Source organism: Amycolatopsis sp. NPDC088138 (assembly GCF_044741685.1).
Taxonomy (GTDB): Bacteria; Actinomycetota; Actinomycetes; order Mycobacteriales; family Pseudonocardiaceae; genus Amycolatopsis.
Genome location: NZ_JBIUTB010000010.1, coordinates 230687 through 288357 on the forward strand (window position 1 = coordinate 230687; position 57671 = coordinate 288357).

The 57671-nt window shown below is 69.1% G+C and carries 50 protein-coding genes; 32 read left to right on the forward strand and 18 right to left on the reverse strand.

Annotated features, from left to right (window positions below):
- Positions 1–772 precede the first annotated feature (772 nt).
- The 5 genes from ACIOD2_RS47315 (at position 773) to ACIOD2_RS47335 (ending at position 6024) form a co-directional block, all read left to right on the forward strand.
- The gene (locus ACIOD2_RS47315; RefSeq protein ID WP_400552338.1) at positions 773–2671 is read left to right on the forward strand and encodes a hypothetical protein; all 1899 of its coding nucleotides are present in this window, start codon (positions 773–775) and stop codon (positions 2669–2671) included.
- A gap of 138 nt (positions 2672–2809) precedes the next feature.
- Complete coding sequence (locus tag ACIOD2_RS47320) at positions 2810–3766, forward strand: PP2C family protein-serine/threonine phosphatase (protein WP_400552340.1); 957 nt, start codon at positions 2810–2812, stop codon at positions 3764–3766.
- A complete protein-coding gene (locus tag ACIOD2_RS47325; RefSeq protein ID WP_400552342.1) occupies positions 3763–4752 on the forward strand; it encodes a bifunctional DNA primase/polymerase in 990 nt (329 codons plus the stop codon). Before ACIOD2_RS47320 ends, ACIOD2_RS47325 begins: the two co-directional genes overlap by 4 nt.
- A 376-nt stretch (positions 4753–5128) precedes the next feature.
- Positions 5129–5827: a hypothetical protein gene (locus ACIOD2_RS47330; protein ID WP_400552345.1), complete on the forward strand. Its 699-nt coding sequence runs from the start codon at positions 5129–5131 to the stop codon at positions 5825–5827.
- On the forward strand, positions 5824–6024 hold the full coding sequence (locus tag ACIOD2_RS47335; protein WP_400552346.1) for a hypothetical protein: 201 nt from the start codon (positions 5824–5826) through the stop codon (positions 6022–6024). Before ACIOD2_RS47330 ends, ACIOD2_RS47335 begins: the two co-directional genes overlap by 4 nt.
- A gap of 1020 nt (positions 6025–7044) precedes the next feature.
- Here the strand turns inward: ACIOD2_RS47335 and ACIOD2_RS47340 are convergent.
- The 3 genes from ACIOD2_RS47340 to ACIOD2_RS47350 form a co-directional block, all read right to left on the reverse strand.
- Entirely contained in the window at positions 7045–7476 is a 432-nt protein-coding gene (locus ACIOD2_RS47340; protein ID WP_400552348.1) for a hypothetical protein, read from the reverse strand.
- Positions 7473–7817 carry a hypothetical protein gene (locus ACIOD2_RS47345; RefSeq protein WP_400552350.1) on the reverse strand — a complete coding sequence of 115 codons (345 nt, stop codon included), beginning with the start codon at positions 7815–7817 and terminating at the stop codon, positions 7473–7475. The genes ACIOD2_RS47340 and ACIOD2_RS47345 overlap by 4 nt, the downstream gene beginning before the upstream one ends.
- Before the next feature lie 146 nt (positions 7818–7963).
- Positions 7964–8320, reverse strand: coding sequence for a hypothetical protein (locus ACIOD2_RS47350; protein ID WP_400552352.1), 357 nt, complete (start codon positions 8318–8320; stop codon positions 7964–7966).
- 229 nt (positions 8321–8549) lie between these two features.
- On the opposite strand from ACIOD2_RS47350, the gene ACIOD2_RS47355 reads away from it, so the two are divergent.
- The 11 genes from ACIOD2_RS47355 (at position 8550) to ACIOD2_RS47405 (ending at position 15998) form a co-directional block, all read left to right on the forward strand.
- The gene (locus ACIOD2_RS47355) at positions 8550–9155 is read left to right on the forward strand and encodes a hypothetical protein (protein WP_400552354.1); all 606 of its coding nucleotides are present in this window, start codon (positions 8550–8552) and stop codon (positions 9153–9155) included.
- Positions 9156–9166: 11 nt separating this feature from the next.
- Positions 9167–9520, forward strand: a complete 354-nt coding sequence (locus tag ACIOD2_RS47360; protein WP_400552356.1) for a hypothetical protein — start codon at positions 9167–9169, stop codon at positions 9518–9520.
- Between the two features lie 419 nt (positions 9521–9939).
- A complete protein-coding gene (locus ACIOD2_RS47365; RefSeq protein WP_400552357.1) occupies positions 9940–10173 on the forward strand; it encodes a hypothetical protein in 234 nt (77 codons plus the stop codon).
- A complete protein-coding gene (locus ACIOD2_RS47370; RefSeq protein WP_400552359.1) occupies positions 10166–10420 on the forward strand; it encodes a hypothetical protein in 255 nt (84 codons plus the stop codon). The genes ACIOD2_RS47365 and ACIOD2_RS47370 overlap by 8 nt, the downstream gene beginning before the upstream one ends.
- Before the next feature lie 156 nt (positions 10421–10576).
- Positions 10577–10993: a hypothetical protein gene (locus ACIOD2_RS47375; RefSeq protein WP_400552360.1), complete on the forward strand. Its 417-nt coding sequence runs from the start codon at positions 10577–10579 to the stop codon at positions 10991–10993.
- Positions 10986–11423, forward strand: coding sequence for a hypothetical protein (locus tag ACIOD2_RS47380; RefSeq protein ID WP_400552362.1), 438 nt, complete (start codon positions 10986–10988; stop codon positions 11421–11423). The genes ACIOD2_RS47375 and ACIOD2_RS47380 overlap by 8 nt, the downstream gene beginning before the upstream one ends.
- Before the next feature lie 185 nt (positions 11424–11608).
- Complete coding sequence (locus ACIOD2_RS47385; RefSeq protein ID WP_400552364.1) at positions 11609–12643, forward strand: DUF4192 domain-containing protein; 1035 nt, start codon at positions 11609–11611, stop codon at positions 12641–12643.
- Between the two features lie 341 nt (positions 12644–12984).
- A complete protein-coding gene (locus tag ACIOD2_RS47390; protein WP_400552366.1) occupies positions 12985–13275 on the forward strand; it encodes a hypothetical protein in 291 nt (96 codons plus the stop codon).
- Between the two features lie 61 nt (positions 13276–13336).
- Complete coding sequence (locus tag ACIOD2_RS47395) at positions 13337–14380, forward strand: DUF4192 domain-containing protein (RefSeq protein ID WP_400552368.1); 1044 nt, start codon at positions 13337–13339, stop codon at positions 14378–14380.
- A 402-nt stretch (positions 14381–14782) separates the two neighbouring features.
- Entirely contained in the window at positions 14783–15283 is a 501-nt protein-coding gene (locus ACIOD2_RS47400) for a single-stranded DNA-binding protein (RefSeq protein WP_400552369.1), read from the forward strand.
- A 262-nt stretch (positions 15284–15545) separates the two neighbouring features.
- Positions 15546–15998, forward strand: coding sequence for a hypothetical protein (locus ACIOD2_RS47405; RefSeq protein ID WP_400552371.1), 453 nt, complete (start codon positions 15546–15548; stop codon positions 15996–15998).
- A gap of 64 nt (positions 15999–16062) precedes the next feature.
- Here the strand turns inward: ACIOD2_RS47405 and ACIOD2_RS47410 are convergent, their stop codons facing one another.
- A complete protein-coding gene (locus ACIOD2_RS47410) occupies positions 16063–17364 on the reverse strand; it encodes a hypothetical protein (RefSeq protein ID WP_400552373.1) in 1302 nt (433 codons plus the stop codon).
- A gap of 122 nt (positions 17365–17486) precedes the next feature.
- A complete protein-coding gene (locus tag ACIOD2_RS47415) occupies positions 17487–18131 on the reverse strand; it encodes a hypothetical protein (RefSeq protein ID WP_400552375.1) in 645 nt (214 codons plus the stop codon).
- A gap of 189 nt (positions 18132–18320) precedes the next feature.
- On the opposite strand from ACIOD2_RS47415, the gene ACIOD2_RS47420 reads away from it, so the two are divergent.
- The 7 genes from ACIOD2_RS47420 to ACIOD2_RS47450 all read left to right on the forward strand — a co-directional run bounded on the left by ACIOD2_RS47420 (position 18321) and on the right by ACIOD2_RS47450 (position 31761).
- On the forward strand, positions 18321–18734 hold the full coding sequence (locus ACIOD2_RS47420; RefSeq protein WP_400552377.1) for a DUF6283 family protein: 414 nt from the start codon (positions 18321–18323) through the stop codon (positions 18732–18734).
- Between the two features lie 56 nt (positions 18735–18790).
- A complete protein-coding gene (locus tag ACIOD2_RS47425) occupies positions 18791–19621 on the forward strand; it encodes a DUF6283 family protein (RefSeq protein WP_400552378.1) in 831 nt (276 codons plus the stop codon).
- 752 nt (positions 19622–20373) lie between these two features.
- Positions 20374–21708: a hypothetical protein gene (locus ACIOD2_RS47430; protein ID WP_400552380.1), complete on the forward strand. Its 1335-nt coding sequence runs from the start codon at positions 20374–20376 to the stop codon at positions 21706–21708.
- Positions 21709–21774: 66 nt separating this feature from the next.
- Positions 21775–22068 carry a hypothetical protein gene (locus ACIOD2_RS47435; RefSeq protein ID WP_400552382.1) on the forward strand — a complete coding sequence of 98 codons (294 nt, stop codon included), beginning with the start codon at positions 21775–21777 and terminating at the stop codon, positions 22066–22068.
- A 69-nt stretch (positions 22069–22137) separates the two neighbouring features.
- Positions 22138–22359, forward strand: a complete 222-nt coding sequence (locus tag ACIOD2_RS47440) for a hypothetical protein (RefSeq protein ID WP_400552383.1) — start codon at positions 22138–22140, stop codon at positions 22357–22359.
- 361 nt (positions 22360–22720) lie between these two features.
- On the forward strand, positions 22721–27835 hold the full coding sequence (gene mobF / locus ACIOD2_RS47445) for a MobF family relaxase (RefSeq protein ID WP_400552385.1): 5115 nt from the start codon (positions 22721–22723) through the stop codon (positions 27833–27835).
- Positions 27836–28413: 578 nt separating this feature from the next.
- Positions 28414–31761: a tetratricopeptide repeat protein gene (locus tag ACIOD2_RS47450; protein ID WP_400552387.1), complete on the forward strand. Its 3348-nt coding sequence runs from the start codon at positions 28414–28416 to the stop codon at positions 31759–31761.
- Here ACIOD2_RS47450 and ACIOD2_RS47455 read toward each other — a convergent pair.
- From ACIOD2_RS47455 to ACIOD2_RS47500, 10 genes are all read right to left on the reverse strand, one after another.
- On the reverse strand, positions 31739–32095 hold the full coding sequence (locus tag ACIOD2_RS47455) for a hypothetical protein (RefSeq protein WP_400552389.1): 357 nt from the start codon (positions 32093–32095) through the stop codon (positions 31739–31741). The genes ACIOD2_RS47450 and ACIOD2_RS47455 overlap by 23 nt on opposite strands.
- A 67-nt stretch (positions 32096–32162) precedes the next feature.
- A complete protein-coding gene (locus ACIOD2_RS47460; RefSeq protein WP_400552390.1) occupies positions 32163–32834 on the reverse strand; it encodes a hypothetical protein in 672 nt (223 codons plus the stop codon).
- Positions 32831–34687 carry a type IV secretory system conjugative DNA transfer family protein gene (locus ACIOD2_RS47465; protein WP_400552393.1) on the reverse strand — a complete coding sequence of 619 codons (1857 nt, stop codon included), beginning with the start codon at positions 34685–34687 and terminating at the stop codon, positions 32831–32833. The genes ACIOD2_RS47460 and ACIOD2_RS47465 overlap by 4 nt, the downstream gene beginning before the upstream one ends.
- A 48-nt stretch (positions 34688–34735) precedes the next feature.
- The gene (locus ACIOD2_RS47470) at positions 34736–35833 is read right to left on the reverse strand and encodes a C40 family peptidase (protein WP_400552395.1); all 1098 of its coding nucleotides are present in this window, start codon (positions 35831–35833) and stop codon (positions 34736–34738) included.
- Between the two features lie 23 nt (positions 35834–35856).
- Positions 35857–37395: an ATP-binding protein gene (locus tag ACIOD2_RS47475; protein ID WP_400552396.1), complete on the reverse strand. Its 1539-nt coding sequence runs from the start codon at positions 37393–37395 to the stop codon at positions 35857–35859.
- A complete protein-coding gene (locus ACIOD2_RS47480; protein WP_400552399.1) occupies positions 37392–38900 on the reverse strand; it encodes an SCO6880 family protein in 1509 nt (502 codons plus the stop codon). The genes ACIOD2_RS47475 and ACIOD2_RS47480 overlap by 4 nt, the downstream gene beginning before the upstream one ends.
- Complete coding sequence (locus ACIOD2_RS47485) at positions 38897–40321, reverse strand: hypothetical protein (RefSeq protein WP_400552401.1); 1425 nt, start codon at positions 40319–40321, stop codon at positions 38897–38899. The genes ACIOD2_RS47480 and ACIOD2_RS47485 overlap by 4 nt, the downstream gene beginning before the upstream one ends.
- Positions 40318–41130 carry a hypothetical protein gene (locus tag ACIOD2_RS47490; protein WP_400552403.1) on the reverse strand — a complete coding sequence of 271 codons (813 nt, stop codon included), beginning with the start codon at positions 41128–41130 and terminating at the stop codon, positions 40318–40320. Before ACIOD2_RS47490 ends, ACIOD2_RS47485 begins: the two co-directional genes overlap by 4 nt.
- A gap of 3 nt (positions 41131–41133) precedes the next feature.
- Complete coding sequence (locus ACIOD2_RS47495; protein ID WP_400552405.1) at positions 41134–41424, reverse strand: hypothetical protein; 291 nt, start codon at positions 41422–41424, stop codon at positions 41134–41136.
- 91 nt (positions 41425–41515) lie between these two features.
- Positions 41516–42388, reverse strand: a complete 873-nt coding sequence (locus tag ACIOD2_RS47500) for a hypothetical protein (RefSeq protein ID WP_400552406.1) — start codon at positions 42386–42388, stop codon at positions 41516–41518.
- Between the two features lie 276 nt (positions 42389–42664).
- On the opposite strand from ACIOD2_RS47500, the gene ACIOD2_RS47505 reads away from it, so the two are divergent.
- Positions 42665–43312 (forward strand): hypothetical protein, encoded by a 648-nt coding sequence (locus ACIOD2_RS47505; protein WP_400552408.1) that lies wholly within the window; start codon positions 42665–42667, stop codon positions 43310–43312.
- Positions 43313–43336: 24 nt separating this feature from the next.
- Here ACIOD2_RS47505 and ACIOD2_RS47510 read toward each other — a convergent pair whose 3' ends face one another.
- Positions 43337–44539: a DUF6545 domain-containing protein gene (locus ACIOD2_RS47510; protein WP_400552412.1), complete on the reverse strand. Its 1203-nt coding sequence runs from the start codon at positions 44537–44539 to the stop codon at positions 43337–43339.
- A complete protein-coding gene (locus ACIOD2_RS47515; protein ID WP_400552414.1) occupies positions 44532–45011 on the reverse strand; it encodes a hypothetical protein in 480 nt (159 codons plus the stop codon). Before ACIOD2_RS47515 ends, ACIOD2_RS47510 begins: the two co-directional genes overlap by 8 nt.
- 244 nt (positions 45012–45255) lie before the next feature.
- Between ACIOD2_RS47515 and ACIOD2_RS47520 the strand changes: the two genes are divergently transcribed.
- Complete coding sequence (locus tag ACIOD2_RS47520; protein WP_400552416.1) at positions 45256–46491, forward strand: cytochrome P450; 1236 nt, start codon at positions 45256–45258, stop codon at positions 46489–46491.
- Here ACIOD2_RS47520 and ACIOD2_RS47525 read toward each other — a convergent pair.
- The gene (locus ACIOD2_RS47525) at positions 46445–48793 is read right to left on the reverse strand and encodes an ATP-binding protein (protein WP_400552417.1); all 2349 of its coding nucleotides are present in this window, start codon (positions 48791–48793) and stop codon (positions 46445–46447) included. The two genes, ACIOD2_RS47520 and ACIOD2_RS47525, sit on opposite strands and share 47 nt — an antisense overlap.
- 795 nt (positions 48794–49588) lie before the next feature.
- On the opposite strand from ACIOD2_RS47525, the gene ACIOD2_RS47530 reads away from it, so the two are divergent.
- The 7 genes from ACIOD2_RS47530 (at position 49589) to ACIOD2_RS47560 (ending at position 56411) form a co-directional block, all read left to right on the forward strand.
- On the forward strand, positions 49589–51508 hold the full coding sequence (locus tag ACIOD2_RS47530) for a protease pro-enzyme activation domain-containing protein (protein ID WP_400552419.1): 1920 nt from the start codon (positions 49589–49591) through the stop codon (positions 51506–51508).
- 82 nt (positions 51509–51590) lie between these two features.
- Complete coding sequence (locus tag ACIOD2_RS47535) at positions 51591–52472, forward strand: L,D-transpeptidase family protein (RefSeq protein ID WP_400552421.1); 882 nt, start codon at positions 51591–51593, stop codon at positions 52470–52472.
- A gap of 34 nt (positions 52473–52506) precedes the next feature.
- Positions 52507–53262: a hypothetical protein gene (locus ACIOD2_RS47540; protein WP_400552423.1), complete on the forward strand. Its 756-nt coding sequence runs from the start codon at positions 52507–52509 to the stop codon at positions 53260–53262.
- A 142-nt stretch (positions 53263–53404) separates the two neighbouring features.
- On the forward strand, positions 53405–54511 hold the full coding sequence (locus tag ACIOD2_RS47545; protein ID WP_400552425.1) for a hypothetical protein: 1107 nt from the start codon (positions 53405–53407) through the stop codon (positions 54509–54511).
- Between the two features lie 22 nt (positions 54512–54533).
- Positions 54534–55007, forward strand: a complete 474-nt coding sequence (locus ACIOD2_RS47550) for a cupin domain-containing protein (RefSeq protein ID WP_400552426.1) — start codon at positions 54534–54536, stop codon at positions 55005–55007.
- A 106-nt stretch (positions 55008–55113) separates the two neighbouring features.
- Positions 55114–55311 carry a hypothetical protein gene (locus ACIOD2_RS47555; RefSeq protein WP_400552428.1) on the forward strand — a complete coding sequence of 66 codons (198 nt, stop codon included), beginning with the start codon at positions 55114–55116 and terminating at the stop codon, positions 55309–55311.
- Positions 55312–55313: 2 nt separating this feature from the next.
- The gene (locus ACIOD2_RS47560; protein ID WP_400552430.1) at positions 55314–56411 is read left to right on the forward strand and encodes a 3-oxoacyl-[acyl-carrier-protein] synthase III C-terminal domain-containing protein; all 1098 of its coding nucleotides are present in this window, start codon (positions 55314–55316) and stop codon (positions 56409–56411) included.
- Positions 56412–57671 lie beyond the last annotated feature (1260 nt).

Below are 57671 nucleotides of genomic sequence, written 5' to 3' on the forward strand. Positions count from 1 at the left end.
ATAACGTTAGTTTCTTACCATCTTTGCCGTCGGCCGCCAATTTCGACCTACGCGCACTGCGACAGCGATCGAAGACACGCTTGGGGCCGGGATTACTCCCCGGACCGCTGCGCGGTGCCTGCGGCTGGCCTGGATGTCCGGGCGCGCCCGGACATCGCCGACATCTGGCTGACGCTTTACCACCGCAGCGGGATGCTGAGCCTGCTGCGGAATCCGGCTCCGAGGTGAGTTGCATCAAGAGATGAGGACCGCGAGAACTAGATCGCGATACGCCCGCCGCAGTAGGGCTAGGCAGACGGACGCGGAAAGTGTTGCTGCGCTGTGAAAGCGGGTGCGGGTGTCACGGTCGGGCCGACGCACTCTAGCGGAGCCTGGCGCCAGCGGAAGCCCGCCCGATCACGACGTCTGCGGCGGATGGGCAGAAAGGGGCGGGCTTGCCGCCGACGCGGGCGGCTCCGCTTGGGCGAGTGCGTCCCGACCGGGACGCCCGCACTCCGCTTCTTCTCTACTGCGACGCGGTGATGGAGAAGTAGGTGGTACGGGGTTCATGGCCGGTCACCGGATTCGTTTCCGGTGACCGGCCGGCCCGTGTGAAGGAGCACCTTCGTGACCAGCACGATAGATCTGCCGACCCATCGCGACACCGACAACCCCACGGCCACAACGGAAACCGACCCCCCCCGCGTCCGACCTGGACAGTTCCTCCACCGACCACACCATCCCCGAGGACGACACGTCCTCCTCCAGCAAGGTCGAGGGCACCCCGCTCGACGTGCTGTCCGAAGAAGAGCGCGCGGCGCTGCACGCGACGTGGGACGCCGAGATCGACACCATCGTCTGGGTCAAGCCGGACAAGGTGCTGCTCGCCGAGAACGTGCGCACCGACAACGCCGAAGCCGACGTGGACACCACTGCGAACTTCAAGACCCACGGCGTGAAGACCGCGGTCAACGGCTACCGCGACTACGACACCGGCGCCATCGTGGTCACCGAGGGCCAGCGCCGCGTCCTCAACTCCCGCGAAGCCGGCTGCAAGGTGCCGGTCTGGATGAAGACCCCGCCGCCGGCCGACGAGCGCAAGGCCACCATCGAGCGGATCGTCAACCAGTTCATCGAGAACGACCCCGCCCTGCGCAGGTCCCTGACCCTGGCCGACACCGCTCGCGCCCTCAAGCAGCTCGCCGCGTTCAACCTCAAGCCCGCCGGGATCGCCCGCAAGCTCGCACTAGGCAAGCAGGGCAAGACCTACGTCGAGAACGTCCTGAAAGCCGGGCAGAGCGAACTGGCGCTCAAAGCCAGCGAACGTTACGAGCTCGACCTGCTGCAGGCCGCGGTCATCGCCGAATTCGACGAAGCCGGCGACACCGACACGGCCAAGGAACTCATCCTCACCGCGCGGACGGCGCCGAACAACTTCGCCCAGCTCGCCGAGCGCAAGCGCACCGAACGCGCGGACAAGCAGCGGCTCGCGGCCCTGACCGAGGACCTCACCGAGGAAATGACCGCCGCGGGCGTCACGATCTTCGACGAGAACCTGCCCGGGCACGACGGGGACGCGCGCACGCTGGACCGGCTGCGCCCCACCCCCGGCCACGAGCCCCACACGGAACTGAGCGCCGAGGATCACGCGTCCTGCCCGGGACACGGCGCCTGGATCGAGACCGACCACCACGACGAGCAGGGCAACCAGATCCCGGTGGCCGTCTACGGCTGCGCCGACTTCCTCGCCCACGGTCACGCCCTCAGCTACGCCCCGGCCGGCCGCGCGGACTTCAGCCCCGTGCCCGCCAGCACCGGTACCTCCGTCGACTACGAGTCGTCCGACGACGAGGACGCCGCCGGGGACGCCACCGAGCAGGCCGATGAGGTCGCGGCCGCGCGCGCCGCCCACGCTGCCGCCGAACTCGAGCGCAAGAAGGCGGCGATCATCCGCAAGTGGGTGATCCAGAACAACAAGGACTGGGACGCCTCCGGGGTGCCGCGCCGGGAGTGGCTGGCCGGGCTGGTGCGGCGCGGTACGGCGCCCAAGGGCGCGCAGCTGTTCCTCGCTCTGCAGAAGGCCGAAGGCGGCTACGCGCTGCGGCGCGCTTTCGAACGCAACCACCCGCTGGCCATGACACTGTTCGGCCTGCGGGACGGAGCCACGCTCGCCGACCTGACCGCCAAGATCGCCAAGGCCCCCACCGCCGGGAAAGCCACCCTCTACGACCTGGTCCTCACCCTCTGCGCGATCGAGGCGGACCTCTCCCTCAACACCTGGCGCAGCCCGTGGGGCTCGGCGCGGGCGTACATGGCCGCGATCATCAGCTGGGGCTACCCCGCCTCCAACATCGAGCGGAAGGTGATCGACCCGGAAACCGAGCAGGAGGTCATCGCCGCGCAGCTCGGCGACCTCGCCATCGACGCGCCGACCGACGGCGGTACGACCGGCGAGAGCGGCGAGGTCGACGGTGCCGAGGCCCCGGACGACAACGACTCCGATCACGCCGAGATCGAGGACTCCACCGTCGAGCCCACCGCCGGGGTCGACGACGTCGACGACGCGAGCACGGACGTCCAGAGCGACACGGCGGCCGACCACACCGTTGACGCGGCCGGCAGCGGTACCGATCAGGAACCGGTCGAGCAGGACACCGAGGCCGCCGCGGAGCTGATCGGCACCGCGATGTAGCCCGGACCGCACTGCACCCGGTTCCCCGCAGGGGGCGGGCCCGAGCGCTACAGCCGGACCCGCCCCCAGCTCCTGCCCCGTCGTCCTCGCCTCCCGCCGGGCTCGCCGCCAGCCCCGCGCGTGAACGGAGTCCCTTCGATGCATCCGCACCTTCCCCCGATCTTCGACACCATCCACCGCACCAGCACCTACGCCGCCGGGCACCACCCCGTCTGGCCGTATGCCCCGCTGCCGCCCGGCCCCTGCTGGACGCATGCGACCTGCCGGTGTGGCTGGGCCGAAATCGCCGAATCCCACAGCGACGCCCGCGCCCTGGCCCGCCACCACCGCCGCTACGCCGCCGAGCACCCCACCTACCTGCCCGGCAGTGCGCTGCGCATCGGCGGCCGCACCCACCAGGCCGACGCCACCGGCACCCACGTCTCCCTCGTCGGCGCCCGCCACGGCTGGGCCCTGGCCGACGGCATCGGCGATTCCCTGCTCGCCGCGCACGCCGCGGGCAGCGCAGCCGCGACCGCCGCCTACGTCGCCGCCGACCGCGGCGCCGTCGCCGGACTGCTCGCCGCCACCGGCACCCTCGCCGCCGTCCACGACGGCGACACCGTCATGGTCGTCGCCGCCCCACTCCCGCCCGAGCACGGTGGCGGGTGGGACATCGCGTGGGTCGGAGGCTGCCGCGCCTACGACTACGACCCCGACACCGACGTGCTGACCCAGCTCACCCTCGACCACACCGAAGGTCAGCAGCTGCGCGACGCCCTCGCCGAGCGCTACCGCGACCGGCCGCAGGACCTTGAACAGCTGGCCGCCCGGCGGGACAACGTCGTCACCAGCTCCGTGGCCACCGCCGACCACGACTCCCTCGGCCACATCACCACGGCCGGGCCGCGACGTCGGTTGCTGCTGACCAGCGACGGCGCCCACAAACCCGTCCCGCACGCCTCTCTCACCCGCGCGTGCCGCACGTTCCGCAACCCGGCCGCGTGCGCGAACCGGCTGACGCTCGCCGCACGATATTTCGGCGGCACCGACAACGCCGCCGCCATCGTTATCGACCCCGTCCCGGCCCCGGTCGCGGCCGAGCTGGTGCCATGAACGCTCCCACGACGGCCGCACAGGCGGCCACGCTCGTCACCGGCACCTCCGGCCTGCTCGGCGCTGCGCTGGACGCCGCCAGGCGCGGGTGGCCGGTCTTCCCGCTCGCCCCGCGCAGCAAACGGCCCGCCATTGCCGACTGGCAGCAGCGCGCCACCTGCGATCCCGAACGCATCCGCCGCTGGTGGTTACGTCATCCGTTGCACAACGTGGGCATCGCCTGCGGGCCCGCAGGGCTGCTGGTGCTCGACCTCGACGCCGCCCACGGTCCGATCCCCATCCACTGGGCGCGCCGTGGCGTCACCCACGGCCGCGACGTCCTCGCCCTGCTGGCGCGCCGGGCCGGTGAACCCGACCCGGTGGGCACGTTCACCGTCGCGACCCCCCGCGTCGGCGAACACCGGTTTTTCTCCCGGCCGCCCGGAACACGGCTGCGCAGCACCGTCGGCGCCCGCGGCCGCGGGCTCGGCTGGCACGTCGACACCCGCGGCCCCGGCGCGCTCATCGCCGCCCCGGGATCCGTCGCCGTCGTCCGCGGCGTGCCGGTGCCCTACACCGTCGCCTGGGACCTCCCGGTCGCCGTCCTGCCCAGGTGGCTCGTCACCGCCCTCACCCCGCCACCAGCACCGCCGCTGCCCGCGGATCCGCCGCCACCGCTGCCGACAACCAGCCGCCGGGTCACCGCCTACGTCCAGGCCGCCGTCACCGCCGAGTGCCGCAACGTCGCCACCGCCACCGAAGGCCACCGCCACATCACCGTCTACGCCGCCGCAGCAGCCCTCGGCGAACTACACGGCAACGGCTGGATCAGCGCCGCCGCGATCACCCACCACCTCACCGACGCCGCCCGCCACCACCTCGGCGTCGCCGACTTCGACGCCCGCGAACTGACCACCACCATCCGCGACGGCATCGCCGCCGGCCGCGACAACCCCCGCATCCTCACCGACCGCCCGGCGCCCCGGGCGCGACTTGCCATCCGCTGAGAAATGAGACCCGCCATGCAGGACACCGCGTCATCGGATCCCGTCGCTACCCCCGCCACACCGGAGCTGGTCTGGCTCTGGCAGCGGCAACCGGACAGCACCGACCTGGAAAAGGTCCTCATTCACGCCCACCTGATTCCCGCGGGCTGGCTGCCGATGCTCCAGCACCGCTACGCCGAAGGCGACCGCGTCGAATTCGCCTGGGACGGGCCGCACCAGCCGGGCACAGTCGTGCAGGACCAGGGCATGTACCTGGCCATCGCCGGCGAACGCCCCGGCTCCGGTTTCACCATCCACAAAACCGACGTCCGCCCGCGCGACACCGAACCCACCGCACCGGCTGGCCCGGACGTCGACACCGCGATCGACCCACACCGTGATCCCGCTGTCCGTCGAGAAGGCCACACCGCGACCGCGTACTGGAACCTCGGCCAGCCGTCCGCCGACGGCTGGCCTGTGCGATGCCTGCACCCGCCACCTGCGCCAAGCCATCACCGACCTGCCCCGCGACTACCTCGACCTCGAAACCGCGCTTGCCGGAACCCGCGACGGCCTGCGCCAGCTCGTCGCCGGAACCCGGGAACCGCCGGTCCCCATCTCGCTGAGCATCGAGGCGGTACAAGCCGCCCTGCTGCACGAAGCCCAGTGCTGGGCCGAATCTGTCGCCGACGTCTTGCGCGTCGATTGGGACACCCAAGCCGCGCGCGACAGCCGGCCCGGCCCCGTCCTGGAACGGGCCGCGCGGCTGCTGGAGAACTCCATCAGCGTGCTGCTGGCCCTGCGCGGCGTCGTCCACACCGGCTGGATCCTCGACGAGTGGACCACCTTCGACCGGGACGGCCTCGACGGCGCAGTCATCTTGCTCGACCTGAGCCACCGCGTCCGCGCCGTCACCGGGCAACTGCGGCTGGTCCATAACCTGCCCGAACCGTGCCCGCGCTGCGAGTACCGCGCCCTGCAGCGGGCCGACGGCGACGACGTCATCCGGTGCGGCGTCTGCGGCCAGCGGTGCACCTGGGAGGAGTACGAGCGGTCCTGCACACTGCTCGGCGACCGTCAGGAGACAGTGGCGTGACCGACCTGTACGGGCTGGCCGTGCACTGCCTCGCCGAAAACGCGTTCCGCCGGTACTCGCTGGAGTACCAGGCCGACCATCTGACCTGGCATGACTTCGCGGACCAAGCCCGCGAAGACCTGGCCACAATGGCCGACGAAGGGCTGCTCAACGTCTACCTCGCTCGCCAGATCCACGACCACCAGGCCGGATCATGAAGCGCGCCGACCCGTGGCCGTGGCCCGGTGACAGCCCGCTGGACCGGGCGCGTCGGATTGCCCGCACCTACCGCGAGGCCCTGCTGCGCGCCGACGCCCAGGCGTGCGCCGAACTCGACGGCCACTGCCGGGAACTTGGCCAGGGTTGGGTGACGCCTCGCCCGATGACCTTCGGGCACGACGACCTGCTCACGATGGAGGAAGTGGCCGACCTGTGCGACGTCCAGCCCGACACCGTCCGCCAGTGGCGCCGCCGAGGTTTGCCCACAGTGGACACAGCGGATTCTCCGGTACCGGGTCGCCGACGTGCTCGCGTACCACGCCGTGCGCCGTCAGAACCGCGTCGGTAAGACCGTAAACCCTGATATGACAAGGGATTCGTGACCGGGCCGGGTGGCGAGCCCGGCCGTGACTGTACTACCGTGCACAGCAAGCACCCCTATGCCCAACGCCCGGCCAGGGGTGCACGGGGTCGCGGAACTCGAACGGCACGGGCGAGGACCGCACGCAGTGGCGAGGGCTTCACCAGGAGCCGGTTCGCTCGACGTCACCATTCGTCAACCAAGGGGACCTGACCGAAGCCCATTCATGTCCGGGCTGTGCAGCCCTCGCCGCTGACCACCACCCAAGGACCACGGCCGTACCCACCAGCTCGCCCCGCGTCTGCCCAACCTGCCGAGCCACCATCCCGCCCGGCCCCTGCCCGCACTGCCTGCGGGAGCAACGCCGCGACAGCGACCAGCGGCGAGGCACCGCGGCCCAGCGCGGCTACGGCCACGACTGGCAGCTCAACCGCGCCGAGTACCTGCGCGAACACCGGCTCTGCGCGCTGTGCAGCCGACCAGCCACAGTGGCCGACCACTACCCGGACACCCGCCGATCCCTCGTCGACCGCGGAGTGCCCGACCCCGACGCCTGGCACCGGCTCCGGCCACTGTGCAAGCCCTGCCACAACCGGCACACTGCGCTCACGAGTCCAGGTGGATGGCATCATCGACACAGCACCCACTAGCTCTGGTCCTAATCGACCCTTTCAATCAACTCCAACGCTTTTTCGAAAGCTTCCTTCATGTCTTGTTTTGACATTTCGTTAACCTGATGGGGAAGCCATAATAATTGGCGATTCAAGTGAGCGACATCGACGTCGTGCACGTCGCGGATTGGGGTATGGCGACCGTAAGAGCCTGAGGCCAACTCATGGCGAATTTTTTCGGACTGCACAATAAATTGCCGGAGTATTTCGTGTGTTTCAGTCAAATCTGGCGCAGGTGAAGGTGAAGGTGAAGGGCCTGCGGGCTCGCCGGGCATTACGCCGACGACTTCGTCTCCCGGCAACGAGTTGGCGATTTTTCGGACGAGTTCCGGCGTGGTGCGACCCCGTTTTTCGTCTAGAAATACGCGCAGTTGAGCTGCTGCGACCTGCTCATCGGTTACGCGGTTTGATCGAGTCATTGGCCCTGCCCTGTCTCGTCGGTCGGGTCCAGTATCTCATCAAGCACGCGTTGGTGAAACACGTCAAGTAGCTGGTACTCGTCCTGCTGGGCCAGCTCGGACCGCGCGAGCTTCAACATCAAGCTCAAACCGGCGGTCCGTTTCGCCTTCGACTGATCCATGGCCAGCTCGGCCGCCCAGGTGAACCGGCGCCACCACTCTTCACGTCGCGCGGCAAGCTCCCGCTGCTTGGTTGCTCGATCATTGGCCTTCGCGCCCAAACGTGACCCTATGTAGGCGCCTGCAACGGTAAGTAACCCCACGAGGGCGGTCAGTCCTAGCTGCCACCAGTTGACCGGCATCGTCCGCCCCTCGTCGGATTGTCGTCAGGCGGTGAAGGCTACCTCAGGGCGGATCGCAGGGCTTGACGCGCGCGGATCGAGGCCTGACCTGCTGGTTTGCTAAACTGTGGCAGGGCTGCGAACCCAGAAACGAGGCCAGGCCCCTTCTATGAAGCAGGCGGGCCAGCGGCGTTCTGCTCGCGTTCCCGGCGAGCCCGTAACTGCCTCGCCGACGGCGGAAAGAACACCGCCGAGGTCCAAAATGTCGGCGTCAGAGGCACTCCCGGGCACGGCTGCACATCGCCTTCCAGCACGACCTCGGAATCGTCGCCACGCTCTCCAGCGTCGACGAACGCGACCACGCGAGCGAACACCGCGAACGGCAACGGCCGCTCGACCCGATCGTGGTCCATCACCACCCGACGCGCCGCCCCAGCCACCACGCCGTGCGCACCTGTCTGCACGACGCCATCGCCGTCGTGATCGCCGCCGCGGCGCAACGCCAACCGGCGGTCTGCGCCCACTTCGTCCCCACGCTGGCCACCACGCACGAGAAATAGCAGGCAGCCGACTGGGACCGGGCACGCCGCACGGCGCGCTCGGTCACCAAAAAAGCACGACGCGGCCCGGACCTCGCCCGAGTGTCGATCCACCGTCCGGTGGTGGTCGGCCCGGGCCGCGCCGTGCTCGCGAGGCCCCCGTTCACCACCGGCGGCCTCGCCCGCCGGCGACCGACCGTTCACGGAGGGGCGCATGACGGAGCCGACGATCCACGTTCCCGAGGGATACCGCACAACCCACCTGCGCGGGCTGTGGGCCCTCGCCGGCTGCCTTGTGTGCGGCGGCAACGGCGAATACCTGGTCAGCGACCGCGACGACACCGACTCGACGTGGGACTGTGACGAGCCTGAACCGTGGTACCCGCAGCCCTGCGATTGTCCGTGGTCACCGCCGCCGGAGGTCCTGCGCGCACTCGACGCCGCGGACGCACGCCTGCGGCGTCACCGGGAGCGGATGCGTGAGGTCTTCGACGCGATCGGCCCGCGCCAGGTCGGCGGCACCTACTGGTGCGGCTACTGGCATCGCTGGTACCTCGTCGAATCCATCGAGATCCGGTTCCGCGACGGTGACCTGACCTCCCCAACCTGGTCGATCACCGCGCGCTGGGCCAGCGGCGATCGCGGCACGCACCACACGCCGTGGAATCCCCGCTGCGACAGCACATCCTTCCCAGCGCGCTGGCCCGGTCGGGCCCCGGCACCGCCGGAACTGCGCTACCCCACCACGGTCTCCTGCCGGTGGTGCCGCTCCCAGTCCGCATTCGTCCGCTCCGTTCACCGCGCATTCTGCGCCCGCTGAAAGGACATCCGATGCCCGCAGCCTCCCTGCCCGACGTCCTCGGCCACGCCGCCGGGTCCGACCCCTCTCATCGGCCCGCGGGCGCTACAGCTGAGCGTGCTCTCGGCGTCCTGCGCCGCCGCGACGAACCGGTTCGCTGGCACGGACGCGACGAGGCGACCCGCGAGTACGTCCACCCGGGCCGCACCGTCATCGACGTGCCGAACCGGCCCTGGCCGGTCGGCCGCCCGGAAGACTGCGACGACCAGACCTCGACCGGGCTCTGGTTCGACGCCACCGGTACACCGCAACTGGACCCGGCCGACCGGGCCGCGGCCGACGGCGTCGCCCTGCTGTGCCGCCGATGCGGCCTGGACTGCACCTGACACCCACGCAACAACAACGCCCGTCCCCTTCAGACACAGGCAGGTGAACCCGATGCCCAACGACATCCAGCCGCACAGCCTCCCGCCGATGTTCTCCGCGTCGACGAAGGACTGGTGTGCGGCGACGACCAGCCCTACTTCCCGGCCCAGCTCGGCGAACTGGGGGTGGCAGTCATCGACGACCGCGGCCGCCGCTACTACAGGGTGACGCCACGGTTTCGTCGCGTCGTCACCGAATGGATCGCCGTCACCGTCGAAGCCACCTCCGACCATCTGCGCTTCCGGTGGGACGGCGACGACCTGATCGTGATCGACGACGACGCGCTCGTGGACGACGAGGATCCGACGAGTGGCCCAGCCTCGAACGCATCCAGCCCGATGCCGACGACCGGTATACCTTCCAGACGTGGGAGTGGCACGTGCACGACGCCGCCGCCGAACACCTCGGCGACACCGCGCGCGCCGCGCTGGCCCTCCTGGCGACCGACGATCCGTCCCAGATCGACACTGTGATCCGTTACGTCGTCGAGAACACCTATCCCGCACCGGATCCGCAGACGTTACGGGACATCCGCGCCCGGCACCGGACACTCGCGGATTCGCCCGCAGCACCAGCCGCCGACGGCGACTCCGAGGAGGCCGACGATGAGTAGCGACTATGCCGGAATTCCGGCTCGATGCGACGTCACGCTGGCGCAACCAGGCGAGGAGGCCGGCCGCGAACTGCTCGCCGACGGCGACTTCGCCCTCGTTCTGACCGATGACCACAACGACACGGTGGTCACCGTCGAGGGCACCCCCGCCGACCTGCTCGACTTCGTGCACCGGGTTCACCAGGCACTGGGACAACAGGTGGACCTCGGCGGCGGCCTACGCGTCCCTGGCCGTCGCCGCGGCTAGGCACTCCGGTCGGCGCGGACGACCACCGCCAGCACAGCACACCCGAGCCCTCGGGCGCCGGCTTCTCGCGCCCCGCCGCGTGAGCTGGCGGGCGCCCGAGGACCACGGGTGTGCTCGGGAAGGACGGGTACACCCGCATCCGACCCGGAGGTAACCGTGACCACATCGACCATCCACACCGCACCGTCCGACGATCCCGACTCGGTATTCGAGCGGGCGTGCCGGCTGATCGAAACCGAACTCGGCGGCCACCGCCTCCCTTCAGAACCCCGAACCTGGCTTGACGACCTCGCTCGCACCCGGCAGCACAAGACCGCGTTCATCACCGCGTTCTGGAACACCTGTTTCCCCTCCGGTCTCGTGGAGGCCTGCCGTGGCGTCGAGGCCGTCTACCCCTACCTCGGGCGCGACGGGCTCTGCACCGACGCCGCCCTCACCGCCGCCTGGAAAGTCCTCGAACCCGACGCGCACACCTGGCCCGAGCGGTTGCAGACCGAGCGGCGCCGCGCCGCCGACGACTGCCTGAACCGCGCGCTCGCCGAAGCGAACAGGGCGGTGGCCGATCATGTCTGAGGATCGGTTGTGGTTCACCGCCTACGACTGGAGCCGCTCCTACGTGCTGCCCGAGTCGGTCGCCTGCAACATCCCCCGCCGCGGCAGCCTCGGCGACTACGGCGCGTGGAACGTCGCTCGCGGTGTCCTGGTCGAGCTGTGCCGCGCGCTGTCCGCGGCACCGATCGCGCTGCTCTACGACGAGCCCGTGCAACGCCGCAACCGGATGCGTATCGCGATCCGGATCACCGCGCACGCCCGGCGCGGCGACGGGCAAGACGTGCGCGTGATCTACCGCAGCGAACGCACCGACACCGCCCCCTGGCAGGACTTCTGGAGCGTTGCGGTCAACGGAATCATCCCCGCGATCGGCCACGACACGCGACGGCCTTCGCCACCGTGGATCGCCCACACCGCCGCGCACACGCTGCGGACCGCATTCCGCCGCTGACTCCTGGCTCTTCCCGGTCCCCCTTTGCCGTGCAGTTGTTCTCTGCCGGAAGCCCTTGCGACGACACCCAGCGTCGATCGCACCGGCGACGTCGCCGATCTACCGGCGGCCGATCGGGCCGCCAGCTACCGCCACGTCGCTCCCGTTCGCACCAATTCGTCCACTGTAGGCAGCGAGGTTCCCTGATGCCCAAACCGATGTTCCTGACCGATGAGGATCTCCTGGCCGCCATCCCCGCGCTGATCGGGTTCACCCCCACCGACTCCCTCGTGATCGTCGCCGCTGTCGTGCACGCCGACGGCACTGTTCGCCTGGGCCGCACTACCCGATTCGACCTCGACCTGGCCACGCGGCTCCCACGGATGGTCGCCGCGGATCTCAGCCGCGCACTGGGTGGCCAGCCGGTCCAGCGTCTCATCGGCGTCGTCGTCCGCGACACCACCAGCGGCACTGCCGACCTGCCTTACCGGGCTGAGCTTGACGAGCTCACCGACCGGCTGTACGAAGCCGGATTCACCGGCATCGAGCTCCTGCACCTGCCCTCCTTCACCGCTGGCGCTACCTGGTCGTGCTACCACGTCACCGGCCACACCGGCACCCTGTCAGACCCCGCCATCTCGCCGGTCACCACCGCACGCGTAGTCAAAGGCAACCGCGTCTACAGCAACCGCGACGCCTTCCTCGCCCAGTTCGTACCCCTGCCTGCCGACGTACGCGAGAGTATCGCGGCCCTGGCCGACCCAATCGCCGAAGGTGTCCAGGCCGAAGAACTCGCCGGTGACTTCCCGCGGCTGCGCCGGCGCCTGCAGCTGATCGACGATGCGGTCACCGCCGCCACCCACGGCCGGCTCCCCACCGACCATCACGAGATCGCCGCCCTGATCGCTGCCCTGTCCAGCTTTCTCCTGCGCGACATCCACCTCATCCAGGACACCGAACAGCGATGCGGGGCGGCCCAGTCGCTGTGGCTGCACCTGTGGCGACACGCCCCCGCCCGCTACGCGCCCACCATGACCGCTCTGACCGCCGTCACCTCATACCTGCGCAAGGACGGCAGCGTCGCCGGCCTCGTCATCCAGCGCGGTCCGCGCCCGACAAAGCTCACCCAGCTGGTACACCGATGGATGCGCGAGAGTGTCGACTTCACCGCTGTGCACAACGACATCAGCGACGTCGCAACGCAGTTGCGAGCAACACTGAGCGATTCCGCCGAGAGCTGACACTCCAGCCAGGAACATGAGGCGATCGGCCGTCCGGGCCCGGTGGGCCTAGCCCCCTGCGACCGACCGCATCCGGGGCGGGTGAGCCGCCGCAACGGCACCGAACGACCGTCCATACACGACCGTCACTGCCAGGCAGACCGTCCCGCTGACCTTCTCGAGCCAGGTGTCGCCGGCCAGGGCTTCCCCACCCGGCCGGCGACACCGCCCCGAGGGCCGGTATCGCGGTTCGCGCCGAGCACAACACCGCGCCACCGGCTCTCTCTCCACGTCCCACGCTACCGAACCAGCCACCGCCGGTCGCAGCGCCGAACCCCCTGCCGATCCAGAAAGGACTCACCGTGTCATCTATTGAAGCGCTGGTGTTCATCGCCAGCAAGCACACCAGCCCCACCCGCCATCGGGTCCTGTGGCGCGTCAGCGTCGCCGACGCGAAGAAGATCTGCAGCGACGCCCGCACCGCGGGCAGCAACTACATGCTCTGTTTCACCACCGCCAACATCGACGATCCCACGTCATTCGTGTACGTGCCCGACAACGGCCGCCACGCCGAAGTCCTGCGCGACCACAGCATTCGCGTCATCCGCGCACACGCCCACGCGCAGACCCCGCCCGTCGAACCCGGCCGCTGACTTCCCGCACCCGTCACCACCGACCGCCCGTGCTCGCTCATCTCCGAAAGGACACTCGTCGATGCCGCTCACACCCGCCAGCACCAGCCTCGCCGTCGCCAGCATCCCGGCGCTGTTCGGCTTCGCCCCCGAGAACTCCCTCGTGCTGATCACCACTCTCACCAACGACGACGGCTCCGCCGGGACCGGCCCGCTCACCCGAATCGACCTCACCAGCGTCACCGGCCACGCCGACTACTGTGTGCGGCACTTCAACCGGCAATGCGCCGACCTGCCCGTGTCCTGCGTGACCGGCGTCGTCATCCGCACCGTCGACGAAGCCGCCGACAGCGGCAACTCGCTTCCGCTGCGCGCCGACGTTGACGCCGTCATCCAGCAGCTGACCGAACACGGATTCGTCGACGTCGACCTCGTGCACGTGCCAGCCGTCGCCGAGGGCGCCCGCTGGCGGTCCTACCGCGACACCGACCGCACCGGTGTCCTGCCCGACCCGTCGACGACGCCGGCCGCGGAGGCCGCCGTCGCCGCCGGACACTCCATCGCCGCCAGCCGGGAAGCCCTCGCGGGGCGATTCACCCCCGTCGCCGAGTCCCTCCGCGCACGTCTGCAACCTTGCATCGCCGACGCCGTCGAATCCGCCGTCATCGACGAACATTGGCATCTGGCCGCGCACGTCCGCCTAGCCCGCGCCGACGCCGCCATCCGGGCCGCCGCGCGCGGTGAGCTGCCCGCCGATGATGCCGACATCATCGATCTCGTCGCGACCTTCGCCGTGCCCACCTTTCGCGACGCCCTGCTCGCCGTGCCCGACCACACGACGCACCTGGCCGCCGAGAACCTGGTCCTGCACCTGTGGCGCCACAGCTGCGACCCCATCGCGGGCAATCTCGCCACCACCATCGCGGTGTACGCCTACCTACGTGGAGACGGAACCGTCGCGCGGATCGCGCTCGAGCACACCGGCCCCGAACAGCCCCTGGCGCGTCTGCTCTCACACCTGCTCGACCTCGCTGTCGCACCGTCGAAAGTCCACGACATGATCCGCAACGCAAGCGCTGACGCACGCCGCACCCTGCTCAGCGAGCCCGTGCCTGACCAGGCATGACGCCCACCCCTCCTCACCGTTCGCGCCGGGCGGCCGGAGACATTCGGCGCGAGGGCATCGACCCGCGGTCAACGGTCCGCTACACACACGGGGTCGCCATGGGTGGTGGTGCGACGGTGGGTCGGTGTCACCGGCGGCGGCCTCGCCCGGCTCGCCGGGTCGTGGATCGCCCGAAGGTAAGCACACCCCGGCCGGGGGCGGTGCGTCCCCGAAGCCCGGCCCGATCCGCCCGGGCGAACCAGCCCCCTCACCCTGACGAGCTCCGATACCGGTCCCCCGCGGGGCTGGTTCACGCCGGGCGGATGAGCCAGGCCGGGGACGTCGCCTTACGGCGACCCCCGGCCGCCGCGTGCTCAGGCTGCGCCGCGTTCCACACCCCAACGAGCACCAGGGAGACACACCATGGCCGGCGACACCACCATCACCATCATCGGCAACCTCACCGCCGACCCCGAGCTGCGCTTCACCCAGGCCGGCGCGGCGGTCGCGAACTTCACCGTCGCCTCCACCCCGCGCACCTTCAACCGTGCCACCGGCGATTGGGAGGACGGCGAGGCGCTGTTCATGCGCTGCACCATCTGGAAGCAGGCCGCCGAGAACGTCGCCGAGTCCCTGACCCGCGGCGCCCGCGTCGTCGTCCACGGCCGCCTCAAGCAGCGCTCCTTCCAGACCAAGGAAGGCGAGAAGCGCACCGTCGTCGAGCTGGACGTCGACGAGATCGGCCCGTCGCTGCGCTACGCCACCGCCACGGTCACCAAGAACGCGAAGAACGCGACCTCGGCGGTGAACCCGGACCGGGTGACCAGCACGCCCGCGGCCCCGGTCGACGACCCGTGGGGTCCGGCCGGCGAGCAGGAACTGGTCGGCGCGGGCGCCGGGGCCGGTGACAAGCCGCCCTTCTGATCAAGCCCGGTGTCCGGCCGGACTTCCCCTCCGGCCGGACACCATCCCCGGGAAGGCCGGGGCCAGCCTGCCGGCTGGCCCCGGCCTTCCCCTATGCCAAGCCCGTCGCCTCCCGGAGGTCACGATGCCCACCACCCGCCGCACCAGCCGTCCCATCACACCGGCCGCCCCGTGCAAGGCATGCGCCGCGCGACAACAAAGAAAGCCGTCCCTGGCCAGAAGATCACCCTTTGGGGTGGCCGAATCGCTTTACGCTCGCAGCATGAGCATTCGTTACGGCGTCACAATCCCCGGGCTCGTCCTCACCGGAGGCACCGGCGTCTACCTCGGCATCCAGCCCGTCGGCTACATCGGACTCCTCCTCACACCCTTCACCGACCCCGCCGGACTGCTCGCCCTGCCCGGCGCGCTGCTCTTCGGAGCGCTCATCGGGTGCGTCGCCGCCTACCTCAGCCGCCACCGCATCAAGCCCAAGCTGAAGGGCAGCAAGCGCTACCGGCTCGCCGCCATCCTCGGCGCGATCACACTGCCCGGCTACGTGTTTGCTTCGCACTTTCCCGGCGCCGACGGCGACGGACCCGGGAACCGCTGGACGGTCGGGTTCGCGCTCTGCTGCGGCCTCACTGCGATGACCATTTACTACCAGCGACGCAAACGGCTCGCCTTGATCAAGCAGGCCCGTCACGTCGCTACACGACACGCCAGCACAAGCTAGCCCTTTAACTATGTGGCGACGACTCGTCGAACTCGGCGGCTCACCTGCGCGAGCACCACGGAACTTACTGCCCCATCCCTAGATCCATAGCGATCTTATGCATGATCTGATGGTTCTCCTGCTCCGACCTCCGGTACAGGTTCGCCGCAGCACTCAGGCTCTGCACCGTCACCTCGGTACCTGTCATCGTCGCGCCCATCGCCTGCTCGAGGACAACGCGCGCAGCGGGCCACCGCTCCTTCATTTCCGCGAACATCGGTTCACGACCAGTCCCCACGTCATACTCGGCAAACGGCCGAACGCCGTTCTCAGAGTCAGCGGCGACCATCCGATCACGGGCAACCTGCAACGTATCCCGTGCTTCGGTGAGAATCACCCCGATCCGCTCAAGCGAGTTGGGATCGACTTCCATGGTCGTCCCGCCACCCGGGTCGGGCTTGTTATCAGAGTCCGGCAGAACAGGCCCCTCCTCGTGGACGAGGTAAGTGCGCCTGTCGCCACTCAGGTACGGGTCCAGTTCCCCGAGCAAGCCGGCGATCTTCGCACTGTCCTGCTGCGTGGCCTTCCGAACGGCCCGAAGCTCGGCGACCATCGCCTCCAGCGGAACCATCGGGTCCGACGAAGTCCCTTCGAACAATGCACCCAGCGGAAGATGCAATACGGTGCTGCCCAGCCCGTGCGCAACCGTGCGCACCGCCCCAGCCGGGCCAACGCTCTTGACATCGGTCAAGACCCCAACGACGTCAAGCGCGGCAAGGTACCCCTTGACCTCGCCCCAGACTCTCTCGATGAGATCGCCGAAACCGCCGCGCATGTCCTCGATCGCGTCACGCATCGCCTGGATCGTCTTGTCAAGAACCGCAAGCACCGCAGATCGTGACGAACTGAGCAGCGACCAATGCAAGTCCATCGTTCCCTGCAACACACCCGCGAACTCCTGCTGGCTTGCCACCGCCAAGATCAAGTCTCTGAGTCGCTTCTCGAACGCATCCCGACCCGCACCGACCCAGTCCTGGCTCCCGATTTGAGCGTTGATCCGTGTGCGGATAAAACTCTCGTCGCCGGCGCCACCGCCGAGGTTGAGCGGCACAAGATTCTGATCCAGAACGGCAGCAATGTTTTCGCGCATCTCCCAAGCGTCGGCAGCATTGGGACCGGTGAACTGGGTAACAAGGACCCATTGATCTTCGAGGTAAGCAAGGCAGTCGGCCCGCAAGCGCATCGGAGGCGGCGGTTCGGGATCACCCGGCGGTACGTAGTCCTCATCCGGCCCCTTGGGCAACAGCTCCCAGATGCACTGCTCGATCGTCGACCGGCGCTGGTAGATAGCCTGAACGAAAGCGTCGTCACGTATCCAATCCGTCATGTTCGCACCCTCCCGAGCAGGAGGCTAACAAGACCGAAGCGTCCCCTGTGCCGCATTCGCGAAAGTTCCAGCCAACGAACCAACGCGGCCAACTACCTGGCCTCCGGCACCATCGGACTCACTTACCGCTCGGCCAGCCCGACGATTTCTCTGCCAGACTCCTCTTCCGCGTCGATCGCCTCACCGTTGGAGTCCACAGACTCAGCCACCTCCTCCCGCGACTCAGCGCCGCAGTTCTCCCCCACCGCCGCCACATCCGCGCGAGAAGGACTCTCATCTCGGGTCGCCTCCAACCCGGCATTGCAACCGGATTCAGCAGCCAGCCGCGACAACGCCGCCACCATCCTCGCCGGGATCCCCAGCAACACCGCCGTCTCCGCCGCACCGACCTCCGCAGCCCGGATCTGCGCCACTGACGTCGCCATCACCGCACGCCATTCGGCGATCTCCATCTCCGCGTCCGCGCGGACCTGCTCGACCAGGCGCTCGAAGTCCGCGACCTTCGCCGCCCGCTGCCGGTCCAGCTCCGCCAGTTTCCGCTCCAACTGCGACTCGAGCGCAACCACGCGGTCCTCCCGCCGGCGCTCCACACCGTCGATCGCCGTCGCGGCCTCCGCGAACGGCGCGAGGGCCGCGTCCACGCGACGCTCGTTCTCCCGCTCGCGCTCCAGTTGCTCGACGCGGCGCTGCCGAGCGGCCTCCAGCCTCTCCAGCGCCGCCGTCGACCGACGACGCCGCCGCGAACCGGTCGTCTTGTTCTCAACCATGCCGACACTCCCCGCTGGGGAGGGCTGCGGTTACCTCGCCGAGCCTACCCGCGACGCCATTCACGGCGCCGCATCAAACACTCGGGCCGACCCGCCATGAACCGATATCGTGTGAGACCGTCAGACAGCGTTCGAAACGCGACGACATGGGCGAGCAGACCGACGACCTGACGAAAGGATCGGGCGACCGTGGTACCGGAACCTCACCGCACTCATCCCTGCGCGCAATGTCCCTGGCGGCAAGACGCCGACCTCACCGCTTTCAGCGACGCCGACATGACCAAGCTCGCCAACGCGAACGGCTTCGCCGGCTGCGAGGCCCCCGCCGACGCGCCCGCGATGTCATGCCACCTCGACCAGCCGGACTCCGCACACCCGATGCGGCTGTGCGCCGGATGGCTGGCCGTCGTCGGCCGCCACCACCTGGGCATCCGGATGGCCCTGATGATCGACAAGCTCCCACCCGCCGCCGTCGACACCAATGACGACTGGCCTCCGCTTCACGAAAGCCTCGACGACCTGACCGCCGAGCGCACCCGCCAGCAGCTGAACGCACCGCCCACCGCCAGCCTCTCCCCCGCGGACCCGCCCGGGGGTCGCTGAGCCGCACGCTGGCCACCGTTAACCTGTATCCGGTCACCAGCGAGGGAGCATCGAGCGTGCCAGACCCCACCGACGAGACACCCACGCCCGCCACCGGCGCCGAGATCATCGCCGTCCAGCCTGGCGCGGACGGGTGGGGAGTCATCACCTACATGGCCCCCGGTGCTGCCTATCAGGCCACACCGTGCACACGCTGCCCCTGGCTGCGCGACTCCCCCACTGGAGCGTTCCCGCCCGAGGTGTTCCAGCACTCCGCGCACACCGCCTACGACCTCGCCACCCACAAATTCGGCTGTCACTCCAGCCCCCGCGACGAGCCCAAGACCTGCGCGGGGTTCCTTCTGCGCGGCTCGGCCCATAACCTCGCCGTCCGCGTGCACGGCCCCGACGTCCCCACCGCCGTGTCCACCGACCGGCCCCTCTACGACGACTACCGCGAGATGGCCATCGCCAACGGCGTCGCCCCCGACGACCCCACCCTCGCCCCCTGCCGCGACAGTCGCTCCTACCTCGACTCCAGCGACACCACCCCCGCCAAGGACGCATCGATGTCGACAGACTCAATCATCAACCGGGCAGCGCGGGTCATCCGCGAATTCATCGTCGCCAGCGCCGGCATGGACCTCGGCGAGCCCATGACGAGTCAAGCCGACCTGCTCGCCGGCCGCCTGGCCGCCACCGGCCAGCTCGACGCACCTGCCCACGAGCTCTACAGCGGCAGCGACACCGCCATCAGCATCATCCGAGCGTTCATCATCGACGCCGTCGGCGTCGATGACGGCGACGAGACGACCGCCCAAGCTGAACAGCTGCGCCACCACTTGGCCGCAGCCGGCGTCCTGGCCGGCGGAGTGCACGAGCCCATCAACATCTCGTCGCCTCGCTGAAGTACCGCGCATGGGAATTGTGCAACCTGGGTCGAGTTGCCTGGATAGGCGCGGCACCGCCGCAGTAGCCCCGAAGGACCACGCCACCGAGGTAGCGAGCCGCAAAACTCGCGGCGGTCCGCTGACACTCCGCCTCAGGGACACGTAGGCCCACGGAGCGCTGCGGGAATTATACCCGCAGGTCAGCAGCACACAGTTGCGGGGTGGAGCCACAGTTTCCGCTGGTCAGCAATCGCCTCTCAGAGCACACGGGCCGCAGGCACCTTCAGATGGTCATGTTGCGTCCGTGGGTGGTGGGTGGCCCCGAAATTGTATCGGTCGCCCCCTCCAAATAGAACGGCGTGTCCCCAACATCTTTTTGACCGAAAAGCGTGGTCAAAAACATCTTGGGGCCCCACCATTCCATTCGGAGCCTCTGGCTCCCTAGGGCAGACATTAAGGGCAGGCCGGAGGCCTGCCCCGGTTGCTTCGGGGCCACCCACCACCCACTCAGCACACAGTCACCCTTACCGCACCAACCAGCGAGACTAGGCGGACCGAGCAGGCCAGCGGCCTCAACAGCCATCAAAACGGCACGAGTCAGCCAATCAGATACCCGAACATCGCAAGGCCCGAAAAGACTCGAAAAAGGCGCACGCAATACGCCATTTCAAGTGGAATAAAACGAGTCCAAGCGATAACATGGAAATGCAAGGTGATCGGGACCGCAAACCCGAGAACCGAACTCATCCAACACGTAAGGACTCATTACCATGACGTCGGCCATCCACCGTAAACACCACCAGAGCATCGACCGCGCCGTGCAGGCACTTCAGACGCAGCCGCCGCGCGTCCGCACCGCGCTCACCGAACTGCGGAACATCTTCACCGACAGCGGCGAGAACCCGCCCGCCATCCTCGCCGCCTGCGCGACGCTGCTCAACACCGACGCCGCGACCAGCGGCGACGTCCTCGCCGCCGTGCGCAACGCTCACGCCGAGTGGGACAGCTACGGCGAACAGGAACGCGAGCTGTTCACCCGATGCGTCTACACCAGCCAGACCCGCCGGGACGTCGCCGTGACCGACGTCAACGACGTGACAGCCATGCTGCGCGAGACCCCCCGACGGATCGCCGACGCACTCAACGGGTTGCGGTGGCTCAACGCCCAGACCAACCACGAACACCAGGCGACATTCATCGTATGCGCGACGCTGCTCAAAAACCCCAGCGTCGACCACCCCGCCATCGTGGACGCCATCCAGACCGCCCATGACCTGTGGCCGACGCTCACACCGAACATGCGGACCCTGGTCACCGCGTGCGTGCACGCCAGCAAGGCCCGCGCCGAACGGGCCCGCGCCCGCGCCGCCGCGCAACAGCAGGCCATCGACGCCGGGACGCAGGGAGTCACGGCCGAAACCCGGGAGCCGCACCGGTGCGGCTCCTGTGACGGCAACCTCGCCGACACCCCAGACCTCCCGTACTGCTCGAATGCCTGCCGCCGGGAAGCCGAATCCGCGCAGCTCCCCCGGCCAGACGAGGACACCGCCGCAGCGGCCGAGCCGACAACCGCAGCCGAGGCCACAACCGCCGAGCCTCAGCAGGCCGCCCCGGCAGCACACGACGAGCCCGCGACCACGGCGAAGCCCCGCGCCAAGCGCGACGGTCGGAAGGCGAAGCGGAAGGCCGCGCATGAACCCATCGAGCAGAAGGCCGCCCGTCGCCACCTCGCCGGTGAAGTCGAAGCCGAGTACGACGAGCAATGGCGCCAGATCCAGCAGGCGATCCCGTCCGCCGGAATCGTGCGCAAGAACGAAAGCGGCGTCGACGCCTACGAGCAGGAACGCCAGCGCCACCGCGACACCGACACCAGCCGGGAACTGATCAGCGACCTGACCGGCCACCAGGTCAGCGAAGACGACTACGACCGAATCGCACTGCGCCCGGTCGCACCCGGCGGACTCTGCACCGCATGCAACCTCGAACGCGCCGTCATCGAACAGCGCGCCCAGACCTCAGACGACCGGTGCGAGCTGTGCCGAGACCGGGACATGCCGCCGCTGTCCGCGTTCGCGCCGACGCGCGAACTCGCCGCCGTCGCCTAATCACCCACTCGCCAGCGGGGGCACCCGGACCGGGTGCCCCGCCCCTGCCCACGAGGAGCCACCACCGTGCGCACCTTTGATGACGTCCTTGCCGACATCGACCGTGAGATAGCCGCCGCCGACACAATCGCGACCGACGCGCCCGTACCCATCGCCGCCTACCTACGCGAGCTTCTCGCACGCCACGCACGGACGCTCACCACATCGAACGGCCTGCCGCTCGACGTCGTGCCTGCCAACGCGATCCGCAGCGAGCTGGAGCACCTCACCCGGACAAGCCACCCCGGCCACGACACGCGGTCCTCCATCCGATGTGGCGTCGGCTGCGGGCACATCGACTGCGCAAACCGTCCGTTTTAGACGCCCACCCAGCGCACGAGCGATCGCAGCGCGACCCACGTGCGACGCCTCTAGCCTCAGGAGACCGTCATGTCCGACACCACCAGCACGCCCGACTGGATCGCCCAGCACGCCGCGCGCCGTACCGCAGCACAGATTCCGACCGATCAGCCGCGCGCCGTCGCCGTGTACCTCCGTACGTTGCTGAGCCAGTGCACGGAGTACGCGACCACGACAACGGGCGGGCCGATGACCGAAGTCGTTCCCGTCGAGCAGATCCGTCACGCTCTGCGGTACCTCACCAGCCTGTAGCAACCCTCGCGCCGAGAAAGCGGCCGCCGATCTTGCGATCGGCGGCCGCTTTCGTGTCCGCGTTTCTCGGGGACCGCGCAGGCGCCGGCACACGGCGCCAGGGGCGCCTTTGTGCAGGCGCCGGCGCTCGCTACGAAATTCCGTCGCCCCCACCTCACCCAACCACCGACCTCACCCCGCCCACAACCTCACCCCAGCCCGCCACCACACCACCCCCGCACCTCCCTGCCGCCCTCACCCGCCCGCCACGCCACCCGCCCACGCCTCACCTACCCGGCCCCCGGCCCGGCCCACAGCACGTCTTGCAGACGTTCTGAACCAGGTGGATGCCGCCAGATTTTCGGCGTAGTCTGATGTGGACATGATGGGCTTGCGGAAGCTGAGCCCTGGTGGTCACGAGTACCTCACGAACACGGTGGCGTGCGCCGATCGCAGCCGTGAGCTCGAACCCGGCGAGCTGTTAAGTGACTACTACCTCTCCCGTGGTTACCCGGCAGGCCAATGGTTCGGCGCCGGAGCAGAGCACTTAGGACTCTCCGGCGCAGTCACCCCTGTCCAGATGAACAGCCTGTTCGGCGAAGGCCGAAACCCGCACGCCGACGCCATCGAAGCCGAGATGATCGCCGACGGCGCCACCGCCGAAGAGGCGTTGAAGGCAACCCGGCTGGGCCGTCGCTTCCCGCAGTACTCCGAGCTGGATCACCTACGCAGCCAGGTGTCGCAGGCCTACAGGGACCACAACGTTCTCCATGGTCGTCCGATCGGTGCGCCGATCTCCGCGGCCACGCGCGCGGAACTGCGCCGCGGGGTGCAACTGCAGGCTTATCGCAAAGCCCACGAAGGCCATGGGCCTGCCAGCGACACGGAGCTGAAGACGTGGCTGGCCGAGCAGAAACGCAACCTGAAGAGCGCGGTGTCGGGCTTCGAAATGGTTTTCGCGCCCGACAAATCCGTGTCGATCGCGTGGGCCATGGCCCAACCGGTAGAGCGGGAGCTGATCGCCGGCATGGTCCGCCAGGCCGCGCGTGACACCTTGTCCTATGTAGAGCAGAACGTCGCGTTCACCCGCCGCGGGAACATGGGCGAGGCACAGGTCGACGTCGACGGGATCACGGCGGCGCTGTTCGAGCACTGGGACTCGCGTGCCTCGGACCCTCATCTTCACATCCACGCCCTCATCTCGTCGAAGGTCAGGCGCAGCGACGACGGCGAATGGACAGCGCTCGACGGCCGCACCATCCTTGCCGCGACCGTCACCGCGTCGGAGTACTTCGACAGCCGCCTGCGTGACCTGTTTCGTGAGCAAGGCGCGTCTTGGGTGCAGCGGGGCGCGGAGGGCGTGGACATGAAACGCCCGGTGTGGCAGCTGGAAAGGATTCCAGTCGAGCTGGTGAAGTTGTTTTCCCAGCGCCACCGCCAGTTCGAAGCCGCTCGGGCCAAGCGCATCGTCGAGTTCACAGCTCAGCACGGGAAGGAGCCGACGCCGAAGGACATCTTTGCGATCGACCGCGCCGCCCAGTACGACAACCGGCCCGGCAAACAATCTCCGAAGACGCTGCCGGAGCACCTCGCGGCGTGGCGCGAGCACGCACTCACCCTCGTTCCCGCGACGGTGCTGGACACACTGAGCCGGGCGGTGTTTCTCAGCGGACGCGGACAGCCGGACGCGGTCGACATCGCCAAACTCGCCGAGGTCACGCGGGAGGTGGTGTCGGACAACTACGCGCACTTCTCCTGGTGGAACCTCGCCGCCGAAGCCCACCGCCAGTCCGCGCACCTACGGATGCAGGCCGACAAGCGCGGCCAGCTGATCGTCGATGTCGTCGATACGATCCTCGCCCAGCCCGACACCCTCGCCCTGGTCGGGCCGACCGCAGTCAACGAACCGGCCTCGTTGCGTCGGCGGGACGGCGAGTCGGTGTTCGTTGAGCACCACTCAACCCGCTACACCACCTCCGCCACCCTGGCCGCCGAAGGCGACCTGGTCGCCTGGGCGCGCCGAGGCGGCGGTCACCGGCTGCGCATCGACACCGTCGAGAAGGCACTCGCCGGCCAAGGCCTCAACGCCGGGCAGACGGAGATGGTGCACCAGTTCGCCCGCTCCGGACGGCGGCTACAGCTCGCACTCGCGCCGGCCGGGGCCGGGAAGACCTCGGCGATGAAGGTCCTGGCGAACGCATGGCGGCGCACCGGGCACCGCGTCTATGCCTTCGGCCCGTCAGCCCGGGCGGCGCAGGAGCTCGGCTCGTCAATCGGCGCGAAGCCGCACACGCTGCACCAGCTGACCACCGCGCTGCGGTTCGGGTTCGCTCGCGTCGCGTTCCCGATGGAGGCCGGGGACCTGGTGATCGTCGACGAAGCCGCCATGGCTGGCACCCACACCCTGCACAAGGTCGTGAAGTACGCACTGAAGAACGGCGCGGACGTGCGACTGATCGGGGATGACGCGCAACTGGCCGCAGTCGAAGCCGGTGGCGCGATCCGGCTGATCGCCCACGATGTCGGCGCCGTGCGCTTCCGGGAGATCGTGCGTTTCCGCAGCGAAGACCGCAAGAAGCAAGCCGCGGCGTCGTTGCAGATCCGGGCGTGGGATCCGAAGGGGCTCGAGTACTACTTCGACAGCGGCCGGGTTTCTGACGGGTCGCTGGAGACGATGCGCGACGCCGCACGGTCGCGCTGGCAGGCCGATCTCGATGCCGGTGTGCAGTCGCTGCTGATTGTGCCGACCAATGAGGACACCGTCGCGCTCAACATCGACGCCCGCGAACGGCGTCTGGCCCGTGGTGCGGTCGAGCGGGGTCGGGAGGTGGAGCTGCACGACGCCACCGCCGCCGGGGTCGGAGACTGGGTCGTCACCCGCCACAACCAGCGATTGCTCTCGCTGTTCGGCGGGCGTGACTTCGTCAAGAACGGCGACGTCTGGACCGTCACCGACGTCCACGCCAACGGCAAGATCACCGTTCAGCATCGGGTCCACAAGGCCGCGATCACGCTGCCGGCCGGGTACGTCCAGGCGCACGTCGAGCTCGCCTACGCCGCCACCATCAACCGCGTGCAGGGCATGACCAGCACCGGCAACGCCCACCTGCTGGTGCCGCCGACGATGACCCGCGAGCAGTTCTACCCCGGCATCACCCGCGCCATGCTGCGCAACTTCATCTACGTGGTCACCCACCACCACGTCATCGACCAGCACCGCGAAACCCCCGAACCAGTGTCGCCGTGGTCGGTGCTGACGGGGGTGCTGAACCATTCCGGCGCCGAGGTCTCGGCGACCGAGACGTTGCGCGAGGCGCAGGACGAGGCAGTGTCGATGGGCACGCTGGTGCTGCGCTACAACTACACCGCCACCTACCGCGACGAGGACCGCTACCGCGCCATCCTCGCCCGCCGGGCGCCCTCCACCGTGGACTTGGACAGCGAGCCCGCGTTGATCCAGACGCTGCGCAACGCTCACGATCTCGGCTGGGAACCCGACCCGCTCGTCGCCGCGGTCATGCGCTGGCGCCAGTCCCTCGACGAGGCCGATAACCCCGGTGCGGCGCTGCAGGCCCGGATCACCACCCATCTCGGACGCCGCCAGCCGCCCTCGCCGACCGCACCACCGCAGCCGGCCGACCTGACTCGATGGCGGGGCATCGTCGACGCGATCGCCCCGCACGCGGCCGTCGAAGACCCGGAATGGGAGAAGATCTGGGTCCGCGCGGCTGGTGCGCTGGCGGTCGGGTTCGACGTCGACGCCGCGCTGACCGTCGTCGCCCATCAGCTCGCCGCGCGTCCGGTCGTGCCGGATCCGATGCCGGATGCCCGGTACGCCGATGCCGCTCTCGCTGCCGAGCTGGAGCGCCGAGGTGAGCGCGATGAGGCCCATCAGCGGGCCGTTCCCTGGCTGGCCCGACCCGACTTCGCCCACGTCCGCCACCATCCAGGGCACGCCCAGTACCTGCACGAGATGAACCACGCCATCGCCGAGCGTGTCGAGCACCTCCGCGCTGCGGTGATCCGCGAGCAGCCCGAGTGGGTGTCGGGTCTCGGGCCGCGGCCGGACAACCCGATCGCCGCCGAGGACTGGGACGACCTGGTCGGCCTGGTCGCCGCCTACCGCGAGACGTTCCGCATCGACAGTGAGGCGCCGCTGGGCGCCAAGCCTGGCAGCCGCGGCGCGCGAGCACACGCCTGGCACGTCCTCACCGAGCGCTGGGAGTCCTTCGGCCGTGCGCAAGCGACAGCCCCATCGGCGCCCGCGCAGCCGCGCGCGATGGCTCACACCGCCGACTTGGACGAGGTGTTCGCCGAGTTCGATGACGTCGAGGAACGCGTCGTCCTCGAGCCCCTGAACGTGCTCATTCGCCGCTACGAGCTGCTGGCGCGCGACGGTGATGAGGACCGTTACCTCGATGTCCTCGCCCGCTACATCCCCGACGCGGTCAACGCCAGTGCCGAACAGGCCGCGTTGGCGGCGCTGGCCCGCGCGCAGGACCGCGGGTGGCAGGCCGAACGCCTCGTCCGCGACCTGGCCGACGACCGCGGGTTCAGCTGGGCCCAGGATCCGGCTGCGGTGCTCACCAAGCGGGTCAACGAGCACGTCGGAACCCACGATGCACCCGCTCGGATCGCGCCAGCGACTGACGAGCAGGTCGACCGGTGGCAGCAGATCGTCGCCACGCACCTGCCCGATGCCCCGGTGACCGATGAGCAGTGGGGCATCGTGTGGCGCCACGCCGCCGGCGGCGCCACCGGAGGACTCGATCCCGACACCGCGCTCGCCGACGCGGCCCGCCAGGTCGCCGAGACGACAGCCGGTGCCCAGCACACCGCCCCCCGAAGGACCGGCGTCGCGCTCGTCAGCGCCCTCGTCCGCCAGCATGATGCCGGAGAAGGGCACCACTCCGCCTTACCCTGGCAGGCCCAACCCGATCTAGCGCACACGGCCAAGTACCGCGGTTCGCTGGAACGGCTAGCGACCCTGAACGCGGAGATCACCGCAAGAACAGAGCAGCTGCGGGACGAGGCAGTGCGGGCGCAACCGGCTTGGCTCGCGCGCCTCGGCGCCCGCCCCGACGATGCCGCGCTCGCGCGGCAGTGGGACCAGGTCGTCGGGCTGGCCGCGGCGTATCGTGAAACGTACGGAATCACCACCGCCGACGCTGCCTCCCCGCTCGGCAACCAACCCATCGGCGACGACCTGCGGGCCGACGCCTGGCGTGACATCACGCGGCATTGGAGGCACCTGATGACCACACCCGACCCCGAAGACGCCGCATCGGACATGATGCTGACCCGCGAATCACTGCGCGACGCGGCCGATGCCTATGTGGCACGGTTCGATGCCGAGCTCGCCGCTGAGAAGGAACAGGAAGAGGACGCCGAAGCGGAGACGACGGCGGCCGCGCGTCGAACCGAATCGGAGGACGAACTGGTCGACGGCCAGGACCACGGTTACGGTGAAAGCGCCCACCGCGGTCTCAGCTACTGAGCCATCCACCGACGACATTCGACGAGGACGGCCACTGATCGATCACGTCGCCGTCCTCACCGGACATCGTAATTCGCCCGGGATTCCTCTACAGGCCTGACTCGCTGTCGTCGGCGGCCAAGCTTCTGCTTCTTCGTGGCCCCAACCTTCCTGCACCGTGCGCGCTTCCTCGGCGACGATGTGGGTTCCTTGACGACGATCGGCTGGCCGTCTTCTCCGCAGTCGAGCGAACCACTCCGTCCCCGGCCGGACACGGGACAGCGACATTGAATTCATCGATCGCGTGGCGGGGTCCTTATTGGGATCAGGTCCGGGACCTGATCGAGGGCTGGTCCTCTCGGCTCTGTTCAGATGATCGAGTGGGCGTGAGGGACGGCTGGGTTCCCGCCGACGTGCAATGGCAGTGGACGAGAGGGCGAACATGCAGATCCGGCACGCCCCCCCGGGCGAGCGGCTACGACTCGGCCGAACCGCAACACCGAGATGATCATGTCCACGCCCGACGCACACAAGGAGCGCTACTCGACTGAGGGAGGCAGCGTCATCATACGATGGGGCCTGCGCGACAATGTGACGTTGTGAAGGTCCGGAATCAGGTGCGCCGACGGTTACAAGTGGTGGCCTTCGTGGCGACCTGCGTGTTCAGCTTGGTCGGCAACCTCGCCACCAACACCGTCGACGTCGACTGGCGCTGGTGGCCGCTGGTCACCTGGGGCTCTACGGGCTTGCTGCTCCTGGTGACGGTGTTGCTGCAGTTCATCCCCGTATTGAGCGACGAATCCGCTGGTGCGGTACCAACTTTGCTTGCCGGGGTGAAGCGGCAGTCGGTCGACAAGGTGGTTGCCCGGCGGCTGCGCAACCCTGCGCCGATCAATCTGCGATGGTCATCGACGGATCGAGATGTGGCCGCGAGTCGGCACGTTGTGCTGAACGAGGACCGTGACTCCAGCTGGCAGACCGCTCCGCTGAGCGGCGACATCGGCCAAATGGCCGACGCGTTTCTCGGTCGGCTGCCACACCGTCAATTGGTCGTACTCGGAGGACCCGGCGCCGGGAAAAGCGTGCTCGCAATGCTATTCACGCTCGACGTCGCGAACAGGTACGCGCAAGACGGGTTGGTGCCGGTCCTGTTGCCGATCGGATCGTGGAACCCCGCCCTGGAGGACATCGAGGAGTTCATCACCCGAAGAATCTCCGAGGACTATCCCGAGTTAGCCGGAGCTGGCAGCGAGCTGACCCAACTGATATCGACGGGCAATTTGCTTCCCGTGCTCGACGGCCTTGACGAGCTTCCGGTGGTTTGGCAGGGCAAAGCGTTAGACAGACTAGAGAGCTGGACCGTCGCCGCACGCCCATTGGTGCTCACCTGCCGAAGCGTGGATTACCACACGGCCACCGACTGTGGTGCCATGCTGTCGACGGCGGCCGTGGTCGAGATCGAACCAGTCACATCGGCACAAGTGATCACTTTTCTCTCCGAGCCGCCGACCGCCCGGGCCCGATGGCAGCCGGTGCTCGACAAGCTGGACGAATGTCCGACTGGTCTGCTGGCACGGGTGCTGTCGAGTCCCCTCATGGCCTCGATTGCACGAACCGCGTACCGAGCGCGGGTGACCGACCCGAGTGTGCTCCTTCGGTTCGATAACCAGGAGCTGCTCACCAAGCACCTCTTCGAGGCATACCTCGCAGACGCCTGTTCCGATGAGCGCCCAGCTTCCGCTGACCCCACAGCGGTCGAGGCTAAGGGGCAGTGGCTGAGTCGACGCCACCGCTGGTTGACTTTTGTTGCGTTTCAGATGGCACGAGCGGGAACCCGCGACTGGGAGTGGCAACGCCTCACTCCCCAAGCCCCAACCCAAGCATCTCTCCTGGTGCGTTTACGGGCCGTCTCGACGCTCTCCCTTTCTGTCATTGTGACAACGGGTATCTTGGCGCTCCTGGGACTACCCATACCAATATGGTTCTTGTGTCTCGTAGTCGCGATATCCTTACTAGCGGTTGCCTTCTTCTCCTCCGACCTGAGACGGCCGCCAATCACCTATTGGCTAGCCGGCCTGGTGATCGCCACGACAGCCGCGGTCACCTTCGGAGGCATCCTCGCGGCGGTGTCCAATACTGGCTGGCGCGGCTTCACCAATAGCATGGTGGCTATCGGGGGGCTTGCAATGATCGACTACCTGGTGACCTCCCTGCACACCACGTGGGGCGTTGCGTCGCTGAAACAAAAGCGACTTAACCGAAACCTCCGTGTCTGCACCGTCTTCGCGTGCGTTTTTCTCCTCGGTGCGCTCACTGTCAAAATGACCAACACAGGTGGCGCAGGCGCGCTCGCCGTGACGAGTTACGCGCTGCTGTTCCTGAGTATCCGCGCCTTACGCTCACCGAAGGCGCCGGCAAACCGACATTTCATACCGTGGCCCGGGTTGACTGCCCTGCGACACCGCGCCTCCGTCGCCGGTCTACTGAACGGACTGGTCGCGGGTTGTCTGATGGCGATAGCAGCGGCGGTCTGCCAACCGGAAGCGGTCGGCACAGCGGGGCTTGTCGGGATGGTCATCGCGGGCACGTTTTCGGCGTATCTCGCCGGGCTCCGCGAGTGGCTTCGGTTTCGGGCCGCCCATTTCGGATTGGCACTGCTGGGTTGGCTTCCATGGCGGCTTCGGCATTTCCTGCAGGACGCGCACGCACGTGACCTCCTTCGACCGGCCGGTGTTGTCTGGCAGTTTCGACACGCCCTGCTTCAGGACCATCTGGCCGAGCCGCTGCTGTTCGCGCGGCTGGAAGCCATTGCGGACAGCGACGCGTACGTGGCGGACTACGCGAAGGTCCGCCTCGCGAGCCTCATGGCAAAGAACGGTCAGATCGATGAGGCGATCTGGCTACTCGACCGAGTAGCGCGAGGCCACGAGCCCGCTGCCTGCTACGCGGCACGACAACTTCCGATGATTCTCGCCGATTGCGGCAAGTTGACTGAACTGCGCGCACTGACCGATGACCGCTCCGTCTACCTCGCCAGCGCGGCCGCTCTGAGGCTGTCGGACGTACTCGACCAGCAGAGTCGGCCTGAAGACGCGATCGACGTGTTGCGGGCCGCGCTCATCCGCGACAGCGACGAATCCAATGTTGCCACTCAGCTTGCACAGCTGTTGGCCCGGCACAATCGACTCGACGAGCTACAAGCCCTCGCAAGCGGAGTGGGCGAGGGCGCGACGGCCGCGACAGTCCAGCTCGCGAATACTCTGGTCGAGCTCGGTCGACCAGACGAAGCGTTGGTGGTGCTGCGTGCTCGTCTCGATCGGGGCCCGAAGAGCGCGGGAAAGGTCGTAATTCTGCTGGCGAAGCTGCTCGCACGGAAGGAACAGGTCGATGAAGCCGTCCGACTTCTCGAAGAACGGGCGGGCGTGGACGAGTCAGCCGCGAAGGAACTGACAGCCATCCTGTCCGAACATGGCCGACTCGATGAACTGCACAAGCTCGCAGACGGCCACACGTCCTACAGCGCAGCGTTCGCGGCGCGGCTGGTGGCGGACACACTCGTCCGACAGGGTGAACTCGACCAAGCGATCAACCTGATGCGTGTGCGAGTCACCCGCGACGAGGTCAACTACGAGCAGGCGGACCGCGTCATCCAAATCCGATTGGAAGACCACATGGCGTCAACTAAGCTGCTGGCCGACCTGCTGGTGCAGAACGGACGAGCGCAAGAAGCCGTCGAGCTGCTCAGTCCTCACGCGAACGACGAGACCGCCACGTACGGCCGGCGGCGTTGGCAGGCCACCCGGTGCCTGGTCGACGTCCTTATCGATGCTGGCAAGCTCGACGAGGCGGTAGCCGTCTTGCGGAGTCGCGTCGACCAAGCCTCCCCATACTCCGCGGACGCCGCCGAGTTCCTAGACGAAATCCTCAAACAGACCAACCGCGGTTAGTGGTTAGGGTCGAGCGAGCCAGTCGCAGGAGAAGCTGGACAATCGCCGGGAACAGCAGCGAGACGGTGACGCGGCCGACGATCCCAGTAGAGAGCACCCCGACAGCGACGCTGCGGCGTCGGACGACGATGGTGTCGACGATGGCGTCGAGTACTTCGCTAACGGCGAAGGACACAGCGGGCGCTGTCGCTACGGCGACAGTCAGCAGCGACGCCCGGAATCCGGCGAGGCGTTGTACCCAGTCCCGCACAACGAGCACCGGACCCGCCACGTACACCGCGGCGGCAGCGTGCAGGCCGAATCCGACACCGACAGCACCGACGTGCTCGGCCAACCAGTTCGCACCGACGGCGCACACGATGTACCCGATTCCCAGGCCATCCGGCGACCCGCATGCGCGGTCACGACTGGCTCGGCGCGCTCTTCGGAGCGGTGCCACCGCTTTCAACAACTGCCTGCGCCTCCCGTTGGCGATGTTCGAGGGTGAAGCGGTCCGGACGAGCCGGTGCACCGGCGGTCTTGTGCCCGTCGGATCGGCAGCGTTGATGGACCCACTCGGTGGCCATGCGCTCGGCGAAGCTTGGGCGCCAGTGGTCGTGCCAGTACTGCGCATCGCGGGCGGTGGCCTTCTTGCCCAGGTGGGCTTCGCGCCAGGTGTAGGCGAGGGTGGCGATCTCGGCGACAAGGCCGGGATGGTCGAGCCAGCAGTCGGGGATGGCGAGGGCGCGGGTGCCGAGATTGCCGACGTAGGTGTCGTTGTAGTACTGCACGAAGTGCGCGAGCGTGAACAGCGGTGTTTCCCCGCGATGTTCCTTGTCCTCGGCGGCCTCCGGGGGCAGGAACGTCAGCCACCGCGCCAGTCGCGGATCGCTTTCCGGCTCGTCGGTCAGTTCAGCGAGCCTCTCCGACAGCTGCTCGATCTGCCGTCGCAGGGCCCTGGCCACCGTCTCCAGCCCGGCGACCGCCTCGTTGAGCTCGTTCAGCGACCGCGGCTCCGGTCCTTCCCAGTCGACGGTTCGTCCGTCGTGCTCGGTGGCGTTGTCGGGGCGCGCGGCGATGTCGTCATCGCTCATCGCGGATCACCGTCACCGGGCAGCGCCAGCGGGTAGCCTTCTGTCGTGATCGCTGCCCTGCCGGAGCGGATTGTGGTGACGTCCGCGTCGATCTGCGGCCAGTCGGGCCGTTGCTCGACGTCGACGGTACGGCCAAGGATGGGCCGGAGGTTGCCGTGCAGGATCAGGACGCGGCCCCGGTCGAGGGTGCGGATGTCTCCGGCCCGGTAGGTCGGGACGGTCTCGGCGCCGATGGCGGAACGCCCGGCGGTGAACATGCCATCGGCGTGCTGTTGGTAGGTGCGGCGGCGGTGCTGCCCGGCTAGCGTCGAGAGCCATTCCAGGGTCTTGTCGTCTTTCAGCCCGGGGAACACGCTCAAGGTGAGGGTGTTGTCGATCAGCTGCAGTCGGCCCGGCTCGCCGTAGAGCTCGTCCAGCTGGGAGCGCGACTGCGCCGACCAGTGGATCAGGACGCCGCGTCCGGCGGAGTCGGCGATGATCGCGGGCAGCCGAGGCACCGGCGTGCCGGCGAACAACTCGTCCAGGATCGCCGTGGCCGGGGGTTCCAGCCGCCGACGCTCGCGGTGCAGTGCGGTGTCCTGGGCCGTGGTGAGGATCTGCTCCACCAAAGCGGTCAGCACGGCGCGGGCCTGCGGAGCCTGATGTTCGCCGGCGACGATGAACAGGCTGCCGTGGGCGCGCAGGAACTCGTCGATGTCGAGTTCCTCGTTGGGCGCGGGGGTAGCGAAACTGCGGATGGCGGGGTTCATGAACGGCTCGATCGCCCGTCGGACCGACATCCAGACCGCGTCGGAGGTCTCGGCGACCATCCCGATTTCCGACTCGAGGTTCTGCGCCAGTTGCGGATACTGCTCTTCCAGCAGTTCGACAGGCTCGCGGTCGGCAGGTTTCGCGATCGACCAGCGCACGAGGTGGTCCACGGTCCGGTGATGCATAGCCGCGGCGAGCAGATAGGCCTGCATGACGATCATCGCCCGGCCGCGGAACACCGCGTCATTGCCGCCGACGTTCTCCAGCCCCAGCGAGGACGCTTCGATCAGGGTCTCCGCGCGACGTAGTGCGACGGCGGGGTCGGCGCAGCCAGTGACTGGTGACCAGCGGGCGTGCGCGGGCCAGGGCAGCGTGCCGGTGGCGTCGATCACCAGCACCGGGCCGGCGTTCGGGCGGCGGGTGCGGGCGAGCAGGCCCCACTCGGCGAGGTCGGTCTTCGTCGTCGACGCGATCAAGGCCCCCGGTGCGGCGAGGACCTTGTGCACCAGGTCGGTGCGGCTTTTGCCTGAGCGGGTCGGTGCGATCGTTCCGGTCGGGGTCTCCAGCGACGTCACCAACTGCTGGCGGCGAGGCCCGCGGTGCGACGGAACCGCGATCTGCTCGACCGGCGCGGTCCGGCGTTGCTCGACGGTGAAGTCGGCGCGGGTCCAGGCCGCGGTCTTGCGCGCCGCCGCGACCGACAGCGCCTTGTCCATGTCGCGGCGGGTAGCATGCCCGCCATCGGAGGGCGCCACCCGCCGCCAGATGGGGATCGCAGTACCGACCGTCAGGCCGGAGGCGAGCATGACGATCGTGGTGAACCAGATGTAGAACTCGACCTGGTGATCACTGACTGCGCTGGCCCACGGGGCCGGCAGCACCGGCCCAGGATCGGCGGCGTGGAAGGCGACGGTGAGGGCGAACTCCAGCCAGGCCGTGGCCGGCGGCCACGTCCAGATGCCGGTGCGAAACCCGGTGACCAGGACGGCGGCGGTGACGATGATCGCACCGAGGGCGCAGAGGATCACCAAGGCGGCGACCGCAAGACCCATCAGGGCGACGTCACGGTCCAGGTTGAGTGTGTCGGTGCGTGTGCGCGGCATGAGCCGCTCCTCCCGGACAGCAGGAGGGCAGCGGCGTCCCGAGATACATCAGAGTGGGCTCCCTCCCGGCGGCGGGGAGGGCGAACTGGGGTCGGCGATCCGGCGGATCGCGACGATCTTCGAGGTCCAGGCCGACAGGGGTTCGAGGATGACGCCGGTGTCGATGTCGTAGGCGTCGACGATCAGGCCGTGCCCGGCGTACATCCCAACGTGCCGCGGCACCTGCGCGGTGCCGAGTGAGCCGGGGATGAACAGCAGATCGCCCGGCTGTACCTGCTCCAACGAGGAGACAGCGTTTCCGGCGTGGACCTGGCTGACCGTCCCGGCCGGGATCCCGACTCCGGCGGCGGCCCAGGAGACGAGCATCAGCCCGGAGCAGTCGTAGGCGTCCGGGCCTTTCGCACCCCACACGTATGGTTTGCCGAGCTGGCCCAGCGCGAACCCGACCGCGGCACGCTGACGGACATCGTCCGGCAGCGTGAACCCCGGAGGAAGCTTCGTCGGGTCGACCTGACCCGGGTCGCGGGGGACGTCGGACCCGCCCTGGTCCGGGCACAGCGCCTTCGCCTGCACTGCCTCCGTGCCACCACCGGGTGCCACGGGTGGAGTTGGGTTGTCCGGGCCGGTCCAGAAGCGACCCACGATCGCGGCGGCGGCAGGTTCGCGTGGGGCGTAGCGGTCGGGGAAGCCGCTGTGCTGAACGGCCTGCTCGGCCCGGCCTGGGGCCATGGTGTCCCAGCCGGGCAGGGCGATGAGGGCGTCGAGGAACTTGCCGGTGGCGTAGACGGGGTTGAGGATCTGCTCGCGGGTGCCCCACCCCTGGCTCGGGCGCTGCTGGAACACCCCGAGCGAGTCGCGGTCGCCGTACTCGAGGTTGCGCAGCCTGGACTCGACCATCCCGGTGGCGGTCGCGAGGACCGCGGCCCGCCGCGGCAGGTGGCGCTGCTGAACGACGTCGGTGATGGTGCGGGCGATGTCCATCTCGCCGGCACCCAGCTGCTGGCGGTCGATCACGACCGAGCCGCCGCCCGGACCGCCCTGGTCGCAGCCGCTCAGCTGGACGATCGTCGCGGTCACCGAGGGCCCGATCATCAAGGCCAGCACCAGGATCGGCAGCAACACCACCGCGACCAGAGCGCCGGCCACGCCAGCGAGCATCCCGTGGGGCCTCATGACGGCATCGCCGAAACGTCGTTACTCGGTACCAGGTTTGGCTTCGAGACAAGCTGAGAGTTCGTGTCGAAGATCTGCCGCTCGATCCGGCTGAGCACCGTTTGCACTTTGAGGCCAGTCCGGTTCTCGATCTTCCACAACGCGCGCCCTTGCCGGTCGTTGGCCCAGCCCGTAGTGGCTTCGTGTTCCTTATCCGACAGAGCAAGAACGTCAGCCAGCTCGCTCGCCACGCGGGTCGACTGTCCTAGCAGGACACGGATCGAGCACAGGGCTAGCAGATCCCGGGCGATGGCGACCTCTTGTGAGCCGGTGGCGCCGACGGAGAGGAAGTCGCCTGGCTTGTGGCTGACCAGGATCTGGATCTTGCGTTCCGCGCGGGACAGGCGCAGTTCACTGTCGACGGCCTGGACCGCGCGCAACCCGAGGCGCAGTTGCCGCCAGATCTCGTCGCGGACGACGATCCGCAGTTCCCCGTCTTCCTGCAGATCCGTGGCCAGTGCCGACCATGATCCGAGGCAGGTCAGCGCGACGGCGACGGCCTGGTCGCCACGGGTGCGCAGCCGCGAGAGGTCCAGGCTCTGGATGGGGGCGTCCCAGTCGACGGTGAAGTTCGTGGGGGCGTCGAACAGTCCAGCCAGCGGGCCGCTGATCAGGTTGGCGAGCGCGTCGGTGATCGAGCGCAGGTGGTCGAGGCACTGGCGGCGGCCGGCGAACCGCAGCTCGCGCCAGAGCTGCTCGTCCGGGTCGGCCAGCGCCCGGTGAACGTCGGGGATGGTGATCGGCTTGAGGCGGGTGTAGCCGTCGCGGACGCCGAGCAGCTGCCGCAGCACAGCCGAGAGCGCCGCTTCGTCGGTGACGGTGGGCCGGTAGCCCTGGGCTTCCGCGAGCGCGACCAGCAGCTGCACCCACCGGCCCAAGACCCCGTCGAGCTCATCGCGCTGCCGTGCGATCGACCACGTGTCCCAGTGGGCAGCGAGCGGTCCGAGGTCCAGGGCGTTAAGTCGGGCGGTGCTGCCACGGCCGAGCATGATCGGCGTGACACCGAGCGCGTGCAGCAGCGGGGTGTATTCGCCTTTGACGTCGCCGGAGATCAGGGTGCGGACGCCGGTGAGCATCATCCGCAGCAGGAACGCCACCACCGTCGAACTTTTGCCCCGGCCGGGCTCGCCGAACAGGACCATGTTCGGGTTGGTGCAGATGGAGCGCAGGACGAACTCGACCGGGTGCAGGTAGAACGCGCCGCCGGAGTGGACGTCGTAGCCCATCCGCGCACCGACCGCCGGTAGCGGGCTCGCCGCCAGCAACGGGAACAACCCACCGATCTCGTGCGTGCCGGCCTGATACACCTGCAGCGGCGCCGCGACCGGCGACCACCCGCATCCGGGCCGGGCGAATCCCCGCCGCGGCGCAGCCCGCTGGTTCAGGCGAGCATTGCGGCCGTCCGGACGCCGGCGCCCGGGTGAGCGGGTGCTGACCGCGGGTCCGAAGGTGGCGAGCAGTTCCGCGGCAGTTCGTTCCTCGACACGGCGGGTCACGACGCACCGCCGCGCAGCCGGGGCAGCCCGATGCCGACCGGGAGGACAGCGGCGACGAACCCGGCGTCCTGGGCCAGTTCCATCCGCAGCAGCTGGAAGCGGCCGGCGATGTCGTTCTCCAGCTTGGCCGCGTGGTCCTCGACGTTCCAGGTGTCCGGGATCGTGACTGCGGCGGCGACGGCGAAACGGACGATCCCGTGCCCGGCCGCGACCGCGTGCTCCTGCGCCCGCGCCCCGCCTGCCTCACGGCCCTCCGCGGCGCCAGAGTTGAAACCCTTGGAGGACTTCCAGTCCCGCACCACGCCGGTACGGAACCGCAGCCGACGCACGGCCTTGCGGGACCGGTGCTGGGACAGGGTTTCGTAGTGGATGGCGAGGCTGCGGCGCTCGCCGGCGGTCTTGACCGCCAGCAGCCCACCGAGTGACCCGAACACCGTCCCGGCCTCGGGCATCAGCACCGAGTAGGACACGGTGGCGAAGCCGTCGTGGTAGTAGGCCCGCGCCGAGGGTGCCGGGGCATGCACGGGACCGGCCGTCGCCCAGCGCACCCCGCCATCACCCTCGGGTTGGTGGCGGCGCGCGGCGAGCGTGGCGGCGGTGGCCGGGTTGAACCCCGTGCGGATCGCCACCGCCAGCTCCGGACCCGAGAGCCACTTCACGCCGGTGGCGCCGAGGGACTTCAGCTTGTCCTCGAGTCCGTCCAGCATCCGGTAGAGCACCGCGGCCCGGCCGGCGACCCCGCCCCCGGCAGCGGCGGCCGGACGGCGGAGGGCGTCTTCGGTGCCGGACAGGGTGACGAACACTTCGTGCCGGACCGACACCGCCCCGACCAGCCGATCCAGCTCCTCACTCGCCTGCCGCGCGAGCGCGGGAGCACCTGGAACGTCGTGGTCGGCGCGCCAGGCCTGGTAGTCGGCGCCGTCGTCGGGGACGGTGCGCACCAGCAGGGTCATCCGGTCGATGACCTCGCGGTGCCCGATCGAGAGCAGCAGGTTGCCCAGCCGGTTGGCCAGCCGCTCGCATTGGGCGTCCGACAGCATCCCGACTCCGGCGTGGGTCAGGCGGGCGGTGGCGCCCCACCGCCCGTCGCCGGTGTCGTGGATCAGGCACACTCGGCCCACGTCGCGCAGCGGTGGTCCGTCGGGGAACCGCAGCCGGGCCAGCACTCCGGGCAGATCTGGCTCGTCGAGGTCGGTGGCTTGGCCGGTGACCGCGCGCGACTGCCACCGCGACCAGCCCAGCGCGATCCCGGCGCGGTAGAGCAGCAGATGCCCCAGCCACCGCAGCGCCGGACGGCCGCGGACCGGCACCACGACCAGCGCCGCCGCTGTGCCGCAGAACCCGCCCAGCACCAAGGCTTGGCCGAAACGTCCGGCGGCCAGCGCGAGAATCACCGGGACGGCGAGCCCGACGCACACGAACGCCTGCACGGGTGTCAACCCGATGATCCAGCCTGCCCGCTCTCTGCGAGACAGTCCTTTGTAGATTCGGGTCGCGGTGCTCACAGCAGCACCGCCGCTTCCTCGGCCTCGCCCGCAGCAGCAGCACCACCGCCGCCGTCATCCGGCGGCCCGCCCTCGGGCTTCGGGACCGGCGGTGTCGGTGGCCCGGTATCTCCTCCCGGGTCCAATGGTGGCAACTCGCCGCTGCCGTCGTCATCGTCGGCTGCAGGCCCGGCTGCGCTCACTCCGCCGGTATCGCCGGTTTCGGGTGTCGGCGGCTCCGTCGTCTCGACTGCCGGGTCGGTTCCGGAGTCCTGTGCATCGCCGCTGCCAGCCGCGTCAGCGTCGGCCGCGTTGCCGGAGGACGTCGTGGCGGCATCGTCCGTCCCGTCAGGTGCGTGCTCATCACCCATCGAGTCAGACAGACCGGTGGTCGTGTCGTCGTCAGCGGCAGCTTGGTCGAAGCGATCGACGTTCGCCTGCTCCTGGCTATCGCCGTCGCCGTCGTCGCTGCCGTCTTCTCCCTTATTTTTCCGATCTTTGCGGGCCATTTTCCCGAACGCGCCAGCGGCGCGACCGGCGATGCTGTTATCGCCGAAGGAGTCCAGACCGGCATCGGCAAGCTTGTCCCGGAACACGCCCTGCGGATCGGAGCCGGGGTCGACGAACGCGAACAGCTTGAACAGCACCAGCGGCACACACAGCGCAAGGAACAGCACCCCGATGCCGGCCAGCAACCCGGACAAGCCCTGGGCGCCGCCGACGATCGCGACCGCCAGCACCAGCACGAACGCCAAGGCAGGCTTCATCACGATCGCGACCAGGCCCCAGCGGACCACTTTCCAGTACCACCGCGCGGTCACCTCCGCCACCAATCCCGCAGCCGCGATGGGGATCGTCGCGACCACGACATAGATCGCTGCCTCGCGGAACACCGCCTCGAACGCGAACCCCAGCCCGGCCGGGATCACCCCGAAGGCGCCGGCCAAGCCGAGCACGATGTTCTTGACCTCATCGGACAGCGCGTCGGTGAAACCGGTCATGTTCAGCGCGTCGCGGAAGTTCCCCACCCGCAGCCCAGTCGACAGAATCGCTTCGGTCAGGCCGTCGGCAGCGGCGAGGAACGCCGCCACCACACCTACAGTCACCGCGAGGGCGACGCCGTACTGAATCGGTCCGGTGATCAGGCGGACGAAGCCGCGGCCACCGTGCAGAACAGTGGTGATGATCTGCCAGAAGAACATCCCCAGCGCGATGACCCCGGAGATCCACAGCGTCATCGGCCACAGGATCGATACCGGCCCGTCCGTGGTGGACACGGTGAAGATCGAGAACTGGTCGACAAGTTCGAAGGCGGTCCGCAGGATGAACAAGGCAGCGGCCCAGGTGGCCTTCATGAGCGGCTCGAAGACGCCCGCCGCGGTCGCGGCGACCGCCTTGCCGGCGAGGCCGCCCAGCTCGTCGAGCAGATCCAGCGGGCTCACCGCGCACCGTCCCGGTTCAGCGGCCGGTAGCCGGCCGCGACCGATTCGGCGCTGCCCGGCCACGCGCAGGCGGCGTAGGCAGCGCGGGCGCCCGGGGCGATGCGCCAGGCGGCCCCGGTCCAGCGCAGGGCCTGGCAGTCGCCGATGCCCATGCTCGTGCTAGCGCCCTGGTAGTCGAAGCTCAGCTGACCGAGGGTGCACACCACCGCGAACCGTCCGCCCTCGGCGGTGCCCTTGATCAGGCCCTGGGACACGTCGTAGGTCACCGTCAGCCCGGGTGTGAGCTCGCCGGGACGGATGCCAGCTTCGTTGCGGAATGACGTCAGCAGTGCGAGCGGCCCGCTGCCTTGCAGGGACGGGGCGTGCGGGAGCGCAGCTTCGCCGTACGCCCGCGCGTAGGTGGCGGGGTCGCCGCCGCGCAGCGCTGTCTCGTTGAAGTCGGTCAGCCAGCCCAATGCGCCTTCCGCAGTCGCTGGGAAGCCGTCGGAGAGCACGCGGTCCGCGATCGGCGCCGGTCGCGGGACGGTGATCGTCGGACCGGCCGTGGCGGTGGTGAGTTCATGCGGCAGGGCTGCCTCGGGCGGCAGGGTCAGCATGTGACGGGTGGCCAGCGCGGTCGCCTCGTCGACCGGCCCTGTGGAGGTCGGTGAAGGTGCGACGCCGGGCGGAGTCTCTGCCGGCGACGGTGACGGCGGTGCTGTGGCGTGCCGGGCAACCAGCACCACGGTGACCGCGACGACGAGCAGGACGACGACGATGATCAGGCGGCGGGCACGGGTGCGGGCGCGTTGCGGTGTCGCGGTGAACATGGCTCAGCCGCCCGCGAAGCTGTTGATGAGCGACCAGCCGATGCCGTAGAGGATCGCGCCGGCGATGGCGCAGAGCATCATGACGACGCCGACTTTCCCCGCTCGGTGATGGTCGACCCAGCGGCCTCCAGCCCAGACGATCAGTCCGATGAAGAATCCGGCAACGAGGGCAACGCCTGCGGCCCACTTGACGTTGTTGAGCAGCCCGAGGATCTTGTCGCCGCCGACGGTGGGCTGTACCGGTGTCGGGTTGGGGATCTGGACGAGCCAGTCGATGACACTGTGCGCGGACATCGCGCCCTCCACATCGCACCGCCCGACGTCACGTCAGGCGGATCAAGTGGGAGGGCGTTGAAGTTCGTCTCAGCTGAACGGCGGGACGGGCTCAGCCGGTGTCGCGGCTCTCGCGTGCGCCAGCGCGTCGTTGCCTTCGAACGCCTAGACGGCGAGTCCGCTCCGGCAGCACCCGCCAGGAGCGGAGGAGGTGCTCGGCCTGCGTACGTAGCGACGACGGTGTCACGTCCGCGGTGATGCCGTGGGTCGCGACCTCACGACTGTGGGGAAAGAACACCGCGTCGGATAGCAGGACGCTGGTGCGGCGCCCCGCGGTGCCCGCGACTCCCTTCGGCCAGCGGCGAGCCCCGACGACGAGCAGTTGCGTCGGCGGGGTGACCGCGGCCACGCGAACCCACGGGGCGAGGCGCGCCAGGACCTGTTCGGCGTGCGCGAGTCCGGGCACCGTGGGCCGTACCACCAGTGCGGGAATCGGTGACGGGCTGCCGACGCGCAGCCACTGTCCCGGCCCGAGCGCGGGGTCGGTCGCGAGCCGCCAGATGTCGTGGCCGATGTCGACCACGGTCACGTCGACGCTGCGGCCACCGCCGGGATGCCAGTACGGCGGCGGTGGGAACAGCACCGGCTCGACGGCGGTCTCCGCTACGTCGAGGCGCGCCAGGACTGCGCGGGCACGCCGGGAGAACCGAATGCCGGCTGCCAGGCCGGGCGCGTTCCGTCGTGGCCCGTCTGCCCGCGCGGCGCGTCCCAATCCGGAACGGACCGGATCACCTGCGTCGACGAGCAGAACCGAGCAGCCCGCCAGCTGGAGCGCATCGGCGATCGCGACAGCGGTGCTCGTGGCCCCAGCCCCGGGAGAACCCGCCAGGATCGGCAGGACCCGGCCGAACGGCGACCAGTCGACCAGCTCGACCGCCTCCTCCGCGGGCGTGGCCGGCTGCCGCTCGGTCTCAGACGAGTCCACACGGGAGTAAGCATCAGCGGGTGGGTTCTCGGATATGACCATGACGGCCTCCCCTCAACGGTAGTGGTGCGCCGGTGAAGGGTGCGGCGGTCACATCGGGACCGTGCTCCAACCCCCTGGTCGGGGTGGCGTGGGTTGCGTTCTCTCGATAATCCGAAGATAATCGCAACGAGTGTGGCTCTTTGCTTCGATGGTAGACGCAACTCGCAATGTGTCAAATACCGACCACCGCGCCGAAGGCCAACACCCAGCGGTAACCGAATAGGTGGGGGCGACGTGGGACGACGGCTGGACAATGAGCCGACTTTCGACAGCTGGGAAACGACGTCACCGGCCTACCTGACCTCGCCGATGCCGCGACGCACCTACGCTGCCCAGCAACAGCTCACCCTGGACCTGCTCAACCTCGACACCTTCGCCGAGCGCCTGACATTTCTGTTCGACCACGCCTCGACCTACTACATGCTCGGCGGTGACCCGGTCGTCGATCCGGACGAGATCGCGCGGCTCGCCGCCGAGGAGGCGGCAGGGTTTCAGAGCTTCACCGCCCGGGTTCCACTCGTGGCGAGATGGGTTCAGGCTCGCACCGGGCTGCCCTTGGCCAAGCAGGCTCTGCACAACTTCAAGGGCGGGGTCCGCGAGAACAGCCGGCCGGCGATCACCCGGGCCTTGGCCGAGTTCTGGCAGATCCACCCGAACCTGCTGGACCCCAGCGTCCCGGCCGCGGAGTTCGACTTGCCGTATGACGAAACCGACCGCCGAACCCACGAGCTGGTGACCGAGCTCGGGTTGCTCGGTGTCAGCGCCCGCGACATCACCAGCTCGCTGGGTGAGGCACGCGAGGCCGACAAGCAGCAACTGCTGAAAGTGCTGGAGCGGATCGCCCAGACACGCCGCGACACCCACCACGGACGATCCAGTTGACAGCGCACCTGCCGTAACCACAGGTCATGCCGTACTGCCGCTGCGCTTCATGGAGCTCAATCTCTCCGCCAAGCGCTGAACGCGACGCTGTCCGATCAGGTCTCCCACCGTGGCCAGCCACGCGAGCCGGTGGCCGTCGTCGATGTGCAAGCGCTCGGTTTCGGGCCACCATGCCTCCGCGTCGACGCCATCGCTGTCCGGCGTGTGCGCTGCTGACGGTTGTGACAGGTGCGCGACGACGGTGGCGATCGCTACCTCGATCTCAACGGCTGCGGCGGTCGGTTCGATGTCGTCACCGTCGTGGCCGAGCTCCCCGAGTTCGGCGCGGATCCGGCGCTGTATGCGCGGGTCGATCAGCCGATCGACGATGAGCAGGGCATCGTCGATCTCGACCAGCTGCTGCGTCAGGGTCAGCGGTGGCCGGCTGCGATGAGCAAGCAGGATCCGCACTCGCCGCCACAGGTGCTCGACTGCGGCCTCCTGCCGCGTCCGCCTCCGCTGGTCGAGGCGGTCAAACAGCGTCCGGGTGGCCGCGGCGAACACAGAGCCGACGACGAACAACGCCAGACCGGCGGCATCGGTGAAGATCGCGAAATGAGCTCCATGGGGCGAATGGCGCGGGTCGACCAGCAGACGGAGCACCACTCCGAGCCGCCAGGCCAGCCCGCCCAACGACACCGCAACGCCCAGCTGGGCCAGGACGACACCGCCGCGCACTCCCGCCACCTCGCCCAGCGCCACCACGGTCAATCCCAGCAGGAGCAGCGCGAGCCAGCCGACCATGTAGGTCAGGTAGATCGCGCTGTAGAGCTGCGAGGGCAACGTCGGGTTCCGAGGTGACCCGAACCAGGACGAGCGAGCTCCGGCCAGTACATACAGGGTGACCATCGCCGCCGCGCAGACCATGAAGATCGCGACGACGGCCGGCATGGGAAGGCGAAGCTGCCCCAAGGTGTGCAGGAACCCGGCGGTGCACACCATGGCCAGCATCGCCAGCAGGTTGTGCGCCACGATCCCGGCGTTGTGCAGTCCGGTCAGACGATCGACCCAGTCCAGGGTCATCGGGTCCCCCGCGGCCAGCGACAGGGCCATGCAGGCGATGCCTGCGGTCAGGAAGTGGCGGCTGAGGGCGTAGCCGACACCGCGGTTGACCAGCGTCTTGCGGGCCGCTTCGGCCACGCCCGCGGCCGAGGCTCCGTACCAGGCGAGCGAGACCGCGTCAGGCATCGGCGCACAGGTGCCGGCGGGATCCAAACGCTGCCCGCAGCGCGGTCCTGCCTGGCGGCAGCCGATCCCGCTGGCGCGCCGCTCCGGTCTGCACGTGTGCACGAAGCAGGTAGGCGAACTGCTCAGCCTCGGCCTCCCAGCGGTCGCCCGGGTGTGCGCGACGCCGGCAGAGGAGCTCACCGGGGTGTCCGAGCACCCAGTGGCCGACCTCGTGGAAGGCGATGTGGGCGACGTGAGCGGGTGCCGCTTTAGCCGCGACCATGAGCCAGCACTCCTCGCGCGACCGCGCCAGCAAACCGCTGGCCCCACCGCGGGTCGTTGACATCCGCCCGAGGACAACGGTCATGCCGCGTTGCTGTCCGACCGCCTTGAGGAAGGCGCGTAGTTCGAACGGGTACCGGATCGGCAATGTGCCGATGATGACTTCGCAGCGCCGGATGAACTCCCGATCATCGCGTCCTGTGGTGTTCACTTTCTCCCCTGAGTGCTCGTCGGATCCAGCCGGTCCCCACCAGCCGTCGTGCCCACACTCCTCGTACCGATCTTCATACCGGCAGGTCAGAGCGTTGCAGCCATCCTGACGGACACGGTCCGCAATCGAGGCCCTGCCGCGCCACATTCGGCCCACATTTCGGCGATGTGGAGTCCACATACGTGTCCACCGAAGCCTGCTAGACCCTTGAACGAGGTCGCTCACGGCGAGTAGTCAGATGGGTATGGTTCTGGAATCTGGGGGCGCCGAGGCACAAGAGTCGGGGACCGGTCCGAAGGATCTGGCGTGGTCGTTCAACCACCTTGATCCCGCCATCGCCGAGACGGCCTACGAGACGCTCGGGGCGATCCGCCGGGGCTGTCCGGTGGCACGTAGTGGCGAGCTGGGCGGTTTCGTGCTGGTCACCGGCTATGAGGAGGTCCGGGAGGCCGCGGGCGCCTCGGACCGGTTCAGTGCCTACGTCGACGGGCTGGGCGCGGCGGCGGTGGTCACCGAGATGCGGGAAGCCGTCGCGCCGATGTTCGAGACCGATGAGGAGCACCACAACCAGTGGCGGCGGCTGCTGCAGGACTTCTTCACCCCGGCGGCCGCGTCCGCGCAGGAGCAGTACGTCCGGGCGGTCTGCCGGGAGACGTTGCAGGAGCTGATCCCGCACGGCGCCGCCGACCTCGTCGGGGCCTACACCCGCCAGGTGCCGCCGCTGGTGATCGGGCGGCTCCTGGGCCTGACCGAGTTCGAACGCGCCTGGCTGTCCGAGCACGTCCGGGCCCTCTACGGTGCCGAGACGCTCACCGACGCCCGGCACGCGGGACGGATCTACGCGGACTTCCTGCTCGAGCGCATCCACGAACGCCGGACCCATCCCACCGCCGATCTGCTCTCGCAGATGGTCACAGCGCAGGTCGACGGTCGGAGCTCTGACGATGACGAGCTGGTGAAGATGACCATGCTGATGGTCGCCGCCGGGCATCTGACGACCGCCGACGCGTGCTCCACCGCGATTCTGCAGCTGCTCGAGGATCCGGTCCTGCGAGAACAAGTGCCTGCGGAGCCGACTGCGCTGGCGGCGTTTGTGGAGGAGCTGGTCCGCTACGAGCCGGCGGTTGCAGCTACCGGGCGCACCGTGACCACCGAGACCCGGCTCGGCGGTGTGCCGCTCTCCCCCGGCGATCGGCTGCTGCTGGCCTGGGGCAGCGCGAACCGCGACGAACGCGTCTTCGACGACGGCGACGTCTTCCGCCTCGACCGCGAACACAGCAGACCGCATCACGTGGGGTGGGGCTCCGGCGAGCACCGCTGCCTCGGCCGGCACCTCGCCCGCGTCGAACTGCGCGTCATGCTCACCGAGCTGCTGCGCGCACTCCCCGATTTCCGGCTCCAGCCCGGTGCAACGGTGCGCCGGACGTTCGGCGTCATCCGCGGCGTCGCCGCGTTGCCGGTTCAGTGGAAGCGCCGGTAGGCGCCGATCGGGCCGTGTACCAGTCGGCGAGCTCTCGACGTCCCTCCAGGTTCAGCAGGTCATAGATCGCGGTCAGCTCGTTCTCGACCGTGCGCACGGAGAACTGCACGGTGGCCGCGATCTGCTGGTTCTTCAGCTTCCTGGCGACCAGCCGGGCGATCGTCCACTGCCGCTCGGTCAAGACGGGCTCCGGTGGGCAGTCGGCGTCGTCGAGGGCGAGGGCCACGATCTGGTCATCGTCGAGCATGCTGCCCTCGCGGTAGGCCGCCGTCGACTCCACCGGCCCGAGCACCAACGCGATCGCGGCGGCGGCGTGTCCCCGGTGGCGTTTGAAGCCGGCCAGGCCGTTGAAGTGGACGCCGTGACGTGCTTGCAGGCTGTCCGAGCCGCCGATCCGCCGCGCCGCGCCGACGTAGTCGCCGGCCTCCGCGCGCGCCCAGGCATCTTTCTCCACCCACCATCCGGGCCCCCACAGGTCACCGAGCGCGAGCTGTCTCCGCAATGGCGCGGTGTTGTTGGTGACCGGCTCGGAGCAGGCAGGCAGCCCGCGCGTCCATTCCGCCCAGGTCAACGCCCACTCGGAGCCGCGACGGCGGGCCTCGGCGAGGCAACGTTGCGACATCCGGTCTGCTTCTTCCGCCGGGCCCAGCACCCCGGCGGTGATGGCGTGAAACAGGTCTGCCATGTATTCCAGGCCGTCGGCACCTGCAGCGCGGAAGCCCGCAGCGGCAGCTGCCAGTTTCGCGAACCCGCTCCGCTGTCCCAGGGCCAGCGCCTCGTAGGTGCCCTCGACGAGCTGGACCGCGGGAGCGTCTTCCGTGCCCGCCTCGCAGGCCAGGCGCAGGCACTCGTCCAGATGGATCTTGCCGCGTTCTTGGTCGCCGAGAGCGATCCAGACCCAGCCGGCCATCGCCAGCGCCGAGACCCGGACCTCCGTTGCCCCGGTGGGCCCGGCGCGCAGCAGGTCTTCGACCAGGCGGCAGGCCTGGATTTCGGTGGCGAAGAAGAACGGCGCCTGGGTCGCGAACAGATCGACCATGATCGCCAGACCGCGCTCAGTCCGATCGTGCTCGGCGCACCAGGCCACGGCCGCGGTGATGTTGCGAGATTCGGCGTTGACCAGGTCCAGCCACCGGATCTCCTCTGGCCCGAAATACCGCACGGCCGCCTCGCGGACCAGCCCTGCCACCCAGGCGCAGTGGCGCTCGCCGATGGCGTCCAGCTCGCCGAACGCCCTCAGCCGGCGTCGTCCGTATTCGCGCAGGAAGGTGTGCTGGCGGTATCGCGCGTCGGAGGAGGCGCCTTCGATGACCGAGTGACGCACCAGGTGATCCAGCGTTGCCAGGATTTCGTCGCGTTCGATCAGGTCGTCCGCGCACACGTGTTCGGCCGCCTCGAGGGTGAACCCGCCGGTGAACACGGTCAGCCGCGCCCAGACCCGCTGCTGCTGCGGTGAGCACAAGTCCCAGGATTCGGTGATAGCGATGTCGAGGGCGAGATGGTGCGCTGGGATCCCGCGCGCGCCTGGGCCATACCGCAGCGACGCGCCACCTTGGAGCCGATCCAGGACCACCGCCGGAGCCCGGCCCGCGCCCAGCTGGGCCGCGACCAGTTCCAAGACCAGCGGAACCCCCGCCGACCAGCGCACCAGGTCGACGATCGCCGACCAGTCGTCCTGCTCCGTCAGCGGCCGTCCGGCAGCGACAGCGCGGTCTGCCAGCAGCCTGACCGCGTCGCACCGTTCGGCCGCCACACGGTCGGCGTGCTCGGCGGGAATCGACAGTGGAGCGAGGTGGACTACGTGCTCACCGCGGATGTCCAGGTACGCGCGGCTGGTGGCGACCACCTGCACCGTAGTGGTCTCGGTGAGCAGGCGGTCGGCCAGTTCGGCAACCGCGTCCAGTACCGGTTCGCAGTTGTCCAGCACGATCAAGACACGCCGTTCACGGACATGGTCGATCAGCACGTCCACGGGCTCGGCGTCCGGCTGATGATGCGAGATGCGAAGTTCTGCGATGAGCAAATTGCAGATTCTCTGCACAACATCTGCAGTATTGGCCTGCACACCGATCTCGGCCAGCCTGATGAACACCGCCGCGTCGTAGTGCTCATTCATCTGCACGAGCAACTCACCGGCGAGCCGCGTTTTCCCGATACCCGGCGAGCCCGTCAGCGTCACCATCCGGGCGTCGCCATTCAGCCGCTCAAGTACGCCAGCCAGCTCGTGCGACCGCCCAAAGAATGTCGTCAGCTGGACACCAGCGTGCGGCTGCCCGGCTGGCCCGCAAACGGTTCCGCTCATCGCGCCGAATAGACATACGTCAATCCGCATAGTGCACGAAAACGTCTTATCCTGATCCGCCCCACGCTTCCCCTCCTCATGTCGCCCCGACCAGTTGAACCGGTCAGCGGACTCCAGCTTGCCGTCACCCAGGCGGCGACATCCACCCCGAACGTGCCGCGCTCCGTGACAGATGTCGTACCACGCGTGGCCCACGAAGATCATCCGGCCTTCGCTCGAACACCCGATCGGGTTAACGGTCAACAAACTGTCCGCTTTGGGAAGCACCGGACACCGACCAGCCGTTTCGGCCGCCTGACAGAAACCTCCGACACGCACGTCTTCATGCCCGCAAGGGCGACACAGGATCCCGCGCCGACCTGCCACACGGCACGACTGCCTCAGTCATCGACTCGACATAATCGCCACAGTCGTTGACTTTTTTCCAGAATTGGCTAGTGTTCGTCTCAGCAAGGCAGACTCGTGCTCCACCCTGGGGAGGCGTGGAATCCCGCACCGTCAGCCCAACACGTAGGGATATTCACGTGTTTCCACCATCCACACCGCGCCGGCCGCAGTTCGCACGCGGACCGCCCACCGCGGACGCAACAGTAGTACATCGTCACGCGCCCGGCGCTGCTTCGGACTTCTCGAACAGCGACCTGCACATCCGGCCACACGCGGCCGGCCTTGTAGCCCATGACGTCTCCGCTCAGCCCCTTCGCGCATCCCTGGCTGCAGCACGAGGCACATCCATCAGCCCACATCACGTGACGCTGATCGGACTTTCCCCTTTCCATTCAAGGAGAAACCTCGATGCACAGCCGTCTTTGGCATGCCCTCGCCGCGACCGCGGCCCTACTCGCCTCCACCGCGGCCACCGCCGTCGCGGCACCCGACACCACCGCCGGCGACACCGGCGACCGTGCGCCGATCGCCGGGAGCACCCCGGCCTGGGCCACCCCACACACGGAAGTCGCCCGCAGCAACGGAAACACCGTCCGGCACATCCAGGTCGCGCTCGCGTTGCGCGACCAAGGCGGCGCGGAACACCTCGCCGCTCAGCTGGCGACACCCGGCAGCGCCGAGCACGGGAAGTTCCTGTCCTCGAAGGACTTTCTCGAGCGATTCGCCCCGACGCCAGAGGCCGTCGACCAGGTGTCGCGCTGGCTGGGAACGCAGGGCCTGCACGTGACCGGCGTCAGCGCCAACCGGCACTTCGTCGACGCCGAAGCCCCGACCACCGCGCTGGAGTCGGCGTTCGGGACGAGGATCGCCACGTTCCGGGCCCAGGTCGACGGAACCACCCGCACGCTCACCGCCCCCGCCTCGCCGGTGACCGTGCCGGCCTCGCTGCGTGCCTCGATCACCGCCGTGCTCGGGCTCGACGACAGCGCCGCCCTGCTCAAGCCCCAGCACACCCGCCCGGCCGCATCGGCGGCGGAGCAGCACTGCGCGCGGTGGTGGGGCGAGCAGAACAACACCGACGTCCCGCAGAAGTACCCGGCCGGATCCCAATCGAACTCGTTGTGCGGCTACACCGGCACCCAGGTCCGCGCGATGTACAAGCTGGACAACGGAAACACCGGCGCCGGCACGACGATCGGTGTCGTCGGCGCCTACAACTCCGACACCGTCGTCGCCGACACCAACCAAGCCGCCGCCCAGCTCGGCGTGCCACCGCTGGCGTCCGGGCAGTACAGCGCGGTTCTGCCGCAGGGCGGGTTCACCGACGCGTCCGAGTGCGGTGCCGAGGGCTGGGCCGCCGAGCAGACCTTGGACGTGCAGGCATCCCACACGATCGCGCCGAGCGCGAGGATCCGGTACTACGCCGGGAAGAGCTGCATGGGTACCGGGATCTATGACGCGTTCAACCAGGCCGTCACTGACAACGCTGTGGACGTGATCAGCAACAGCTACGGCAACGCCGACGGCGAGAGCAGTTTGCCGCAGGCGGCGCGGGACCAGTTCAACAGCATGGCACTGCAAGCGGCGATCCAGGGCCAGACCATCACCGTGTCCACCGGCGACGCTGGCAACAACTCCGGTCCCGTCGGCCACCCGACCGCCAGCTTCCCGTCCTCGAGCCCGTGGGTCGTGGCGGTCGGGGGCACCAGTGTCGGGCTGGACAAGAACAACCAGGCCACGGTGCTGACCGGGTGGGAGAACAGCGGCAACACCCAGTCCGGCACCTCGTGGGCGCCGCAGCAGGACGCCGATGGCGCGTTCGCCTCCGGCGCCGGCGGTGGCACCTCTGCCCTCTACGACACGCCGGACTGGCAGGCCGGCGTCGTCCCCAGTGCGGGTGGGAAGCGGGCGGTGCCGGACATCGCGGCGCTGGCCGACTCCTACACCGGGATGCTGGTCGGGCAGACCATCAAGGGCCAGTTCGGGATCGGCTCCTACGGCGGCACCTCGCTGGCCTCGCCGCTGATCGCCGGGCTCGTCGCCGACGCCCAGCAGGCCCGCTCCGGCAACGCACGCGCCGGGCTGCTCACCCCCATCCTGTACGGCCTGCGCGGGTCGAGCGCGATCGCGGACGTCGTGCCGCAGAAGGCCAGCGTCTGGACGCCGGTGATGCACGCCTTCGGTGGCGTCGCCGTCCCCGGCGGGCAGGGCAGCTACCTGATCGACTTCGACGCCCGTCCGCAGAACCTGCAGAGCGGTCCCGGCTGGGACAACGTCACCGGCCTCGGCACCCCCGACAGCGGCTTCATCTCCGCGCTGTCCCAGTAACCACAACGCTTTTTCGCGGTAGGCCCGCTCGACAGCGGGCGGGCCTACCGCGGCCTCCATCGACCTTGAGGAAGGACTCGTCATGTCCGAGATGCCACCGCCGGCACCGAACCGGTGGCGAGTGCTCGCGCTCTGGCTGGCCGGGATCGCGCTCGTCGGTGCCGCCGGCGCGCTGCTCGCACCGTCACCGACAGCACCCGACACAGCGCGCGGCACCGAGCCGGTCGAGCTGGGGGTCGAGCTGGGGGTCGAGCTCTACGCCCCGGTCGTCGCCGCCCGCGCGGTCCCGAATCTGACCGGGCTGCCCGAAGCCAGCACCTTCAGCACCGTCGCGAACGCTCCGCAGGACGCGACGACCGAGGAGATACCGGACGGGCAGCTCGTGCACCCGACCACCCCGGTGCCGGTGTTCGACCAGCCCGGTGGCGCGGCCATCGCGGTCCTGCCCATCACGCAGCTCGGGTCCGACACATGGGTACCGGTGATCGCGGACGAACCGGGCTGGGTGCAGGTGCTGCTGCCATCGCGGCCCAACGGCTCCACCGGCTGGCTGTCCACCCAGGACAACACGCTCACAATCCGGTCGACGACCGACCGGATCGTCATCGACCGGGCCGCGTTCCGGCTCACGCTCTACCGCGACCACCAGCAGATCGGCACTTGGAAGGTCGGTGTCGGCACTCCGGCCGCGCCGACACCGGCCGGGCGGACGTTCGTGCTCGCCTCGATGACCGACGCGACGCAGAAGTTCAGCCCGGTGATCTTCCCACTCGGAATCCACTCGGCGAGCTATTCCACCTACGGCGGCGGGCCCGGAACCACCGGCATCCACGGCTGGCCCGCAGCCGACGTGTTCGGACGCCCGTCCAGCGACGGATGCATCCGCGTCCCGGCCGACGCTCTCGCCACCTTCACCAACCCCAGCGACCCGGTACCCATCGGCACCCCGGTTCTCATCCGCTAACCCAACCACACCATCACTTCTGGAGAAGCCAGTCATGAACACCACCCGTACCGCCCTCGCCGCCGCCGGAGCCGGCGCACTCCTCATCGGCACCCTCACCACCCTCGCCTCCAGCTGCACCCCAGCCACCGCCGCGCCGCCCGTCCTCGCTGCCGCCGCGGCGACGTCTACGGCGACCGGGATCTCCGTCTCCGGCGGAGAACATCTCTCCGCCCGGCCGGGCGTGTCCAGCAGCGGCGCGATCAAGACAGCCGGCGGCTCGGTCTCCAGTCCCAGCGGTGCGGTGGTGGCCAGCGGCATCAGCCTGCAAGCCGGCGCCGGATTCGCTGAAGCCCGCGTCGCCTCGGTGCGGGTCGGCGGGACCACCGTCGGGCCGTTCACCGCGACCTGCCGCAACGGCGCCATCACCACCAGCGCCCCCAAGGGCGGCAGCGGCAACCTCAAAGTCTCTCCCGGCGGCCACGGCACCGCTGGGGTCATCACCGTCACCACCAGCACCGCCCCCACCCGCACGAACGGCACCGGCGGGCCTACCTCCAGCAAGCCGAGCGCGGGCACGGCTATCACGGTGACAGTGGCGACGGTCAGCTGCGGCGCCGGAACGCCCCCGCCGCCGACGGGCAACCCGCCCACCGGCACCCGCCCGGCACCGACGCACAAGCCCGGCGCTCCCGGCACGTCCCGTCCGATCAAGCCGGGCGAACAGCACCAGCAGCAGGGTGACAACCCGGGTGACCGGACCGCGCCCAAGCCGCAGCCCAAGCCCGGCCACGTCGCCGTCACCGGCTGACCCGCAGGCCGCGCGGGCCCGTACCCCTAAACCCTCTATCGCGGGCCCGCGCAACCCTCCCGCTCCCACGTCCCCGCCGGGTGGCCCTCCCCACGCCCGCACCACACCAACCCATCCGACTCACCCACCAGGGGAGAAATCCATGTCCACGCTCGTTTTCAGCTACCACAGCCACGACCAGCTCGACGCCACCACACGCGAGGACGTCCGGGCCGTGCACTTCGTCGGCTCCCTGCCCGCCGTCCTGGCCGGCGACCACCGCCAGATGATGCAGTGGTTCTTCGACCACGCCCCCGACACGGCGTTGACCGGGTTGCCGTGCGACCCGGACCCGCGGTGGATCATCGACTGGCTCGACGGCCTCGCCGCCGTCGACGCGCTCGAACCCGTCCGCACCGGCGCCTCCGCCGACTACGACGACATGCCGACCTACCGCCTCAAGTGCGGCCGTTGGCTGGAATCCGAGGACCTGTCCCTCGGCCGCGCCGCCCACACCGACGCGGTCATGGCCGCCCGAGCCCAGCTGCGCGACGACCGCGACTTCCCGCCGCACCAGGTGTCCGTACCGAATCCGTACGACTTGTCGCTGTTCACTTTCGGCAGCCCCGGCTCCGCCGTCACGCACCTGCCGGCCTTCCGCCAGGCCGTACTCGACGACGTCCACACCATCCACCGCCAGCACGGCAGCCAGGTCGTCTTCCAGCTCGAGACCCCCGCCGTGCTCGCCACACTCGATCGCACCCCGAGGCCGTTGTGGCCCGCGGCGGTGCGGGCGCTGGCCAAGCAGGCCGCGCGCGTCTTCGCCGATGGCCCGCGCGAGGCGACGTGGCGGATCCACCTGTGCCACGGCGACCTCGGCCACCAGCCCCTGTTCGCCCTGACCGACCTCGTTCCTGCCGTGCAGTTCCTCAACGCCCTGCACAAGCAGCTACACCGGCTCCGGATTCCGATGCCCGCCGCGCACATCCCGATGTGCACCGGCACCCAGGCCCCACCGACGGACCCGCGGTTCTACCGAGCGCTGCGACACCTGCGCCGCGACATCGACGTCATCGCAGGCCTCGTCGACGAAACCCACCCCAAAGACTCCCGCACCGCCCTCGGGCTGGTCGAAACCGAACTGGACCGGCCCGTGCTCGCGGTCGCCGCGGCGTGCGGGCACGGCCGCCGGCTCGTCCCCGACGCCGTCGCCAACGCCGCGCTGGCCTGCGAACTCGCCCACCACGCCACCGACTCCCCGGCCCGCTGAACCCACGGAGAGGACTGCCGACATGGATTCCACGACCACGCCGATCCCGTCCGCCGCCGGCCAGCTGGCGGACGAAGACGAGACGCTCACCCCGATCCTGCGAGCCGGGATCGTGCCCACCCGCGCACTCTCCGGCGGCCGCATGCACCTGCCCGGCGCCACCACCCTCGCCCCGCAACGCCACGACACCACCGAAACCGCGATCGCCATCGTCAGCGGCCACGTCGCCGTCCTCTCCGGCAACGCCATGCAGCCCTTCCACCCGCAGGCCGGCGACATGATCTACATCCCCGCGACCCTGCCGTACGCGGTGGTCAACCTCAGCAACAACGCCTCCGTCCTGGCCCTGGTCTTCCGCACCGACCCCGGCTTCGACACCGACATGCACCGCATGCCCGAACTCGACCGCGCAGCTCGCGACCAGATCCCCGACCTGCGCCGCGCCCACCACAAGGCGCTGCTCACCCGGCGCAGCGGTCGCGCCCGCCGCACCTGACCCGGCGCTCACTCCCGTCCAGCACCACGCCACCCGCCGACCAGACCCGTTCGGCGCCTCCCGTCACCTGGCGTGCCTCACGAACCGGCTCGATCAGGAAGACATCATGCGCACCTGGATTACTGACATCGCCCGCGACCTGCTCGCCGACCCTCCGCCCGGCGGACGGGTCACGCTCGAAGAAATCGCCGCCTGTGCTGGCATCAAGAACCACCACCTACGAGCCTTCTACAGCTCGGTCAGCGCCATCACCAACGACCTTGTGTCGGGCCCGACAGAGCCCACTCACAGTGGGCGGTGCTGATCATGCGCTGGAAGAACCTTCACCTGCGCGGCGTCGGCGCCGCGCTCGGAGACATCGTCGCCGTCGAGAACCTCGAGACCGAGCACACGCTGCACGCAGCGACCAGCCAGCGCGCGGTGTCGATCGCCTCCGGCAGCACCGGCATGGATCTGGCCGTGCGCGCCGCGCGCAACGCCCTCGCCAGCATGGCCATCACCACCACCGGCCCGCTGCCGGTGCCCGATCTGCACTTTCACGCCGCGATCTGGCGCGGCAGCCGCGGCATCGATTTCTGGTCCCGCGCCGCCTACGTCCGATCCCGACTCGGCCTGCCCGCCGGCCGCGGTATCGCCTCCGAGCTGAATGCCATGAGCAACAGCCTCGTCGGCGGCATCGACATCTCCGCCCGTGTCCTTGCCGGCAGCCCCGACCTCGACACCGTCCTGCTCACCGGCGGCGAAACCTTCGGCCCACCCGCCTTCGACCACCTCACCGCAGACCACGGCATCGCCTACGGCGACGGCGGCTCCGCCCTCATCCTCGGCCGCCACCCCGGCCTCGCCCACATCCTGGCCACCAGCTCCTACACCGACCCCACCCTCGAACAACTCCACCGCGGCAACCACCGCTTCGCCCCCGCCGGCACCACCGAACTCGGCATCGAACGGATCCGCGAACGCAAACGCCAATACACCGACGCTGTCGGCGCGGCCTCGGTCACTCGCCGCAATCACGATGGGGTCCGCGCCGTCATGGAGGAGGCGCTCCTCGACGCCGGCCTGCGGCTCGACCAGCTGCGCTGGGTGCTACTGCCGCACTACGGCCGGCACCTGCTCGACACCCACTGCCTGCAACCGCTCGGCATCACCGCCGACCGCACCCTCTGCCACGCCGGCGACCAGTGGGGCCACATCGGACCCAACGACCAGATCGTCGGCCTCACCCACCTGCTCACCTGCGGCGCGGTGGTCCTTGGCGACAACGTCGCGTTGCTCGGCATCGGTATCGGCATGACCTGGACCGCCGCGATCCTCCGCATCGACGCGGTACCGCCGAGCCTGGGGGTTCTCGCCCCGCCCGTGCGCTGGCCTTGGCGCGCGCCAGCCGACGCGAAGCGTTGACCAGCGCCTGGCCCGTCACGCCGAGCTCCCGAGGAATCCCATGCCAGACAACTACCTGCCGTCGCGCCTCGACCAGGCACTTTTCGGTGCGCCGTTCATCGTCATCGACGCTGACAACCACGCGCACACGATCACCCACCAGCTTGAGGACGCCGCCGGCATCCTCAACACCGACAGCTCGGCCCGAGCCATCGTCGGCACGCTCCGCCAGCCCCTCCTCGCCATCGACATCGACCCCGAAGACACCGGCATCGGCGCCGGCGCAGGCGAGGTCGTCGCCGAACAGCTCCTCCTTTGGGCCGATCGCTACGGCCTGCCTTGGCTCCGGCGCGCTTCCGGCCGCCTAGGTCACACCCACCTCGTCATCAAGACGCCACCGTGCCTGCGCGAGGAACTACAGTGCGTCGTCCGCATGATCGCGACCCGGCAAAACGTTTCCGCCACTGTCCGCTCGACCCTCCGGCTCACCTCCTCGCCACATCGGCACGAGCTGCCCAGCCCCATCCTGAGCTGCACGTTGACGACGAACGACGTGCCGGAGCTCATCGCGTCCCGGTCCCCGCGGGGTATACGACCAGCGCGTCGACGCGGGGCCGCGAACGTCAGCAGGTCCGAACGCGAGTACGGCTACGCCCTGGCGCTCGCCCGCGCCGGCCACGCCACAGCGCACGCCTGGGCATTCGCGAACCTCGCCGGCACCAAAGCCCGTGAAATCGGGCAGCGAGCTTGGCGGCGCTGGTTCTGGGCACCCGCCACCACGATCGTCGCTGCCGAAGGCGGCCTCTCCGAGCAGCAGGCGTGGGACCTCTTCCGCCGAGCTTCCCCGACACAGGCCACCCACGTCGGGAGAGACGACTGGCGCTGCAACCGCTGGTTACCTGCGCTTCGCGAGGCGGCAGAAAGTAGGCCGCGACGACGACGCCTGGGACCGCCTCAAGCCGGCCACCACCAGAACGAAACGTCACCTGACCGGCTACGACACGTCCGTGCTGAGCTTCAAGCGGCCGTGAACAGGCAATTGACCCGCGGAGCCAGCACGGCGGCACGCGCCGACACGATCGCCGGCGTACGGATCAGTAGCTTACGCGCAGCTCTCGACGCATTCGCTTACGCCGTCATCGCCACGCGAGGCTCCATCTCGGTTCGCCACTGGGCCGAACGCGCCGGCCTCGACCCCAAGACCGTTCGCCGAGCACGAGACGCCGCTCTCAAATTGAGCATCCTCAAACGAGTACACCACTACGCCGGAGGAGAAACGGA

Excerpts from the sequence above, each read along its gene's own strand:
- ACIOD2_RS47320 (WP_400552340.1), top strand. The coding sequence starts at position 2,810 with ATGCATCCGCACCTTCCCCCGATCTTCGACACCATCCACCGCACCAGC.
- ACIOD2_RS47325 (WP_400552342.1), top strand. The coding sequence starts at position 3,763 with ATGAACGCTCCCACGACGGCCGCACAGGCGGCCACGCTCGTCACCGGC.
- ACIOD2_RS47340 (WP_400552348.1), bottom strand. The coding sequence starts at position 7,476 with ATGACTCGATCAAACCGCGTAACCGATGAGCAGGTCGCAGCAGCTCAA.
- ACIOD2_RS47345 (WP_400552350.1), bottom strand. The coding sequence starts at position 7,817 with ATGCCGGTCAACTGGTGGCAGCTAGGACTGACCGCCCTCGTGGGGTTA.
- ACIOD2_RS47355 (WP_400552354.1), top strand. The coding sequence starts at position 8,550 with ATGACGGAGCCGACGATCCACGTTCCCGAGGGATACCGCACAACCCAC.
- ACIOD2_RS47360 (WP_400552356.1), top strand. The coding sequence starts at position 9,167 with ATGCCCGCAGCCTCCCTGCCCGACGTCCTCGGCCACGCCGCCGGGTCC.
- ACIOD2_RS47370 (WP_400552359.1), top strand. The coding sequence starts at position 10,166 with ATGAGTAGCGACTATGCCGGAATTCCGGCTCGATGCGACGTCACGCTG.
- ACIOD2_RS47380 (WP_400552362.1), top strand. The coding sequence starts at position 10,986 with ATGTCTGAGGATCGGTTGTGGTTCACCGCCTACGACTGGAGCCGCTCC.
- ACIOD2_RS47385 (WP_400552364.1), top strand. The coding sequence starts at position 11,609 with ATGCCCAAACCGATGTTCCTGACCGATGAGGATCTCCTGGCCGCCATC.
- ACIOD2_RS47395 (WP_400552368.1), top strand. The coding sequence starts at position 13,337 with ATGCCGCTCACACCCGCCAGCACCAGCCTCGCCGTCGCCAGCATCCCG.
- ACIOD2_RS47400 (WP_400552369.1), top strand. The coding sequence starts at position 14,783 with ATGGCCGGCGACACCACCATCACCATCATCGGCAACCTCACCGCCGAC.
- ACIOD2_RS47405 (WP_400552371.1), top strand. The coding sequence starts at position 15,546 with ATGAGCATTCGTTACGGCGTCACAATCCCCGGGCTCGTCCTCACCGGA.
- ACIOD2_RS47410 (WP_400552373.1), bottom strand. The coding sequence starts at position 17,364 with ATGACGGATTGGATACGTGACGACGCTTTCGTTCAGGCTATCTACCAG.
- ACIOD2_RS47415 (WP_400552375.1), bottom strand. The coding sequence starts at position 18,131 with ATGGTTGAGAACAAGACGACCGGTTCGCGGCGGCGTCGTCGGTCGACG.
- ACIOD2_RS47430 (WP_400552380.1), top strand. The coding sequence starts at position 20,374 with ATGACGTCGGCCATCCACCGTAAACACCACCAGAGCATCGACCGCGCC.
- ACIOD2_RS47440 (WP_400552383.1), top strand. The coding sequence starts at position 22,138 with ATGTCCGACACCACCAGCACGCCCGACTGGATCGCCCAGCACGCCGCG.
- mobF (WP_400552385.1), top strand. The coding sequence starts at position 22,721 with ATGATGGGCTTGCGGAAGCTGAGCCCTGGTGGTCACGAGTACCTCACG.
- ACIOD2_RS47460 (WP_400552390.1), bottom strand. The coding sequence starts at position 32,834 with ATGAGCGATGACGACATCGCCGCGCGCCCCGACAACGCCACCGAGCAC.
- ACIOD2_RS47465 (WP_400552393.1), bottom strand. The coding sequence starts at position 34,687 with ATGCCGCGCACACGCACCGACACACTCAACCTGGACCGTGACGTCGCC.
- ACIOD2_RS47490 (WP_400552403.1), bottom strand. The coding sequence starts at position 41,130 with ATGTTCACCGCGACACCGCAACGCGCCCGCACCCGTGCCCGCCGCCTG.
- ACIOD2_RS47495 (WP_400552405.1), bottom strand. The coding sequence starts at position 41,424 with ATGTCCGCGCACAGTGTCATCGACTGGCTCGTCCAGATCCCCAACCCG.
- ACIOD2_RS47510 (WP_400552412.1), bottom strand. The coding sequence starts at position 44,539 with ATGCCTGACGCGGTCTCGCTCGCCTGGTACGGAGCCTCGGCCGCGGGC.
- ACIOD2_RS47520 (WP_400552416.1), top strand. The coding sequence starts at position 45,256 with ATGGTTCTGGAATCTGGGGGCGCCGAGGCACAAGAGTCGGGGACCGGT.
- ACIOD2_RS47525 (WP_400552417.1), bottom strand. The coding sequence starts at position 48,793 with ATGAGCGGAACCGTTTGCGGGCCAGCCGGGCAGCCGCACGCTGGTGTC.
- ACIOD2_RS47530 (WP_400552419.1), top strand. The coding sequence starts at position 49,589 with ATGCACAGCCGTCTTTGGCATGCCCTCGCCGCGACCGCGGCCCTACTC.
- ACIOD2_RS47535 (WP_400552421.1), top strand. The coding sequence starts at position 51,591 with ATGTCCGAGATGCCACCGCCGGCACCGAACCGGTGGCGAGTGCTCGCG.
- ACIOD2_RS47540 (WP_400552423.1), top strand. The coding sequence starts at position 52,507 with ATGAACACCACCCGTACCGCCCTCGCCGCCGCCGGAGCCGGCGCACTC.
- ACIOD2_RS47545 (WP_400552425.1), top strand. The coding sequence starts at position 53,405 with ATGTCCACGCTCGTTTTCAGCTACCACAGCCACGACCAGCTCGACGCC.
- ACIOD2_RS47550 (WP_400552426.1), top strand. The coding sequence starts at position 54,534 with ATGGATTCCACGACCACGCCGATCCCGTCCGCCGCCGGCCAGCTGGCG.
- ACIOD2_RS47555 (WP_400552428.1), top strand. The coding sequence starts at position 55,114 with ATGCGCACCTGGATTACTGACATCGCCCGCGACCTGCTCGCCGACCCT.
- ACIOD2_RS47560 (WP_400552430.1), top strand. The coding sequence starts at position 55,314 with ATGCGCTGGAAGAACCTTCACCTGCGCGGCGTCGGCGCCGCGCTCGGA.